This window comes from Streptomyces sp. ST2-7A (genome assembly GCF_021390475.1).
Lineage (GTDB): Bacteria > Actinomycetota > Actinomycetes > Streptomycetales > Streptomycetaceae > Streptomyces.
On the sequence record NZ_JAJUWS010000032.1, the window covers coordinates 1 to 57,671 of the forward strand.

Sequence of the window (57,671 nt, forward strand, 5' to 3'; positions counted from 1 at the left end):
GTGTCCGCCCCCGCCGGGCGTCCGCCGGGCCGGCCGTCGGTCCGATCCGGCTCGGACCGACGGCCGGGCCGGTGGGGGGGCATCGCGTGCGACGCCCCCGCACCGGTGCTCAGGACAGGCCGCGCACGTGCGGGCCGACCACCGAGGACCAGGCGTACCCGGAGTGGGCGTCCCAGTTGGTGGACCAGGTCATCGCCCCACGCAGTTCGGGGTAGAGCCGGGGCGGGGTGAAGGAGCCGCAGTTGGTGCCCCGGGTCAGGCAGTCCAGTGCCCGGTTGACCGTCTCGGGGGAGACGTAGCCGTTGCCGGCGGCGCGCGGCGAGGCCGGGACCCCGAGGCCCACCTGGGAGGCGTCCAGCCCGCTCTCCAACTGGATGCAGGCCAGGGCGGTGAGGAAGTCGACGCTCCCGACCGAGTACACCCGGTTGTCGCAGCCCATCATGCCGCCGCTGTTGTAGTACTGCATGTTGACCACGGTCAGGAAGTCCCGGGTGTTCAGGGCCAGCTTGAAGTACTCGGTACCGGTGTGCTGCATGTCGATGGTCTGCGGAGCCATCGTGTAGACGAGGTCGTCGCCGACCGAGGCGTGGATGTCCCGCATCGCCTGTGTCAGGTACGTGGCGTTGATGCCGTGTTCGAGGTCGATGTCCACCCCGTCGAACCCGTACTCGGCCATCAGGGCGAGGGTGCTGTCGGCGAAGCGGCGGGCCGAGGCGGCGTCGTTGACGATGACGTTGCCCACCTCGCCGCCGACCGAGATGATCACCGAGACGCCCTCCGCCCGCTTGGCGGCGATGTCGTCCTTGAACTCCTGCTCGGAGGAGTAGCCCAGCGAGGGATCGAGGTTGAACTCGATCTCACCGGTGTTGGGGGTGGCGTCGGCGAAGGAGACCGCGATGATGTCGAAGTCCCGGGGCACGTCCCGCAGCTTCTGGATCACCGAGTTGTTGTCGAAGTTGTGCCAGTAACCGGTCACCGCGTGGCGCGGCACACCGGGGCCGTTCCCACCGCCGGGCGCCGGTCGGGTGGTCGCCGAGACCTCGACGGACGGCTCGGACTCCCCGCTCGCGTTCTCCGCCGTCACCCGCATCCGGTAGGTGGTGTCGGGGGAGAGCCCGCCGACGGTGGCGGAGGTGCCGGTCACGCTCTGCCGGCGCTCGCCCTCCACCGCCACGTGGTAGCGCTCCGTTCCCTCGACCGCCTGCCACTCCAGGGTGACGGAGGTGGACGTGGTGGCGGTGACGCTCACCCCGCCGGGTGCGGCGGGTGGCTCGGTCGGCGGGTCCACGGGCGGATCCACCGGCCCGCCCTCGCCCGGGTCGCCGGTCAGCACCAGATCGTCCACCCCGTAGGCGTCGGTGCCGTACCAGCCGTGGGTGAAGACGGTCAGCTCCTCGGTGCCGGGGCCGGTGGTCACCGTCAGGTTCAGTTCCTGCCAGGCGCCCGAGCCGGGCGTCCAGGTGGAGACCTGCTCGGTGCCCGGGCCCACCGCGCCGAGGAAGGCGTAGCCGCCCCGCACCCAACCGCTGAGCCGGTACTCGGAACCGGGCCGCACGCTCACGGTCTGTTCGCACCGGGCGTTGTCCGAACCGGCCGGGGTGGCGGCCAGGGCGCCGCTTCCGCTGCGCACCGGATTCGACACCACGGCACCGGAGCCGGCGCTGCAACTCCACCCGGTGAGGCCGGACTCGAAGCCGGGGTTGACGAGCAGGTTGTCGGACCCGCTCGTCCCGGCGGCCGTCTCGCCGGCCGTCGCGATGCCGGGCAGGCCGGTGAGGATCAGGGCGCCGGCCGCGCCGCCGGTCGCGAGGGCGGCGAGCAGCCGTCCGCGACGGGGGCGTCGTCGGTGGGCGGTTCGGTCGGACTGGTGTGGTGTCACGTCGTGGGTCTCCCTGAACTCTCGTGTGGGGGGCGGGGAAACGGTGCGATGCGGTGCGGTGAGGGTGGTGGGGTGTGCGGACGACCGACCCGGGGCGTGCTGCGGCCCGGGGGAGAAGGACTCGGGGCGCGGGGTGGGGCGTCAGGGGGCCGGGTGGGGCCGCGGGGGTCTCCGACGGAGGGCGTGCCGGTGCCCACGTGTGACGCACCGTGGCCACCGCTCACCGGCACAATGGTCCAGACCAATCACCCTGTCAAGGGCGTGCGCACGACCCCGTTCCGTCGGAACGGATCGCGGATGGGGTGGTAGGAGGACGTTTCGGGCGGGAACGATCCCCCCATAAGGCGGACTTGAGTCACGCTTGAACCCACCTTCGGGCGGCATCCCTCACCCGGATCCCTCCCGGCCGTACCACGGAGAACCCGGGAACGTCGGAGAACACACGCACACACCGTCACCGGTCACCCGGCCGCGCCACTCCCCGGCATGCGCCGCCGACCCACCGAACGGCATCAACCGGTAACCGTCCGACGCTGGTTCACCACCCCGGGAAGTCGTTAAGCTGCCCATCTGGCAGACCCAACCGCAAGCGACGGCCGGCCCGGCCCGGGGGGAGCGGCACATGCCGATGGCGATCGCGGTGACCGGTGCCGATCTGGTGCTCCCGGCCACCGACCAACGAACACCGGGGGCCCATGTCCTCACCCCTCCCGGTGAGCAGGACTTCGAGACCGCGCTGGCCGAGGCCGCCGACCTGGTGGACCGTCACGGCCACTACCTGATCGTCCACTCCCGCACCCTGCCCCGTGCCCACCTGCACCGCCTGCACGCGGTCCGCGCGATGCTGGAGTCCGACCGGATCGCCCTGCTGTCCTGCGACCTGCCGCCGCTGGGAATGGCGGTGTTGGCCCGTCAGCTGCGCCAGCTCTCCGTCTGCGACTTCGGCCCCGGCATCCTGGCCTCCGCCGGTCGCCTCCTCGCCCACTACATCTGGACCGGTGCGCTCCTGGGCACCACCAGGAGTCTCTCCCGGCTGCCCGTCGAACTCCCCGCCGACCGGCCCCGTCCCCGCGGCGGCACCTGCGCGGTACTGGCCGCCCCGCGCCCCGTGGTGGCCCCCGATGGGGAGTTCCCGGAGGGGCCACAGTTCGCCACCTCCCTCACCTACGCCACCGGCAGCCTCGCCAGTGACCGCGTGATCGGTGAACTCGCCCCCACCTGGCGGGTCGGTTCCCTGCACGCCGTCGCCCTACCGGCCGACTCGCCCTCCTGGTGGGGCACCCCCCGGATGGTCGAGTTCGCCGCCGCCATCCCCGACATCGCCCCGCTGTACCAGATGGTCGGCTCCGTCCGCCGGGAGCACTGCCACTGGTGCGGGTTGACCATCATCGGTGACCTGTGTGCCTTCTGTCGGGCACCGGTCCCCGCCCCCGCCGCCGATCGTCACCCCCGGGCCCTGACCGGCCCGACCCGCCGCGCCCTGACCTGACCCGACCGTCCGATCCCGAGCCGTTTCGACCCCGACCGTCCGCCCCCGAGCCCTGCCGGCCCCGACCCGCGACGTCCGGATCCCCCGCCGCTTCCTCCGACCGCCCGGAGGCCGGGATCCCCGCGCCCCGTCCCGATGGAGAACCGACCCCATGAACGCTCGCCGGCGACGCGGTGTCGTCCTGCTGACCTTCTCGGCACTGCTCGCCCTCGCCGCCTTCCTCGCGGTCCTCGCCGTGGTCCGCGACGCCCAGTCCAAGGTCGGCCCCGAGGCCACCGCCTACGAGGTCGCCGAGGAGATCGAGCCCCACCAACCGCTGGATCCCGCCTGGTTCACCGAGGTCAGCCTCCCCGAGCGGTACATACCCGACTCCGCCGTCACCGACCTGTCCGACATCGGGGACATGGTCGCCGTCGGTCCGCTGTCCCCCGGCTCCCTCCTGCAGCGCGACATGATCGCCCCCGTGCCGGAACTCGCCGAGGGCGAGCAGGAGATCGCCGTCCTGATCGACGCCTCCACCGGCGTGGGCGGCAAGATCCGGCCCGGCTCCACCATCAACCTCTACGCCGCCTACACCGTCGAGGACACCGAGGGGGACTCCGACCGCCGGTACGAGATGGTCCGCCTGATGGTCGACAACGCGCGGGTGATCGAGGTCGGCGACCTCACCGACGTGGAGCAGGACCGAGTCCGCACGCAGGCCGTGCCCATCACCTTCGCCCTCGACCACCTCGACGCCCAGCGCGTCACCTTCGCCGAGGCCTTCGCCGAACAGATCCGCCTCGCCCTGGTCGCCCCCGGCGACGAGCGCGAGATCCCCGAGGAGGAGCGCACCTACACGATCATCGGCGACCTGCTGGAAAACCCGCACATTGATCCCCTCCAGTTCTTCCAGGATTGAGCAGGCCCCCGATGACCACGCGCGTTCTCCCCGCCTCCGGTGACCCCGACCTCGCCCGGGCCATGATCACCCTGGTCGGCCAACTGCCCGGGCTGGAGCCCACCCGGGCCGTCCCCGACTCCGTCGCCCTGCTCGACACCCTCGGCGCCCTGGCGGCCGGCAACCCCGTGGACCTGCCCGAGGTCGTCCTGGTCCACGAGTCCATCGGCCCGATGCCGGCCCTGGAACTGGTCCGCGAGGTCGCGATGCGGTTCCCGGCCGTCGGCGTCGTCCTCGCCACCGCCGACCCCACCGCCGGCCTGTACTCCGCCGCCATGGACGCCGGCGCCCGCGGCCTGATCGCCGTGCCGCTCGAGCGCGAGGAACTCGGCGCCCGACTCGCCGCCGCCGCGCAGTGGGCCTCGGGCGTGCGCGGCCACCTCGGCCTGGGCACCGTGCCGGTCGAGACCGGCCCCGCCGGCCGGCTGATCACCGTCTCCGGCGCCAAGGGCGGGGTGGGCGCCACCCTCCTCGCCTGCCAACTCGCCCTCGCCGCACACCAACACGGCCCCACCACCGACTCCACCACGGGAGGCGGCGGACGCGGCGTCGCCCTGGTCGATCTCGACCTGCTCGGCGGCGACATCGGTTCCTACTTCGACGTCCAGTTCCGCCGCTCGGTCGCCGACCTCGCCGGACTCCCGGACATCTCCGCCCAGGTCCTGGCCGAGGCGGTCTTCCCGCACGAGACCGGTCTGTCGCTGCTGATCGCCCCCGCCGAGGGCGAGCGCGGCGAGGAGGTCAGCGAGGACTCCACCCGCCGTCTGCTCAACGCCGTCCGCGCCCGCTACGACACCGTGATCGTGGACTGCGGGTCCCACACCAGCCCCGCCGGCGCCACCGCCGTCGAGGTCGCCGAGACCGCCCTGCTGGTGACCACCCCCGACGTGATCGCGGTGCGGGCGGTCAACCGCACCGTGCGGATGTGGGACCGACTGCACATCCGCAAGCCGCGCGAGCTGCTCACCGTGGTCAACCGCCACGGCCGCACCGGGCCCGTGCAGCCGCAGCTGATCTCCCGCATCACCGGCACCCCGGTGGCGAACTCCGTCATCCCGGCCGGCTTCCGGGAGTTGCAGGACGCCCAGGATTCCGGCCGCATCCAGGACCTCGACCCGCGCGGGGGCGTGCGCCGCGCCATGTGGGCCCTCGCGGCGGAGATCGGCCTGGCCGACGCCGACGCGGTGGCGCCCGCCGGACGCAGGAAGGGGAAACGCCTGTGAGGACCCCCATCGCGCCGGGGCGCGGCACGCTCCCGGACCACCCGCCGTCCCCCTCGCCCGGACACGTCCCCGCGGTCGGGTCCGCCGTGTCCGCCGCCGACGTGGGGGAGGGCGCCGGGGAGGGCGGGGAGCGGGGCGCCACGTCCCGGGACCGGGGAGCGGTCATGGTCGAGTTCGCCGGCCTCTTCCCCCTCGTGCTCCTGATGATCGCCGTCATCTGGCAGGCCGTACTCATCGGCCACGCCTTCTCCCTCGCCGGCAACGCCGCCGATGAGGGCGCCCGGGCCGGCGCCGCCGCCCGCTCCGGGGCCGAGACGGCGTGCAACGAGGCGGCCCGGGCCAACCTGCCCGGCTCCTGGCAGGCCACCATCTCCTGTCCCTCCTCGGGTCTGGTGCGCACCGCCGAGGTCCGGCTCCGGGTGCCGATGATGTTCCCCGGTGCGATCAACCTGCCGATCGAGGTCACCGGCCGGGCCGGTGCCGCCGAGGAGGGCTGAGCCGTGACCCCCGCGCCCGCCCAGCGCCCGGGCACCCCCGGGCCGGCCGAGCCCCCCGGGCCGACCGCCCCCGGGAACCGACCCCGATGCGCCGGCCCACCCGGCGGCCCACACGCCCGGCGCGACCGTCAGCGCGGCGTCACCGCCGTGGAGTTCGCCGGCTGGCTGCCGATCCTGCTGATCGTCGCGTTCGCCGGCATCCAGCTCGGCGTCGCCGGCTTCGCCGTGCAACAGGCGGGGTCCGCCGCCCGCGCCGCCGCCCGGGTCGCCTCCCAGGAGGAGGTCGGCCACCGCTGGGCCGAGGCCGGCCGGGCCGCCACCAGCGACTGGCTGTCGGTCTCCCTGAGCATGGGAGAGGCGTGCGGGGACGTGGCCACGGTGACCGCGAGCGTCGAGGTGCCCTCCGTGATGCCGTTCCTGCCGAGCCCGGGTACCGCCCGACGGACCGTCACCATGCCCTGCGACTAGCCCCGCCCGCCCCATCGGCGAGGGGAAAGCCCCTCGCCGGCACCAGGAACCACCGGGAGACACACCATGGGCCTCAGGTCCCGCCTCGCCGGCCGGGAGGAGACCACCACCGACGGTCACGGGGACGGTCGGCTGGTCGCCGACTACCGCGCCAAACTCCTCCGGGAGATCGACCTCGCCGAGATGTCCTCCCTGGGCACCGTCGAACGCCGGGATCGCCTCGAGCGCGTCCTCGGCCACATCCTCAGCCGGGAGGGCCCCGTTCTCTCCCCGCAGCAGCGCGGTCTGCTCATCCGACGGGTGGTGGACGAGGCCCTGGGCCTGGGCATCCTCGAACCCCTCCTGGAGGACGCCTCCGTCACCGAGATCATGGTCAACGGCCCCGACCAGATCTTCGTCGAACGCGCCGGCCGCGTGGAACGCCTGCCGCTGCGCTTCGCCTCCGACGAACAGCTCATGCAGACCATCGAGCGCATCGTCTCCACCGTCAACCGACGCGTGGACGAGGCCAACCCCATGGTCGACGCCCGCCTGCCCACCGGCGAACGCGTCAACGTCATCATTCCGCCGCTCTCCCTGACCGGCGCCACCCTCACCATCCGCCGCTTTCCCCGCGCCTACACCCTGCGCGAACTCGTCGACTTCGGCACCCTGGACGAGCCGATCCTGCTGCTGCTCGCCGCCCTGGTCCGCGCCAAACTCAACGTCATCGTCTCCGGCGGTACCGGTTCCGGGAAGACCACCCTGCTCAACGCCCTCTCCGGCCTCATCCCCGAGGGCGAACGCATCGTCACCGTCGAGGACGCGGCCGAACTCCAACTCCAGCAGAGCCACGTCATCCGCCTGGAGTCCCGGCCCCCCAACGTCGAGGGACGCGGCGAGATCACCATCCGCGACCTGGTGCGCAACTCGCTGCGGATGCGCCCCGACCGCATCATCGTCGGCGAGGTCCGCGGTGGGGAAACCCTCGACATGCTCCAGGCCATGTCCACCGGCCACGACGGTTCACTCGCCACCGTCCACGCCAACAGCGCCGACGACGCCCTCATGCGCCTGCAGACACTCGCCTCCATGTCGGAGCTGCAGGTGCCCTTCGAGGCCCTGCGCGACCAGATCAACAGCGCCGTGGACGTCATCGTCCAACTCGTCCGCAACCCCGACGGCACCCGCCGCGTCGCCGAGGTCGTCGCCCTCACCAGCCGGGGACGCCAACCGTTCCGCGTCGCGGACCTGGCCCGCTTCGACACCGAGCCGATGACCGCCGACAGCCGCGTCCACGGAGCCTTCCGGCACCACCCGGTCCCCCGCGGCCTCGCCGACCGCCTGCACCGGGCCGGGGAGCGCATCCCGCCCGTCTTCGGGGTCCACCTCGACGACGACCACCTCACCACCAGGGAAGCCCGCTGACATGGCCCACATCCCACCGGCGGCACCCCTCCCGCACCTGGCGGTCGCGCTCCCGGACCGGCTGCCGCAGCTCGCCCTCGGCCTCACCCTGCTGGCCCTCGTCGTCGCCGTCGCGGGCGTCCAGATGTGGGCCGCCGGGCGGGCCCGCCGCAAAGCCCTGGTGCGCCGCCTCGCCGGCCCCTCCCCGGAGCCCGGTGACGCGGTCCCGCTGTCCGCCCTCGTCGGGCGGACCCCGCACGGCCGCCGGCGCCGCTTCCCCACGCTGGAGCGTCGGCTGCACGACACCCGCCTCGGCCGCACCCTCCGCCTGCGACTGGCCGCCGGCGGCCTGGACATCGGCCCCGCCGAGTACCTGGTGTACGCGCTCGCAGCCGTGGTCGCCCTGTGGCTGATCGGCGGCGCGCTCCTGTCACCGTTCTTCGGCCCGATCTTCGCCCTGATCGGCCTCTGGGCCGTCAACTCCTTCCTGGAGTGGCAGCGCACCCGCCGCAACGAGCGCTTCATCGCCCAACTCCCGGAACTCTCCCGCCTCATCGCCAACGGCACCGCCGCCGGACTGGCACTGCGCACCGCCCTGTCCATGGCCGCCGAGGAGATGGAGGACCCGGCCGGTGCCGAACTCGCCGTCGTCGCCAACCAACTCGCCATGGGTCGCCCCCTGGAGGAGGCCCTGGGTGAACTCGGTGAGCGGCTGCCCTCCCGCGAACTGAACGTCCTGCTCACCACTCTGACCCTCGCCAACCGGGCCGGCGGCGCCATCGTCGACTCCCTGCGCAACCTCACCCAAACCCTGGAGGAGCGCAAGGAGACCCGACGCGAGGTCCGCACCATGCTGGCGGAGGTCAACGCCACCGCCGTCACCGTGCCCACCATCGGGCTGGGCGCGCTGCTGCTGATCAACACGATGGCCGATGGCGCCATGGACCGCATCACCGAGAGCGGTGTCGGCCGAATCGTCCTGCTCATCGCGCTGGGGCTCTACCTGCTCGGCTTCGTCGTGATCCGCCGGCTGGGGCGCATCGACATCTGAGCCCCGGGCTCGTTCCTCCCCCGACCCGATCGACCCGCCCACCGATCGACCCGCCCCGACCATCGCCCCCGACCGAACGCCGGAGCCCGCCGTGACCGACCTCGCCCCGCTGCTGCCACTCCTGCTCGGCCTGGTCGCGGCCGCCGCCGTACTCGGCCTCGTCGCCGGCATCCGTGCCCTGCGCGCCGGCACCCCACTGCCCCCCGACCTCGTCCTCGCACTGGAGATCGGCTCGAGCCGGGTGTCCGCCGGCGGCTCCGCCGTCGACCGCCTCGGTATGCGGATGTCCCCCCTGCTGTTGCGCCTGATGGGCCCCGCCGCCGTCGAACGCAAGCGACGCCGCATCGACCAGGCCGGCAACCCCGGCGGGTTGACCCTCGATCGCTACGCCGCCCGTCGTGCCGTGTACGGCCTCTTCGGTCTGCTCCTGGCGCCGATCTTCCTCGCCGCCGGACAGCCCTTGTTCGCCGTCCTCGGCCTGGCCTTCGGTCTCCTCGCCGCCGACGCCCTGATCTGGCAGGGCGCCCGGGCCCGCAAGGAGGCGATCGAACGAACCCTCCCCGACTTCCTGGACGTCCTCGCGGTGGTCGTCTCCGCCGGCCTCGGCTTCCGACAGGCCCTCGAACGCGTCTCCTCCCGTTACACCGGCCCGTGGGCCGACGAGATCCGCATCACCCTGCGCCAGATGGACATGGGGGTCTCCCGCCGCCAGGCCTTCGACGAACTGCGGCGGCGCAACGACTCCGAACCCGTCAACCAGTTCGTCTCCGCGCTCCAGCAGGGAGAGGAACTCGGCTCGCCGATCGCCGACACCCTGGTCCAGATCGCCGCCGACATGCGGCGCACCGACGCCCAGAACGCCCGCCGCCGCGCCGCCCGGGCCATTCCCAAGGCGACCATGGCCACCCTGGTCTTCATGGTCCCGGCGACCATGATCATCATCATCGCCGGGATGATCCTCGGCTCAGGGACCGACTTCTTCGCCATCCTCGGCGAGGACTGAGCCGACCCCGGTCGGGGCGGTGTTCGCGGAAACGGGGTTCTCCGGGAGACGTGCGGGTCGCCCCACCGGGTCGGGCGACCCCCGGGTGGCATCACATCGGCGTCTGCTCCCCACCCGGGGCGGGCGGCCCCTGTGCGTCCCCCTCCAACGACGCCTCGTACTCACGGTCCAGCGCGGAGAACTCCTCGATCACCATGTCGGCGATCTCCTTGAGTCCCGACAACTGGTCGTCGATCCGCTGCCGACCGTCCCGCCAGTTCGAGACGAAATCCTCCAGCGCCTTGCGCACCGAGGAGTCACCGATGTCGTCCTCGTAGTTCTCCATGGTTCGGCCGGTGGCGTTCATGCGGGTGCGCACGGACTCCAACTCCCCGCCGAACTCCTCCAGCATCTCGTAGGGAACCTTCAGGTCGTTGTCGCTCACCTCGAAAACACCCCCTCGGCCCCGCGGGGCCGCGCTCGTCGAACGGAAAGGACCAACGGACGAAAGATCGAATCGGACGGGTGGAGAGGGAGGGCAGAGGAAAGGGGAACGCGTGACCTCCGGCGGGGTGCGCCGCCGGAGGACGACACCGGCGGCGCCGGGGAACCGGCCACTCAGACGAACCGGAAGGTCGAGGCCACCGCGTCGAACACGTCGAGGAAGGAATCGGCCAACTCCAGGGTATGGCTGCTCCCCGCCACCAGGGCCACCCGGTTCGCGCTGCCCGGCACGGGGATGAAGGTCTGCGACAACACCACCCGCATCGGACGAGGATCCTGACGGAACCTGATGTCCTCCACGCCCTCGGTGCGCGCCACGATTCCCACCTCCGGGATCTCCACCGTGGACACCCGGCGCCACGGGTCGCCCTCCCGACGGGCGGTGACCTCCTTCAACTGCCCCGCGATCGCGCGCGGATCCGTGGACAACGCGGCCCCGGTGGAGGTGCGCGCGTCGAGCAGGGAAACCGTCATCGAAGCCGTCACCGGCACCTCGCCGCCGAAGGTGTCCGCCATGCAACCGATCCAGGCCGCCCCCGAGTCCCTGGCCTCCTTCGCCTGCCGACGCAGGAACGAGGCGATGGTCTCGGCATGCTCGGCCAGCCGAGGGTTGGCCCGCACCCGCTCCCGCACCAGACGCCGGATCCCCTCCTCCCGGGTCTCCGGCCGGATGTCGAACTCCCACCAGGTGTCCGGCACCTTGATGTGGAAGCCCTCCCGCTCCACCGCGACGGTGTCCACCCACTTGCCGCCCGAGTCGCCGACCATGACTTCCCTCCCCGCGGGCGTCCCCCGCACCGAACCCTCCACGGGGCTCCGACGGCGTCACCGCCGGAACGGTTGTACGCGCCCCGTTTCCACTCCGTCACCGTACCCGGGGGTGACCAACAGGCCAACGCCCGGTCCCGTTCCGGTACCGACCTTCGGCCATCCACTGCCCAAGTGGGGCAAGGTGTGGCACAGTCAGTTGCGATGAGTTCACTGGGTGGTTCGGGGGGAGGGACGGCATGGAACACGACTCGTCCCCCGCACCCGGGAACACCGTGAACGAGGACCGCGGCCACCTCGGCCGCCACGACCGGGGCACCGCACCCCGGATGGCGCCACCGACCGACGGCTCTCCCGCGCCCGGGAGAAACCCGTCGGCACGGGGTAGGGAATCGACAGCCGCGCAGGGGGCGGCTGGAAGAGAGGTTCACCATGACCAGAGTGCTGTTGGAGTGGAGACACCGCGTCGCCGGTCGGCTGGGGTCCGCCTCCCCGGACCGCGGCGCCGGCTTCGTCGAGTACGCCGGCCTACTCCTCCTCATAGCCGCGGTTGTGGTGACGGTGTTCGGCTTGGGCTTGGATACCCAAATCGCCAATGCGGTGCAGCGAGCGGTCAACTCCGTCCTCAACCTCTGACAGGAAAGCCCGGGCGATATTCGGTCTTCGACCGTGGTGCGGCTTTTCCGCTGTACATCTGGTTGATCAGTACCGGGCTCTTCGCCATGTTGGCTTTCTTCGTTTTCGCCCAGGCGGCGGCTTTGCGTGGCTCGGGTCAGTCGGCTGCGGACGCCGCCGCTCTGGCGGCCGTACGCGAGGCACGGGATAACCTCTACGAGGAATTCCTGGCCGCAGCGGGTGAGGATGGGGTCGACCTGGCAGAGATCATCGCCGGAGATTCCTTTGCCGTGGGTTCGGCCTGCGGGGAGGCGCAAAGACTGGCGGCCCGGAACGGTGCCACCTTGGCCGAATGCTCCCCCCTTTCCGGTCGTCTTGGCTATACGGTGTTCGTTGAAACCGGCAGCGAAGTGAATCAAACGGTTATTCCTGGCGTGGGTGGACAGAGGGCTCGTGCCGAAGCCACGGCGGTTATGGAGTCACTTTGCGATATCCGGGAGGGGGAAGCCGATGATGATTTTCCCGAGCTCTCCTGTGATGGTGAATCCTGGTGGCTCGACCCCGATGAGGAAGTCACGGGGATTGAACCCCGGGATCTCTTCGGGATTCGCTTGGAAGACTAGTCATGCGCACCTGTTTGCAAAGGGACCGGGACGATGAATCTCCGTGAGGGTAAAACGCGCCTCATTCTGGCTGCGGTGCTTTTGGGATTGGCCTTGATCGTCATCATGGTCAGTTGTGGGGGAGATAACGGCGACTCCAATTCCGATGCGGGAGCGGGGCAGTCGGATGATTCCAGCTCTCCTGGTGAGTCCGGCGGTGATTCAGAAGGAGAGGGAGGGGCTCCGGAGGGTTCATCTTTCATCGCCAGCGTCACCGGAGAGGGCGGTATCACGCTCAACTTCACGCGCGCCGAGCGAGAGGAGGGTGGATTCCTGACCGTGGAGGGAACGATCCAGAATTCAACTTCCGATACGTGGGTTGACCTTGCCTGGCGCGGGGCGGAGCGAGAGCTTTCGGCGAATGGCTTCTCCATGGCCGGCGCCACCCTCACGGCCAAGTCGGAGGGCAAGCGTTATCTGATTCTTCGGGACACCACGGGGCGCTGCCTGTGTACTGGTTTCGGCAATGGAGTGAGTCCGGGCGAAACGGTGGAGTGGTTCGCTCAGTTCCCTGCCCCCGATGCCGCAACGAATGAGGTCGACTTCCAGATCGGTCGCATGCCGACCGTTACCATCGAGATTCGCTAGGAGTGACACCATGCGAGACATGCGTGCAAAAACTCCGGGGCGGGTGGTCGCCGTGGTCGCGGTCACGGTGGTCGCCCTGGGGATCGGGGCGCCCGCCTTCGCGGACGAGAACGGGGAGTACGAGCAGCCTCCCGGTTACGAAGCCCCCGCGCCGCCGCAGATCGACGCCAATGCCCCCGGCTTGATGTTGGGGGACGGGGCGACCCTCGCGGACCCCAGGGTGTTGGACATCAAGTTCGTGATCGAGGACACGGGTACGCCGCCCGCCCCCACTCCCGAACCGGAGAGCCCGGCTCCTCCCGCCGATGACGAGGAAGAGGGCGGGGCCGAGGAGGAAGAGCCACCCGCACGGGAGGAAACCCCGGAAACGGATGAGGGGACGGAGGTCGACAGCGTGGGTGAGACCCGGGAGGAACGCACGGGCAACCAACGCAAGTTCACTCTTCAGACCGACGTGATCTTCGACAAGAACAGCGACGTTGTCAGCGACGACGCGAGAGCGGCTCTCGAGGTGGTCGCAGAGGCGATCGCCGAGCATTCGCCCCGCGAGGTGAACGTTTTCGGTTTCACCGACAACCTGGGCTCCTACGATCACGGCGTGACGCTCTCCAACAACCGTGCTCGCAACACCCAACAGGTTCTGGTGGAACTGCTGGACGACCCGTCCGGGATCAACTTCAACGTCCGCGGTTACAGCGAGGATTACCCGCTTTACGACAACAGTACCGATGAGGGACGGCAGAAGAATCGGCGGGTGGAAATCTCCTGGCCCAGTTCCTGAACCGACCGATTCGGCCGAAGTCCTCTCCTCGCTCCCGACATCCCGGTTATCGCCGGGCCCCTCGGCCGGCCCGGTCGCCGGAGCGTTTCCGGCGTTTCGTCGTGGCGGGCCGGCCCGGGAGAAGCGCGACCCGACCGTGGGCGGGAACCGCGCGTACCGGCCGGGGCCCGGTCGAGCCCCGCCGGGCCCTCTCCGGCAGCCGGGGCCATTCCGACGACGCCCGGCGCCCCGATGGCTCGTGACCCGGCCCCGGGACGTGCCGAACCCGGGTGGGGACGAGCGTTGTGGCTCACCGTGACGATCTCCGTTCGTCGCCCGGATACCCGGATCGTCGCACGGGACCGCCGCGTCGACGGGGTCGGTGCGATATCGGTATCGACTTCGTCGATGGACCGCTCCGACGCGGTCCCCGGAGCGGTCCATCGATGGAGGGTGGGGGATGGCCCGTGCGACGGGTCACCCGGGAGGGGGCGGGATGTCCGGAAGTGGTCTCGGGGCGTGCCGATCGCCGAACGGCACCGGAGGGACGTGCGGTCGGTCACACCGGGTCGTCACCCCACATGACCAGCACGTCACGCTCAATTGATGTCGCACGACAACTGTCTGCGAGAGTGGGGACATTCGTGGCGGAACGGACGTTGGCGGGGTGTGTCGCGGCCCTCCCCGCGGCGCCGTCGGTGCGGTATCGTGCAGGTACCACGCACGGCCGGCGTCGTCACTCCCACCCCGACGAACGCCGGCGGGGCGGCCTCGTGAGCCAACCCCCCCGGCTCCGACCCCGCCCCATCCGTCGGGCCGGTCTGCCCTCTCCCCCCACTCGGGCAGGCCGGCCCGCCATCCTTTCCCCGCTCCGTGACATCACGGAAAGTCACCATTTGGTGATGGCCTCCGGTGGTGTCGTCCGTGCGTCCTTTCCCGACCCCGTACCTCGCGGACCCGGTGGAACGGCCCCGCCCGCCCCGTGATCGGCGCCCGTCCCGGCCCGGCCGGCACCGGCGCCGTTACGCTCGGGCCGTGCATCCCGTGCTGTTCGTGACCGCCGCCCTGTTCGGGGCCGTGACCGGTGCCCTGACACCGCGCGCGGTCCACCGACTCTCGGTGCCCCCGGGGGAGTCGTGGCGGTCCACGGCTCCCGATGGCGAGCCGCTTCCCGCCGGCCCGCGCGGATGGATCGGGACCCGCCCCGGGGCCGGCCCGGCGCGTCCCGCTCTGGTGGGTGCGGTGTGCGCGGCTCTGTTGGCCGCGGCCTGCGGTCCGGTACCCGAGACGGTGGTCTGGTTGCTCCTGCTGCCCGGCGCGATGGTCCTGGCGGCGGTGGACATCGCGGTGCTCCGCCTTCCGGACGTCCTCACCCTGCCCCTAGCGGCGCTCGCCGTGGTCGGTACCGGGATCGCGGCGCTGCTGCCGGGCGCGCAGGGATCCTGGCTCCGGGCGGTGGTGGCGGCGGCGGTGCTGGCCGCCGTGTTCTTCGTCATGGCGCTGATCAGTCCCGCCGGTATGGGGCTGGGAGACGTGAAGTTGGCTCCCGCGCTCGGCGCGGCGTTGGGATGGTACGGCTGGGACGTCCTGCTGACCGGTGTGTTCGCCGGCTTCCTGCTCGCGGCCTGCTACGCCCTCTTCCTGGTGGCGGCGAAGGGAGCGGGTCGGCGCACGGAGTTCTGCATGGGGCCGTTCCTGGCGCTGGGTGCGTTGGTCGGGGTGGTGATCGGAGGGCTCGCGGTCTGAGCGGTGTCCCGGCGGACCCACCAGTATCTGTGAGCCCGTCCGTCCCGTCCGTCTCCCGCCCTTCCCGCCCGGGGGCGTCCGGAGCATTCGGAACGTCCACCGCACCGGTCCCCTTCATCTCCATGGATCAGGGCTTCCCGGGCGGGCGGGGCCGGCAAGCGAAGAACGCGCGAAGCGACCGGGAACACGTGGCGAAGGGTCCGTGTCGCTTCCACGGTCGCCCGCCGGGGATGGGTTACCGTGGAACTCCCCCCCTCGGGCCGGTCCGTATCCCCCCCACGGACCGGCCCGTTTTCTTGTGCCCTCCTCCCGGTGGTCCGTCGGCGAGGGGCCCGGCCGGCGGTCTCCGGGGCGGGTTCGGCTCCCTCCGCCGGGTGTACTCTGGCGCCTGGCACGGCACGGAGGGGCTGGACGGACGCGATGAAGAGCACGCTGCGCCGCTGGGCGGTCAGGTTGTATGCCCGGCGAGTCGGCGGGCGGTTGGACACCGATCGGGTGCCCAAGCACATCGGGGTCATCCTGGACGGCAACCGCCGCTGGGCCCGCGAGTCCGGGGGTACCGCGAGCCAGGGCCACCGGGCGGGGGCGGCGAAGATCCGCGAATTGCTCGGCTGGTGCGCCGAGACCGAGGTCGAGGTCGTCACCCTCTGGCTGCTCTCCACGGACAACCTCAGTCGTCCCAAGGAGGAGCTCGTCCCCCTGCTGACCATCGTCGAGGGCGCGGTGCGCGACCTCGCCGAGGACGGACGCTGGCGGGTGCACCACGTCGGGGCCACGGAGGTGCTTCCCGAGCGCACCCGGAAGGTTCTGCGGGAGGCCCAGGAGGCCACCGCCGGTCGCTCCGGCATAGTGGTCAACGTAGCCGTCGGCTACGGTGGTCGGCAGGAGATCACCGACGCCGTGCGATCGCTGCTCGCCAAGCGGGCGGCCGAGGGGGAGAGCCTGGAGCGGGTCGCCGAGACGCTCGGTGTCGAGGACATCTCCGAGCACCTCTACACCCGTGGCCAGCCCGACCCCGACCTGGTGATCCGCACCAGCGGTGAGCAGCGGCTCTCGGGCTTCATGCTCTGGCAGAGCGCCCACTCCGAGTACTACTTCTGCGAGGTCCACTGGCCGGCCTTCCGGAAGGTGGACTTCCTGCGGGCGCTGCGGGACTACTCCGCCCGCCACCGACGCTACGGGCAGTGAGACGGGGCGCGCGGTGTGACCCCGCGGCGCCTTCCACTCCGCGGGGCGCTCCCGGGCCTCGTCCCGCGCCTTCCGTGCCCCGTTCCCGCACCGGAGCCCGCGCCTGACCGGAGCCCGCGCTCCCGGGGCCCGCGCCCCCGACCGGGACCCGCTCCGGTCCGCCCGGTGACGGGCCCGCCGGCACCGGTCCACCGATCGTCCGGGCCGGCCGGTGTCGCTCCCCGGCCCCCTTCCCGTCGACTCCCTGCCGCTCCGAATTCCCGCACCCGTTCGAGGCCGGGAGCGCTGCCCGCGCATGACCGTCGGATCCGGGGGGCATGTTGTGGGCGGACCGATGCACTGCCCTCGGTCCGCCGGGAGGTCCGTTTGCGCACCGCCGAACACGCGAAGGGCCGGTCCGCGGCCCGCGCACAGCGGGTCCCGACCGGCCGATCCCTCGGTGCCGGGCGTGCCCGGCCGCTCCCGCCGGCCTCCCCCGCCCCGGCTCCCTCCGCACACCCCCGCCCGCGTCCGCGCGGACACGTTCGGTTTCGGGGGGCCGCCGGCTCCCCGAAGCCGGCGTGTGCCCCGGGCGCGAGCAGTGGTGGTGCGGACGGGACCCTTGTGCGCGGGACTCACCGATCGGGACGTCCGTGCCTCGTCGCCGAGCTTCACCGACCTCATTCGAGGGGGTTCGTCCACACGTGGTGACCAGCAAGAAGCGCCCCTCCGACCGGCGCATGTACGTCCTCGACACCAGTGTTCTGCTCGCCGACCCGTCGGCCCTGACCCGCTTCGACGAGCACGAGGTGGTGCTCCCCGTCGTGGTGATCTCGGAGCTGGAGGCCAAGCGACATCACCCGGAACTGGGCTACTTCGCCCGCCAGGTGCTGCGGCGGCTCGACGACCACCGCGTACGGCACGGCCGGCTGGACGAGCCGTTGCCCATCGGTGAACTGGGTGGAACCCTGCGGGTCGAGTTGAACCACTCGGATCCCACCATCCTCCCCCCCACCATGCTCAACGACCGGGGTCGGCTGGCCGACAACGACTCCCGGATCCTGGCGGTGGCCCGCAACCTCCAGGCCGAGGGGCACGACGTCACGGTCGTCTCCAAGGACCTGCCGCTGCGCATCAAGGCGTCGTCGGTGGGTCTGCGGGCGGAGGAGTACCGGGCCGAATTGGCGATCACCGAGTCCGGGTGGACCGGGATGACGGAGGTCACCCTGCCCGGCGACGCGGTGGACGAGCTCTTCGCGGCCGAGTACGCCCGCGATCCCTCGGTGGAGGAACTGCCCGTGCACACCGGGCTGATGATCACCTCCGAGCGGGGGCGCGCGCTGGGGCGCGTGACCGCCGACGGGGGCATCCGGCTGGTGCGCGGGGACCGGGAGGCGTTCGGTATCCACGGCCGCAGCGCGGAGCAGCGGGTGGCGCTCGACCTGCTCTCCGACCCCGAGGTGGGCATCGTCTCGTTGGGCGGGCGCGCGGGAACCGGCAAGTCCGCGCTGGCGTTGTGCGCCGGCCTGGAGGCGGTCATGGAGCGCCGGGCGCACTCCAAGGTGATGGTCTTCCGACCGTTGTACGCGGTGGGGGGGCAGGACCTGGGTTACCTGCCGGGCTCCGAGGCCGAGAAGATGAGCCCTTGGGCGCAGGCGGTCTTCGACACCCTCTCGGCGGTGACCTCGCGCGAGGTGATCGAGGAGATCACAGCCCGGGGGATGCTCGAGGTGCTGCCGCTGACCCACATCCGGGGGCGTTCGCTGCACGACGCCTTCGTGATCGTGGACGAGGCGCAGTCATTGGAGCGGAATGTGCTGCTGACCGTGTTGTCCCGGATCGGTCAGGGCTCCCGGGTGGTGCTCACCCACGACGTGGCGCAGCGCGACAACCTACGGGTGGGGCGGTACGACGGGGTGGCGGCGGTGGTCGAGCGGCTGAAGGGGCATCCGCTCTTCGCGCACATCACGCTGAACCGTTCGGAGCGCTCGCCGATCGCGGCACTGGTCACGGAGATGCTGGAGGAGGGGCCCATCTGACCCGTCCCCGAACCCCTCCCGGGGCCGGTCGCCGCCCGCGGTGGCCGGCCCCGGGCCGTCTCCCGTGCCCGGCGGCGGTTCGGGTGCCGCCGGGGAGGGGCGAAAGAGTGACGGGGCGACGGGGGAGGGGAGGGTGGGGGAGGCGCGGGGCGGGAGGGGTCACCCAACCCCGACGAACAACACGGCGCGGTGGAGGGGCTGCGGCGGACATCGAGCGACGACCCCGGCCCGCCGGGTGCCGGAACCTCCGGAGTCGTGACGAGGGAGTCCCGGTGGGCTCCGACGAGTCGCCATCCGATTTCCCGTCAATCACCCTTTTCGGGCGCTTTCATCGGATCCGCGACCCGATGGGCGCGGAGGAGGGGAAAGGGTGAAAAGCAGATGGAAAAGGAGGGTCTGCATTCGTTCGATTTCTCGAGTGGGCGGAAGAGTAGCGCTCAATCGAGGAATTATCGCTCGGTTTCCGCAAGTTCATGTTCACAAACCGCGTGTGAGCTTTCCCACATGGTCACGGATTGCTTTCGGTATGGCGTCTCCGGCAGGGTGTGCCTCTGTCAGGCCCCGCATACGGCACCACCGCGGCGCCGAACCGATCCGCCGGCAGGTGGATCGGCCCCGGCTCGCGGCGCACACCTCACAACTGAACAGGCGTCAGCCGTATGCCGCCCGAGTACCACGCGGGTTCCGATCGCCCTCGGGCGCCGGAACCGCACCGGGCCCGTGCCTCCGTCACCGGACACCCGGAGGAGGCCCGCGTCAGGGGCACGATTGCGCCCGCGAGGTCACCCGCGTGGGCGCTGGTGGAAGGAAACCGTGTGAACCGGATGTCTGTCCGGGGCTTCGCAGTCGCGTCGGCCACCGCGGTGACCACCGTCGGCGCTGCCGTCGGTGTCGCCTCCGGGGACGAGCTCGGTGGCGTGGACACCCTGGAGGTCATCGCGGCCGACTCCTCGGCCCTGACGGCCGACGCGTCGCTGCTGGTCGACATTCCCGCCGCGCCGCCCCATGCGCAGGTCGCCTCCCTGACCCGCCAGGCGGAGTTCCAGGGTGAGGTCGCCCGGTCCGCGACCAAGCAGGCCGCCGAGGAGGCGGCTCGGCTGAAGGCGGCGGAGGACGCCGCCGCGAAGCGCGAGGCCGCCGAGCGGGAGGCCCGCGAGAAGGCCGAGCGCGAGGCGAAGGAGAAGGCGGAGCGCGAGGCGAGGGAGGCCGCCGAAGCCGCGGAGGTGGCCGCCGCGAGTGCCCCGCAGGCCGCGGCCGCCGCGCCCGTGCAGGCCTCGTACACCAAGGCCGAGATCCAGGCGATGGCCATGGAGATCGTCGGCGCCGGTCAGTACCAGTGCTTCTCCAACATCATCGAACGCGAGTCGGGGTGGAACCACACCGCGACCAACCCCAGTTCGGGTGCCTACGGCCTGGTGCAGGCGTTGCCGGCGAGCAAGCTGGCCTCGGCCGGCGCCGACTGGCGCACCAACCCCGCCACCCAGATCAAATGGGGTCTGAACTACATGAACGAGCGCTACGGCAGCCCCTGTGGTGCCTGGGATTTCTGGCAGGCCAACCACTGGTACTGAGCCGATGACGAGTCGGTACCGGGCGGCGGGCACACCGGCTGCCCGGACCGTCACCGCTTCGTGATCAACCCCGAGGGCCCCCGCGTCGTCCCACGACGCGGGGGCCCTCGGGAGTTCCGGCCGTGCCCACCCCCGTTCGGGGGATCGACAGGGTAACGTCGGACCCCCGGTTCCCGACGGTCGACCGCCGTGCGGGCGCGGAGGAGACGGATCAGGGGGAGTCCCGGAGCGGCCCGCGGCCTCCGGGGGGAAGAGGTGAGCGAGCGATGTCCGCATTCGAGCGGCTGAGGTCAGGTCTGTCGCGGGTGGCCGACCGTTTCTTCACTTACCGTGACGCGGCCGAGCGCGAGCGCGAGCGACGTGAGCAGGAGGCGGCCCGTCGGGTGGAGGAGGACCCGCGGTCACCCGAGCGCACCACGGCGGGCGCGGGCGCGGAGGCAGCCGATCCGACGGCCGGCGGGGGCCACGACGCGGCGGTGGCCGCCGAACGCCCGATGGTGGAGGGCGACGAGGACACCCGACCGACCCGGGCCCGCACCTCCGCCGCCAGTATCGCCGCCGCGCACAAGGACGCCCGCGCCGACGTGGAGGCCGGGCACGTCCCGCCCACCGGGTACCACCCCGGCGCGAGTCCGGCCGCCGGCGGCGTGCCGAACCGGCCGACCCCGGCCGAGGCGCTGCCCTGGGGTCTTCGGGTGGCCTCCGAACTCGGCTGGCGGTTGCTGGTCATCGCGGCGACGGTGTGGATCCTCGTCCAGGTGATCGGCGCGATCAGTCTCCTGGTGATCTCCTTCGCGGCCGGTCTGTTGATCACCGCCCTGCTGCAACCCTTCACCGGGCGGCTCAAGCGGATGGGCCTGGGGCGCGGCGCGGCCACGGCGGTGACCTCCTTCACCGGGTTCGGCGTGATCGGCCTGGGCGGCTGGTTCGTGGTCTGGCAGGTGATGGAGAACGTCGAGGACCTGGTCGAGAGCGTCACCGAGGGCATCAACGAGCTGCGCGACTGGGTACTGGACAGTCCTTTCGGGGTCTCCGACGAGGACATGACCCAGGTGGTCGACAACGTCAACCAGTGGATCGGCGAGCACAGCGCCGAACTGACCACCGCCGGCCTCGAGGGTGCCAACTACGCGGTGCGCTTCTTCACCGGTGCCGGTGTGACCCTCTTCGTGGTGCTCTTCCTGCTCTACGACGGGCGCAACATCTGGTACTGGTTCCTGAAGTTCATCCCGGCCTCCGCCCGTCCGGCCGTCGCCGGCGCCGGGCCGCGCGCCTGGATCACCCTCACCGGTTACGTCCGGGGCACGCTGCTGGTGGCGCTCATCGACGCCATCGGTATCGGCCTGGGTCTGTACATCCTGCAGGTGCCGATGGCGGTGCCGCTGGCGGTGATCGTCTTCCTGACGGCCTTCGTGCCGATTCTGGGCGCCATCCTCTCCGGCGCGCTGGCCGTACTGGTGGCGCTGGTGACCGAGGGCTTCATCACCGCCGTGCTGGTGCTCGGAGTGGTGCTGCTGGTCCAGCAGATCGAGAGCCAGATCCTGCAACCCTTCATCCTGGGCCGCCTGGTCCGGGTGCACCCGCTGGCGGTGGTGCTGACGGTGACGGCGGGCACGCTGCTCGCGGGCATCCCCGGCGCCGTGGTGGCGGTCCCGCTGGTGGCGGTGCTCAACACGGTGGTGACCTATCTGAGCGCCTACCACGATCAGGTGGTGGTCCGCTCCGATCCCCGGCGCAGTGGCGCCACCATCGCGGCCCTGGCCCCCGGGTCGGAGTCGGGGGGGTCCGACGCTCCGGCCTCCGACCCCGGTGCGCGCCCCGGCTCCGACGACGACACCCGGGGGGACGGCCGCGGTTCCTGACCCGCGGTCCCGGGAACCTCCCCGACGAGCCGGCGGCCCGCCCCGGCCGACGCCCCTCCGGCGCCGGTCGGAGCGGGCCGTTCGCCGTACGGGTCCCGGCCGGCACCTCTCCGGCGCCGACCGCGTCGGCTCAGTCCGGCGTCCCGGCCCATCCCGCGCGCGGCGGGTGGCGCTCCTCCAGCAGGGTCCGCAGCCGTCGGGTGTCGGACGCGGTCCACCCCTCGGGCTCGACGATCGCCGCCCAGGCGTCCACGGGGTTGGCGCCGTACCGGTGGCCGTGCGGGGCGGGGGCCCCGTAGGAGACGGCCATGTCCACGGTGGTCTGCCAGAAGGTGACGAAGGGGAACCAGTCGATGGCCCCGGTGACATCGGGTCCCAGTGGTTCGTTCATCCATTCCGGGCGGCGGAACAGCAGGTCGGGGGACCACCACACGACCGGGTCCGAGGCGTTCTGCAGGTAGATCACCCGGGGGTGGGCCCAGTCGGCGCCGCCGCGGGCCAGGTCGGTCTCCGGGAACTGGGCGAACCGCACGTGCTCGCCCCCCCTCCAGACGGGCCGCCACACGGGGCTGTCGGGGTCCCGGTCGTCGGTGAGTCCGCCGTGGATGGGGGAGGCGTCGGGCGGGCCGACCAGCAGCCCGCCGTCCATCCGGTCCACCAGGTCGTCGATGTCGGTGAAGGCAGCCTCGATCGCCTGCACCCCCATGCTCTCGCCGCTCACCAGGAGCAGCGGTCGGGTGTCCTCCGGTTGGCGGGACCAGCGCTCGTGCACCGCGTCCACCAGCGCCCGGGTGGAGTCCCCGGCCTCCTGTTGATCCACCACGAACGACATCCAGCTCGGCAGGTGGGAGTACTGCACGGCCACCACCGCGCTGTCACCGCCGGTCATGTACTCCAGTGCCTCCACGGTGGTGGGGTTGATCCAGCCGGTGCCCGTGGTGCCGGCGATCAGCAGCACCGAGCGGTCGAAGGCCCCGGTGCGCTCCAGTTCCCGCACCGCCAGTTCCGCGCCCTCCCGGTGGGTCTCGTGGGCGGCGCGCCCGACGTAGACGCGCACCGGCTGAAGGGCCGGGGCGCCGGTGAGGGCGGAGATCTCCCGGGCCGAGAGGACGGTTCCGGTGAAGGTGCGGCCCTTGTTGCCCAGCCGCTCCCAGGAGACGAGTGAGTCGGGGCTGCCGGAGACCAGAGGCGAGTACGGGCGCAGCACGCCGGGGTCGGTACTCGCGTCCTTGGTCGCGGCGATTCGCTCGGCGACGGTCAGTACGCCGCGTTCGAAGACCAGGTCCCGGCCGGTGAAGACGACCAGCAGGCTGCTGAGGAGCACGGCCAGCGCCACCGCCACGGGGCCGGGCACGAAACGGTGCAGGACCTCGATCAGCAGCCGGGTGCCCAGGCGGATGCCGCGCGCGACCGTCAGCAGGGCCAGTGCCACGGCCAGACTGATCAGCGCGATCATCAGCGAGTGCCAGGTGAGGGCGGGGGGCAGTGCCTGCAGCCGGCGCAGTTCGCGCTGCATGTCGGCGCTGCGCGACAGCAGGAAGATCACCAGCGGCGGGGTCAGCAGGTGGAAGCCGAGCCAGCAGCGGGCCCGGACGGTCTCGTCGGGGCGCCAGGGGGCCAGCCTGCGGTACAGCGTGGCGAGGAGGGCGCCGAGGCCGTACCCGATCGCGGCGGTGATGCCACCGATCACGCCCTGCAGGTACCACGGACGCGGGACCAGCGAGGGGGTCAGCGAGAGCCAGAAGAAGGAGAGGGCGACCAGGCAGGCGAAGAGGTCGGGCCAGCGCCGGACCAGCCATCGGGGGTCACCGCGGTCGACCAGCGGGCGACGCAGGACTCGCAGGGCGGTGCGCCGGGCCCGGGAGGGCCATCGGGAGTCGGGGCCGACGCGGTCGCCGAAGGGGACGTTCGGGCTCGGTGCGGGACCCGATCCCGGGCCCGCTCCGCCTGCGGTGTACAGCATCGCTCCCTCCCCCGTTCCCGTGCCACCGGCGGGTGTGTCCTCGTGGTGCCCGGGTGGTGGCCCGGGGGCGGCGGCAACTCACGCTAGGGGATCGGACGCCGTCCGGGGGCCGGACGTTGCTCCGGGGCCGGATTGTGACCAGCCGTCCACCGGACGGCCCCGCGTGCCGGCGCGCGGTGGAGGCGCGAACGGCGTGCGGGCGGGGCGGGATCGGCGCGGGGGTACCCACCTCGACTACACACCCCATGTATACGTGATGTGTATAGTGGCTCGCATGTCCATCAGTCACACGTTGCTCGGCCTGCTGGAAAGCGGCCCCAGCCACGGATACGACCTGAAGCGGGCCTTCGACGCCCGCTTCGGTCACGACAAGCCCCTCCACTACGGGCAGGTCTACTCGACCATGTCCCGCCTACTGAAGAACGGCCTCGTCGAGGTCGACGGCGTCGAGGCCGGTGAGGGTCCCGATCGCAAGCGGTACGCCATCACCGACGCCGGCGTCACCGATGTCGCCGAGTGGCTCGACCGGCCCGAGAAGCCCGAGCCCTACCTGCGCAGCACCCTGTACACCAAGGTCGTGCTGGCGCTGCTCACCCGGCGCGACGCCGCCGCCCTGTTGGACACCCAGCGCGCGGAGCACCTGCGGCTGATGCGTGAACTGACCCGCCGCAAGTCCGGCGGCGACCTGGCCGACCAGCTCATCTGCGACCACGCGCTGTTCCACCTGGAGGCGGACCTGCGGTGGCTGGAACTCACCGCCGCCCGCCTCGACCGACTCGCCGCGGAGGTGGCCCGACCGTGACCACCGCCCTGCTCACCGCCACCGGTCTGCACAAGACCTACGGCGCCACCCCCGCCCTGGCCGGCGCCGACTTCTCGGTGTCCGCCGGCGAGATCGTCGCCATCATGGGGCCCTCGGGCTCCGGCAAGTCCACCCTGCTGCACTGCCTGGCCGGGATCGTCCCGCCGGACTCCGGCAGCGTCCGTTTCGACGGCCGCGAGTTGTCCGAGCTCTCCGACGCCGGACGCAGCGCCCTGCGCCGCTCCGCCTTCGGTTTCGTCTTCCAGTTCGGCCACCTGGTGCCCGAGCTGACCTGTCGGGAGAACGTCGCCCTCCCACTGCGCCTCAACGGCGTGCGCCGCCGCGAGGCCGAGCGCCGCGCCGACGAGTGGCTGGAGCGCCTGGAGGTGGACAACGTGGCCGACCACCGGCCCGGTACCGTCTCCGGCGGCCAGGGGCAGCGGGTCGCCGTGGCCCGGGCCCTGGTCGGCCGCCCGCGCGTGCTCTTCGCCGACGAACCCACCGGTGCCCTGGACTCCCTCAACGGCGAACGGGTGATGGAGCTGTTCACCGAGGCCGCCCGCACCACCGGCGCGGCCATCGTGCTGGTCACCCACGAATCCCGGGTGGCCGCCTGGTCCGACCGCGAGATCGTCGTGCGCGACGGCATCGCCCGGGACCCGGTGGGTGTCGCGTGACCGGGCCCGAGCGCCCCCCGGGCGCCACCGGCCCCGCCACCGGCCCCACAACCCTGCGCGACCGCCCCACCACCGATCCCGCCCGTCCCCTTCCCGGGGCACCGGCGTTCCCCGATCCGCCCGGACCGGTGGCCCAGTGGGTCCGGGACCTGTGGATGGGGGTGCGCTTCGCCCTGTTCGGTGGCCGGGAGGGACTGCTGCGCACCTCTCTCACCGCGCTCGGCGTCGGCTGCGGTGTCGCGGTGCTGCTGCTGGCCGCGGCGATCCCCAACCTGATGGCAGGCCGGGAGGACCGCAACGCGGCCCGTGCCCACGACTACAGCTCGGCCGCCTCGGGGGAACTCGCCCCCGGCGCCGGGACCGTGCTGCTCATCGCCGAGAGCACGCAGTTCCGCGGCGAGTGGGTCGTCGGCCGGATCCTCCACGCCGAGGGCGACGACCCCGCCCTGCCACCGGGGATCACCGAGGTTCCGGCCCCCGGCACCATGGCCGTCTCCCCGGCCCTGCGCGACCTCCTCGAATCCCCCGACGCCCCCCTGCTGACGCCCCGCATCCCCTATGAGCCGGTCGGCCTCATCGGGGACGAGGGTCTCGCCGGCCCCGACGACTTGGTCTGGTACGCGGGGGACCCGACACTCGTCGAGCGCGTCGCCGACGGCGAGGACGTCGAGCGGGTGGACTCCTTCGGCGTCCGGGCACCGACAACGCCGCTCGACCCCGTTCTGTTGCTCCTGTTGGTCGTCGGTTGCGTGGTGCTGCTGCTGCCGGTGGGCGCGTTCATCGCCACCGCCGTGCGGTTGGGCGGTGAGCGCCGGGACCGCCGTCTGGCGGCGCTCCGTCTGCTGGGCACCGACGTGCGCGCCACCCACCGCATCGCGGCCGGGGAGGCCATGGCCGGTGCCCTGGCAGGCCTGCTGGTGGGGACGGTGGTCTTCCTGTTGGGCCGCAACCTGCTCGCCGAGTTCCGGATCTTCGGCTTCAGCGCCTTCGCCGGGGACGCGATCCCGGCGTGGCCGATCGCCCTGCTGATCCTGATCGGCGTGCCGATGGCCGCCGTGATGGTCACCCTTCAGGCCATGCGCCGGGTGGCCGTGGAGCCGCTGGGCGTGGTGCGCACCTCCACCCCCCGGCGCCGCCGGTTGTGGTGGCGACTGCTGCCGCCGGTCGCCGGTCTCGCCCTGTTGCTGCCCATGATGCTCTCGGACAGCGAGGAACCGCAGGTGGGCACGGGGGAGATCTGGCAGGTGGCGGCGGGCATCGTGCTCCTGCTGGTCGGGGCCACCGCCGTTCTTCCGTGGCTGGTCGAGGCCCTCACCGGGCGCCTGCGCGGCGGCCCGGTATCGTTCCAACTCGCCGTGCGCCGACTGCAACTGGACTCCGGCTCCGCCAGCCGTGCGGTCAGCGGCGTCACCATCGCCGTCGCCGGGGCGGTCGCCCTGCAGATGTTCCTCACCGGCATCGCCGGACAGTTCTCCGAGGAGACCGGGATGGGGGAGAACTCCCCGAGCCTGAGGTTCAGCACCACCCCCGGGGAGGCGGCGGACGCCCTGGCGAACCTCGACGCGTTGTCGGGGGTCACCGGTGTGACGGGGGTCGTCGGATACGTCCAGGAGTACGTGCCCCACCTCGACGACGAGGAGATGTGGACCCAGATCACCATCGCCGACTGCGCCGCTCTCGTCCGTGTCATCGAGACGGACGGTTGCGCCGACGGTGATGTCTTCCTGGTGACGAGCGAGGAGGGGACCGTGAATATCGAGCCGGGCGGCTCCGTCAACCTCGCCACCACCCATGATTCCGCCACCGGTGAGCCGTTGGGCACCGATCCGGAACCGTGGACGGTCCCGGCGGAGACCCCCCGGGTGGCCGTGCGCGAGGACGGTGACCTCGGATACATGCCGTCCGGCATCTACACCACCCCGGCGGCGTTCGCTCCCGAACGGCTTCCCAGCCCTCGGGCCGAGGCCGAACTGTTCACGGACCCGACGGTGGCGGACGTCGCCGAGCACGTGCGCAACGCCGCCATCGACCTGGGGTCGAACACGTACCTCTTCGAGTTGTCGCCGACCATCTACAACGACACCTTCGACGACCTGCGCCGGGCGCTGTACGCGGGTGCCGTGATCGTCATGATCCTGATCGGCGCGTCGCTGGCGATCTCCACCCTGGAGCAGATGCGCGAGCGTCGCCGATTGCTGTCGGTCCTGGTCGCCTTCGGTACCCGCCGCTCGACCCTGGCCGGTTCGGTGCTGTGGCAGACCGCGCTGCCGGTCGCGCTCGGCCTCCTCCTCGCCCTGGTGGGCGGGATGGGTCTGGGGGCGGTCCTGCTGACCATGGTGGACGTACCGGTGGCCATCGACGTCCCGTCCATGGTGGTGATGGTCGCCGCCGGTGCCGCCGTCATCCTCGCGGCGACGCTGGCCGGAATGCCGTCGCTGTACCGGATGATGCGCCCGCAGGGGCTGCGCACCGAATGACGGCGGGGAGTCCGGGGTCCTTGTCCCATCCCGGCCCTCCCCGTGCCGCCCGGGCACGATCGACGCGGACCCCACGGGGGTGGGATCGCGTCGGTCGCGCCCGGCACCCCGCCGGTGGTCCCGCCCCCTCCCTCCCCGAGGGGCGGGACCACCGGCGTCGAGGGTGTCCGCGGACCCCGGGGTGTCCGGGGTCACGGTGACCCCGCGCCCCGGCCACTCGGGGGCGTTCTAGGCTGGTGCCCGCGCCGTCGCCGCCGCGTGTCGGTGACGCGCGTCCGGCGGTGGGTGCCCGACGCGCCGGGCACGCCGGGACGCCGGACACGCGAGACGAGACAACGGAAGGCCGCCATGCCCGAGTTCTCCCACACCGACCTGCTGCCCGTCGGCGAGGACACCACCCCCTACCGCCTGATCACCACCGAGGGGGTAGGGACCGTCGAGGCGGCCGGGCGCACCTTCCTGCGCGTCGAGCCCGGGGCGCTGCGCCTGCTGGCCGCCGAGGCCATGCACGACATCGCGCACTACCTGCGCCCCGACCACCTCACCCAGCTGCGGCGCATCCTGGACGACCCCGAGGCGTCGCCCAACGACCGCTTCGTCGCCCTGGACCTGCTCAAGAACGCCAACATCTCCGCCGCCGGCGTGCTCCCCATGTGCCAGGACACCGGAACCGCCATCGTCATGGGCAAGCGAGGTCAGAACGTCCTCACCGAGGGCGGGGACGCCGAGGCCCTGTCGCGGGGCGTGTACGACGCCTACACGAAGCTGAACCTGCGCTACTCCCAGCTCGCGCCGCTCACCATGTGGGAGGAGCGCAACACCGGCACCAACCTGCCCGCGCAGATCGAGCTGTACGCGGCCGACGGCGCCTCCTACGACTTCCTCTTCATGGCCAAGGGCGGCGGCTCGGCCAACAAGTCCTTCCTCTACCAGGAGACCAAGGCCGTCCTCAACGAGCGCGCCATGATGCGCTTCCTGGAGGAGAAGATCCGCTCCCTGGGTACCGCAGCCTGTCCGCCGTACCACCTGGCGATCGTGGTCGGCGGCACCTCCGCCGAGTACGCGCTCAAGACCGCCAAGTACGCCTCCGCGCACTACCTGGACGCGCTGCCCACCGAGGGCTCGCCCGCCGGCCACGGCTTCCGCGACCTCGGGATGGAGGAGCGGGTCTTCCAACTCACCCGCGAGTTGGGCATCGGCGCGCAGTTCGGCGGCAAGTACTTCTGCCACGACGTGCGGGTGGTCCGGCTGCCCCGGCACGGCGCCTCCTGCCCGGTCGCGCTGGCCGTCTCCTGCTCCGCCGACCGGCAGGCCCGGGCCCGGATCACCGCCGAGGGCGTCTTCCTGGAGCGGTTGGAGACCGACCCGGCCCGCTTCCTGCCCGACACCACCGACGAGCAGCTGGAGACCGCCGGGGACGTGGTGCGGATCGACCTCACCCGGCCGATGGCCGAGATCCGCGCGGAGCTGAGCCGGCACCCGGTCAAGACCCGGCTCTCGCTCACCGGCCCCCTGGTGGTCGCCCGGGACATCGCGCACGCGAAGATCCAGGAGCGGCTGGACGCCGGTGAGGGGATGCCCGACTACCTGCGCGACCACGCCGTCTACTACGCGGGTCCGGCCAAGACCCCGGAGGGCTACGCGTCGGGTTCCTTCGGCCCGACCACCGCCGGCCGGATGGACTCCTACGTGGAGCGGTTCCAGGCCGCCGGCGGCTCGATGGTGATGCTCGCCAAGGGCAACCGGTCCCGGCAGGTCACCGAGGCGTGCGAGCGGCACGGCGGCTTCTACCTCGGGTCCATCGGCGGGCCGGCCGCCCGGCTCGCGCGGGACTGCATCAGGAAGGTCGAGGTCCTGGAGTACCCGGAGCTGGGCATGGAGGCGGTCTGGCGGATCGAGGTGGAGGACTTCCCGGCGTTCATCGTGGTGGACGACAAGGGCAACGACTTCTTCACCGACCCCGCCCTCGAGCAACCCTTCGTGACCTCCATCCCGGTGCGCTCCGGCTCCTGAGCCCGCACCCCGGCGCGCGCCGTCGGGGGCGAACAGGGATGCGCCCCGGCGCGCGGCTTCCACCGCGCGCCGGGGCGCCCGCGTTAGGTTCGGGACCATGAGCGCATCCACACCGGAACAGGGACGGGATCGGGGCCGGGAGCCGGCCGCGGCGACGAACACCGGGGCCGGCGGCGCCCCCGACACCGACCCGGCGACGGACTTCCGCGTCGAACACGACTCCATGGGGGAGGTGCGGGTGCCCGCCCGTGCCCGGTGGGGCGCGCAGACCCAGCGCGCGGTGGAGAACTTCCCTCTCTCCGGGCAGCGGCTGGAGCCCGCCCAGATCGCCGCCCTGGCCCGGATCAAGGCCGCCGCGGCCGTGGTCAACGGCCGGCTCGGCGTACTGCCCGCCGACCTCGCCGACGCGATCGCCGGGGCGGCCCGCGAGGTGGCCGACGGCCGCCGGGACGACCACTTCCCGGTGGACGTCTACCAGACCGGCTCGGGCACCTCCTCCAACATGAACGCCAACGAGGTGATCGCCTCCCTCGCGGCCGAACGCCTCGGCCGGTCGGTCCACCCCAACGACCACGTCAACGCGAGCCAGTCCTCCAACGACGTCTTCCCCTCCTCCATCCACGTCGCCGCCGTCGGGGCCGTGCTGCGGGAGCTGATCCCCGCACTGGAGCACCTCGCCGACACCCTGGCCCGCCGGGCCGAGGAGTTCACCGACGTGGTCAAGGCCGGCCGCACCCATCTCATGGACGCCACCCCGGTCACCCTGGGGCAGGAATTCGCCGGTTACGCCGCCCAGGTCCGGTACGGGGTCGCGCGGCTGCGCGACGCCCTGCCCCGCCTCGCCGAGTTGCCGCTGGGCGGCACGGCGGTGGGCACCGGCATCAACACCCCGGCCGGCTTCGCGGAGGCCGTCGTCGCCGAGCTGACCGCCGACACCGGCCTGCCGCTGACCGGCGCCCGCGACCGGTTCGAGGCCCAGGGCGCCCGCGACGCCGTGGTCGAGACCTCCGGCCAACTGCGGACCGTGGCCGTCTCCCTCACCAAGATCTGCAACGACCTGCGCTGGATGGGGTCGGGCCCGCGCACCGGCCTGGCCGAGATCACCCTGCCGGACCTGCAGCCCGGCTCCTCGATCATGCCCGGCAAGGTCAACCCGGTGGTGCCCGAGGCGGTGCTGATGATCGCCGCCCGGGTGATCGGCAACGACACCACGATCACCGTCGCCGGCGCCTCCGGGAACTTCGAGCTGAACGTCATGCTCCCGGTGCTCGGCACGAGCCTGCTGGAGTCGATCCGGCTGCTGTCCTCCGGGTCCCGGCTGCTCGCCGACCGCACCGTGGAGGGTCTGGTCGCGAACACCGACCGCTGCCGGGAGTACGCCGAGTCCTCCCCGTCCGTGGTCACCCCGCTCAACCGGTACCTGGGGTACGAGGAGGCCGCCCGGATCGTGAAGCGGTCCCTGGCGGAGCGCGTCACCATCCGGCAGGCCGTGATCGACGCCGGCCATGTGGAACGCGGCACGCTCACCGAGGAGCAGTTGGACCGGGCTCTGGACGTCCTCTCGATGACCCGACCCACCGACCCGGAGCCGGGGTAGGGGCATTCGGGGACACCGGCGGCATCGGGGAAACCCGGAGAACGCGACCGACGGGGACGGGGCGCCCCGGCGCCGGAGGCGGCGCGGCCGACCGGCCGCGCGCCCCGCGGCATCCCGGAGCGACACCGCGCGGGAGGTCGGGAAGGGGCCGGGGGAGCCGGCCCCCGGGGCCCCGGGGAGAAGGGCCGGGAGTCTCCCGGGACCCCGGACGGCACGCGCCGACAACCCCCGGGCACACGCCCCTCCGGCCCCGTCCCCGCCGTCCGTGCGCCGCTCCCCGCGCCCGCGCGGAAGCCCGAGGGGAATGTGGCGGGATCCCCGGGAGGCGAGGGGGCGTGCGCCTATCCTTCACATATGACGACACAGCGCGAGCCCGGGACGGGCGCCGACGGCGCGACGTCGCACCCGCGCTGGCAGCCCGGCGACCACATCCTGTGGCGCTACCGGGCCAACGGCGCGTCCGACGTCCACATCTGCCGGCCGGTGACCGTCGTCCGGGACACCCCCGACCTGCTCGCCGTCTGGCTGGCCCCCGGCACCCCCTGCGTGCGTCCCCGCCTCCTGGACGGCACCCCCGTCCACCTCGAGCCGTTGGAGACCCGCTACACCAAGCCCCGGGGCCCGGTGCCGACCACCTGGAGCGGCACCGGTGTGCTGAAGTTGGCGCGCCCCGGTGACCCCTGGTCGGTGTGGCTGTTCTGGGAACCGGGGTGGCGTTTCAAGAACTGGTACGTCAACCTGGAGGAGCCGCTGCGGCGCTGGTCGGGAGGGGTGGACTCGGAGGACCACTTCCTGGACATCGCGGTCTATCCGGACCGGCACTGGGAATGGCGGGACGAGGACGAATTCGACCAGGCACTCTCGGTGGGCCTGATCGACCCCGGGCAGGCCGATCGGGTGCGCCGGGCCGGCCGCGAGGCCACCCGGCTCATCGGCCGCTGGGGCAGCCCGTTCTCCGAGCGGTGGACCGAGTGGCGCCCCGCGCCCGGGTGGGGTACGCCCCGGTTGCCGCCCGATTGGCACCGACCCCCGGGGCCGCCGGTGGCGGACGAAGGGTTGCCGGGGACCATCGCTCCGTCCCGTGCCTCTTGAAACGGACCCGGTGCCGACCCGTAGGATCAGCCCTCACCACCACGAACACATCATCAGGAGAGGCTCCGTCACATGATTCGTCCGGTCCGTTCCCCCGGCCCGGCCGTCCCGTGCACCGCCCTCCCGACGCCCGGAAACCCGCTTCCCGGGGGCGCGGTGGGGGGTCGGACCCGCCCCGCGCGCGCCCCGGCGGCCCGTCGCGACCCGTGCCCGCGCTCCCCGGGGGGGCCGCCCCTCCACCCCCACCCAGCACGCCAGATCCCGCCCGGACGGATGGACACCCCCTCGTGACGGATCCGACTCCCCCGCAGCCCGCCGGTCACCGGACGCCCCCGTCCGCGTCTGCCGACACGGCGTCCCTCCCGCACGCCCGGCTGCTGGCGGAGCCGGGCGAGGACGCGGCGCGGCGTCTCGAGGAAGCCGGTCCGGTCGGCGGGAACGGTGACACGGCCGGACCCGCCACGGGACACGGCGGCACGGTGCGGTACGGCGTCGGCACCGGCTCGCTCTCCCACGCCGAACGGCTGCGCTTCATCGGCTCGGCCACCCGCCGCATCGCGCGCGGCAACGACCTGGACGAGATCGTCCTCGGCCTGTGCCGGGCGACCGTCCAGACCTTCGCCGACGCCATCCTGGTCTACCTACAGGACCCCCTGCCGGTCGGTGACGAGGCGCCCCCCGATCGGGTGGTGCTGCGCCTGCGCCGCATCGATCGCCTTCCGGAGAACCTGGCGCGGATCCGGGAGGAGAGCGGCGGGGGAACGGCCGAGGAGTCCGTGTTGCCCGCCTGGAGCGGTGCCAACCCCCGACTGGAACTCGATCCCACCGGGCCGCTGGGCGAGGTGCTCAGGGCGGTCCGACCGGTCTTCGCCGAGTCGCCCACGGCCCGCGCCGCGCTGCGCGAACTCACCGGCAGCATCGGACTGCCCGAGGACGACCGCGCCATCATCGCCCCGCTGCGCGGTCGGCGCCGGGTCATCGGCGTGACCGTCCTGCTGCGCCGTGCCCACCGGGACGCCTTCGAGCGCGACGACCTCCAGGTCGCCCAGCAGCTGGCCACCCACGCCGCCCTGGGCGTGGACAAGGCGGTGCTGTACGGGCGGGAGGCGTCCATCGCGGACGAACTGCAGCGCACCATGCTGCCGGACACCCTGCCCCCCTCGCCCGGCGTGAAACTGACCCGCCGATACGCCGCCGCCGCGCAGTCCGCCCGGGTGGGCGGCGACTGGTACGACGCGATCCCGCTGCCGCGCAGCCGGGTGGCGCTGGTGGTCGGCGACGTGATGGGGCACTCCACCACCTCCGCCGCCATCATGGGCCAGTTGCGCACCACCGTGCAGACCCTGGCCGGGCTCGATCTGCCCCCGCAGGAGGTCCTGCACCACCTGGAGGAGCAGGCCCAGCGCCTGGGCAGCGACCGCATGGCCACCTGCCTGTACGCGGTCTACGACCCGGTGGAGCGCACCATCACGGCCGCCAACGCCGGTCACCCGCCGCCGGTGATGCTGTTCGCCGACGGCACCACCGAGTTGATCGAGTTGCCGCCCAACGCCCCCATCGGCGTCGGCGGGGTGGACTTCGAGCCGGTGGAGGACATCCCGGCCCCGCCCGGCTCCACCCTCGTGCTCTACACCGACGGGTTGGTGGAGTCCCGCACCCGCGACGTCATGGACGGCGTGGCGTTCCTGCGGGAGAAGCTCACCGATATCGCCCGCATGACCCGACCCGGCGCGGCCGTCCCGCTGGAGCCGATGTGCGACGAGATCCTGGACATCGTCGGGCCCGGTGACCGGGACGACGACATCGCGCTGCTGGTCGCCCGATTGGAGGGCATCGCGCAGGAGAACGTCGCCGCCCTGCGGATGCCGCCCGCGCCGGAGTCGGTGCGCGACGCCCGCCGGTTGGTGCGCGAGAGCCTGCGCCGCTGGGAACTGGAGGACCTCCTGGACTCCGCCGAGCTCCTGGTCAGCGAGGTGGTGACGAACGCCGTCCGGTACGCCGAACGCCCCGTGACGCTGCGGCTGTTGCGTTCCGGTTCACTGCGCTGCGAAGTCGGCGACGACGTGCCGCTGCTGCCGCGTCCCCGTCGCGCCGGACCCGACGAGGAGGGTGGTCGGGGACTCTTCCTGGTCGAGGAGTTGGCCCGCACCTGGGGCGCCACCCGGCTGGGCACCGGCAAGGTGGTCTGGTTCGAGATGGACCTCCCGCCGGGTGCCGCGGTGCCCGTCGTCGAGGACGCCGACGCGGAGGGATGAGCGGCCCCGTCCCCGTGAGGGGGCGACCCCGTCGGGCTGGTCGCGATGTATCGCGTTCGCTATCCTGGCAGGGTGACCGAACAGCGCCCCGGAGAGCCGGGGGACCGCCGCCCCGTTCCCGCCGACACCCCGGCCCCACCCCCCGGGATGCGTGCCTCGGATGCCGACCGCGACCGGGTGGCGGACATCCTCCGTGAAGCCCTGGCCGAGGGTCGATTGGACGCCGAGGAGCACGCCGATCGCATCGACGCGGTCTACCGCGCCCGCACCCGCGCCGAACTCGAGCCCCTGGTACGCGACCTGCCCGCCGGTCAGCCGCTCGCCCCGCCCCCACCCGGGCCCGCGCCCGGGGCACCCGCGCCGGGTGGCGCGAGGCGCAACGTCATCGCGGTGCTCGGCGGCGCGGAGCGGCAGGGGCGTTGGCGGGTGGGCGGCCGGGTCAACGCCGTGGCCTTCCTCGGCGGGGTGGAACTCGACCTGACGCAGGCACTCTTCGAGCGGCAGGTGGTGACCCTCAACGTCACCGCCGTGCTCGGTGGGGTGGAGATCAAGGTCCCCGAGAACGTCACGGTGCGCGGCTCCGGCACCGGTGTCCTCGGCGGGTTCTCGATGCGGGAACACGAGTCCTCCGACCCGAACGCCCCGGTCCTGGTCATCCGGGGTCTCGCCGTGCTCGGCGGCGTGGACGTCAGCCGGGTCTCCGGCGAGCAGGTGCACGACCTGCGCGACCCCGACCGCGACCGCGACTGACGACCCCCGGCGCCGTGCCGGGGCGCCCGGTTCCGGTGCCGCGCGGGCGGACGCGCCGGCGAACGGCCGACGGAGCCCCCGGGGTCCCGCGCCCACCGGGCGTCGGGACCCCTCGCGATCCGGCGTTTTGGCTCTCCGTGCATAAGCGTGCGCGCAGCGGGTAGGGCAGAGAGACCGTCACCCGTATGGCCGCACTCCGGCCGGCGGGGGCCAGGGTCGGCCGCCGTCGCACGGGTGGCGACCCGTCATCGCGAGAGCGACCCCGGTAGCCGTCGTCAGGAGTTGACCGTGCTGCATCCGCCGCCCGAGTCGTGGTCCCCCGCTGCCCCGGCGCAGCGCGCCCGGAAGGAGCCCGCGGGGCCCTGGCACTCGGAGGCCGCCTGCCGGCGGGACGAGGCGGGGCTGTTCTTCGCCCCCTCCAGGGAACCCACCGCCCACCGTCTCTCCCGCGAGCAGGCCGCCAAGGCGGTGTGCGCCCGCTGTCCCGTCCTGCTGGCCTGCCGTGAGCACGCCCTGGACCAGCCGGAGCCCTACGGGGTGTGGGGCGGTCTGACCGCAGCCGAACGCCGTGTGGTGCTCGGCCGGCGGCGTCGCCGGGAGGCGACCGAGGCCACCCCACCGGTGGGGCGCATCGCCTGAAGGCCGGACCGCCGGGGGAGCCGAAGGGGTGCCGGTGTCCGAGTCACCGGGGCATCCGGCCTCCCGCCGGGTACGCGGTCGGCGGTTCCACGGTCGGCGGTTCCCGGGAACGCGCCCCGGCCGGGTCGGTGGCATGGGCCGCGCCCGGCCCGTCCCCGCCCCGCCGATTCCTCCGACGGGGAGAGCGGGCCCCGTGGTCTTCCGGATCGACGGGTACCCGTCGATCCGGCTTCCACACCCCCCGGCCTCCACGAGCCGGGTTCCCGGCCGCCGCCCCCGGATCCGCCGGCCCCCGCACGGGTCCGGCGAATCCGGGGGTCTCGATCCGGGGCACACCCCCATGGACGGCTCGGCTGGACGGCTCAGCGAGCCCGCTCGAAGTCGATCGCGCTGTAGGCGCGCAGCTTCGACAGCCGGTGCGTGGAGTCGATCTGACGGATCGTTCCCGATTTGGAACGCATCACCAGGGACTGCGTGGTCGCGGTCTCCGCGCGGTACCGCACCCCGCGCAGGAGTTCGCCGTCGGTGATGCCGGTGGCGACGAAGAAGACGTTGTCGCCGCGCACCAGGTCATCGGTGAGCAGTACCCGGTCCGGGTCGTGGCCCGCGTCCAGGGCGCGCCGTCGCTCGTCCTCGTCGCGCGGCCACAGCCGGCCCTGGATGGTGCCGCCCAGGCATTTCATGGCGCACGCCGCGATGATGCCCTCGGGGGTGCCGCCGATGCCCAGCATCAGGTCCACGCCGGTGCCCTCGCGGGCGGCCATGATCGCGCCCGCGACGTCGCCGTCGGAGATCAACCTGATCCGGGCGCCGGCCTCCCGCACCTCCTTGACCAGGTTGTCGTGGCGGGGGCGGTCCAGGACCACCACGGTCACGTCATCGGTCGCGCACCCCTTGGCCTTGGCCACCCGCCGGATGTTCACGGCCGCCGGGGCGTTGATGTCCACGAACTCGGCGGCCTCGGGGCCGGCGGCCAACTTTTCCATGTAGAAGACGGCGCTGGGGTCGAACATCGCGCCCCGGTCGGCCACCGCCAGTACCGACACGGCGTTGCCCATGCCCTTGGCGGTGAGGGTGGTGCCCTCCACCGGGTCGACCGCCACGTCGCACTCGGCGCCGGTGCCGTCGCCGACCCGCTCGCCGTTGTAGAGCATCGGGGCCTCGTCCTTCTCGCCCTCGCCGATGACGACCACGCCGTTCATCGAGACGGTGGAGACGAGGGTGCGCATGGCGCGGACGGCGGCGCCGTCCGCGCCGTTCTTGTCGCCCCGGCCGACCCAGCGGCCGGAGGCCATGGCCCCGGCCTCGGTGACCCGCACCAGTTCCAGGGCGAGGTTGCGATCCGGGGCCTCGGGACTGACCTCCAGGGGAGGCGGGAGGTGATGATCTGACATGACGCACCTTTCTGGGCGTCCGCGCGGCCCGGGGCCGCGGAGGGCTGAGGGTTCCCTCGACTCTATCCGCCTCTCGTACACCTGAGCATCAGGTACCTCCGATGAGCGATGCCGCTCGGCCGGAAACGGCGTCGGGAGGGGTCCCGCCCGATCCACGACCGGCATGAGGGACCATGGAGGAGTGAGCGGGAACGGAGACCGGAGCGGAATCGAGACCACGGCGACCGGGGCGGCGGGGGAGACCCCCGACGCGCCGGGGGAGCCGGCCGGTGGCGCGGAGGTGCCCGGGAGCACCGTGGACGCCCCGGTCCCGGCCGACGCGGCCCCCCGGCCCGGCGGTGGGCGCGGCCTGGCCGGCAAGTCGGTCCGCGACATGGTGCTGTCCATGGCCGTGCTGCTGTTGGGCGTCTTCTTCGTCTACCTCTTCGTCCCCAACGATCCCTCGCAGGACCCGGTCCGCCCGGTGGAGTACCGGGTGGAGGCGAACACCGCCTCCCGGGCGGCCCCCTACGAACTGCTGACCCCCCGGGACCTGCCGGAGGAGTGGCGGGCCACCTCGGTGCGCTACCGCGCGGCGGACGAGCACGGCGCCGTGTGGCGCCTGGGCTTCATGGACCCGGAGAACGAGTACGCCGCCCTCGCCCAGACCGACACCGTCGGCGGCGAGGAGGACGCCCCCTTCGTGGTCGATCTCACCCGGGGCGCGCGGGAGACCGGTGAGACGGTGCGCATCGGCGACCGCGAGTGGGCCTGGATGACCGGCGACCGCTACGACGCGCTGGTCTCCACCGGCCCGGACGGGACCGTCGTCGTCACCGGCACGGCGCCGCGCGAGCGGTTGGAGTTCTTCGCCGGGTCCCTGGAGCCCTGGGAGATCGCGGATCCCTCCGCCGGGAACTGAACCGACCGGTGCCCCGCGGGGTGTCCGCGTCCCCCGGCTCACCCCGGCTCACCCCGGCCCGGTCGTGAAGGCTCGGCCGGGGGAGGGTCGGGCCCCGGGACCCCTCGGGCGCCGCGGAAGCCGCCACCCCACCGCCCGGTTCGGGCGGAGGGGTGGCGGCTTCCGTCGCCTGCCGCGGCGGCTCGACCCCGATGCCCCGGGGGCCTTGAACGACATCGCGCCCGGGCCGTCCTACCCGATGGGGTCGGCGGCCCGGGCGCGGAACGCGACCGTCGGCGCGCGGCGGGTGCCCGGCGGGAGCCGGGCACCGGCTCACAGGACGGTGGCGGCCTCCTCGAAGGACAGGCGCGGGTTGCGGGGGAAGAAGGCGCTCTCGCCCGGCTTGCCGAAGTTCACCACGATCAGCACCTTCTGCTTGCCGTCGCCGAAGAACTCCTTGTTGATGCCCTCGGCGTCGAAGCCGGTCATCGGGCCGGCGGCGAGCCCGGCGGCCCGGATGCCGAGGATGAGGTAGCCGGCCTGCAGGGTGGCGTTCAGCGCGGCGGAGCCGACGCGGGCCTCCGGCTCGGAGAAGAGGCCGTCCTTCAGGTCGGGCATCACCGGGAAGAGCCGAGGCAGGTGCTCGTGGAACTCGGTGTCCATGGAGAGGATCGCGGTCGCCGGGGCGGTCTCGGTCTTGCCCTGGTTGCCACCCATGAGGTGCGGGATCAGCCGGGCCCGGGCCTCGGCGGAGCGCAGCACGGTCAGGCGGAGCGGCGACTGGTTGAAGGCCGTGGGGGCCAGCTTGACCAGGTCGTAGATCTCCCGGATCTGCTCCTCGGAGACCGGCTCGTCGGAGAAGGTGTGGGCGGTCTGCGCCTCGCGGAACAGCAGGTCCAGGGCCTTGTCGTCGAGGGCGAAGCTCATCGGTGTGCCTTTCCGGGGTTGTTGAATGTTGTACTACCCATTTTGGGGCGAGGTGCTTGAATCTTCAACTTACCTCGTGGTTCTTGAACCTTCAAGTCAACTCGGAGTGGTTCGGCTCACTCCTCCGCTCGCCCCTCCGCCCCGGCACCCCCGTCGGGGTCCTCCCCGGAGGACTCCTCGCCGTCGTCCCCCTCCCGCCGCCCGTCCCGCTCGACCGCCGCGTCCAGCCGGGCCCGGGCCCCTTCCAGCCACTGCCGGCAGATTCCCGCCAACTCCTCGCCCCGCTCCCACAGGGCCAGCGACTCCTCCAGCGTCGAACCGCCCGCCTCCAATCGGCGCACGACCGTCACCAGCTCGTCCCGCGCCTGCTCGTACCCCATCACGCCGTCCCGCGGCTCCCCGCCGCCGGCCGATGCCGGGACCCCGCTCCCGCTGTCCGTCCCGCTGCCCGTCTCGCTCCGCGTCATGTCGGTCAGCCTAGGACCCACCGCCGACACCTGATTCCGCCGCCGACCACGGCGCGTCGGCGGTCCCGCCGTCCGACGCGCCCCCGGCCGTCGCCCCGTCCCCCACCGGCACCGCGCCCACCGTGATCCCCAGCTCGCCGTCGGCCAGCCGCGCCCGCAACTCCTCACCCACCACGGCCCCCGCCGCCGAGCGCAGCACCGAACCGTCCGGGCGCCGCAGCACCGCGTACCCGCGCCGCAGGGTCGCCGCCGGCGACAGCGCCACCACCCGGGCCGCCGTGTGCGTCAGCTCCGCCTCCGCCCGGTCCAGCAGGTGCCCCAGCGTCCGCCGCCCCCGCTCCACCGCCATCACCAGACGCTCCTCGTGGGCCTCCACCAGCCGGTGCGGCTCGGCCATCACCGGCCGGTCCAGCGTGGTCCGCAGGCCGCGCTCCTCGCGATCCACCAGCGCCCGCGCGCACCACCGGGCGCGCTCGCGCAGCTGTTCCACCCGCGCCAACTCCTCGTTGACCTCCGGGACCACCCGTTTGGCGGCGTCCGTCGGGGTCGAGGCCCGCAGATCCGCCACCAGGTCCAGCAGCGGCGAGTCCGGCTCGTGCCCGATCGCGGAGACCACCGGCGTCGTGCACGCCGCCACGGCCCGCACCAGGGCCTCGTCGGAGAACGGCAGCAGATCCTCCACACTGCCGCCGCCCCGGGCCACCACGATCACCTCCACCGACGGGTCGGCGTCCAACTCCCGCACCGCCTCGACCACCTGCGGCACCGCGTGCACCCCCTGCACCGCGACGTTCCGCACCGCGAACCGCACCGCCGGCCAGCGCGCCCGGGCGTTCTCCAGTACGTCCCGCTCCGCCGCCGACGCCCGACCGGTCACCAGACCGATCCGCCCCGGCAGGAACGGCAACCGCCGCTTGCGCTCCGGCGCGAACAACCCCTCCGCCGCCAACTCCCGCTTCAGCCGCTCCAACCGCGCCAACAGCTCTCCGACCCCCACCGCGCGGATCTCCGTGGCCCGCAACGACAACTGCCCCCGGGGCGCGTACCACTCGGGCTTGCCCAGCACCACCACCCGGGCGCCCTCGGTCACCGCGTCCGCGACCCGGTCGAAGACCGCTCGGAAGCAGGTGACGGTCAACGAGATGTCCTGCGCCGGGTCGCGCAGCGTCAGGAAGACGACCCCCGCTCCCGGGCGACGGCTGAGTTGGGTGATCTGCCCCTCCACCCACACCTCGCCCAACCGGTCGATCCACTCGCCGATGAGCCGGGAGACCCGCCCGACGGGTACCGGGGACTCGGGTGATGTCCGCATAGCCATGGCGCCACGCTAGTGCCCGTCACCGACACCCCCGTCGTCCCGTCGCCGACACGTTCCGTCGGGGCATCCGGCCGACCTTCGGCACCGACCCGCGCCGACGGTCGCGGTCCGTCCGGGTCCCGATCTCCCCGACCGCCCCGGGAACCCCGCCCCGCCGCGCGTGTCGCCGTTCGAGCGCCGGTCGGGGGCCCCGGGACCCCCGATGCCGCCCTCCCCCCTTCCCGGTGGACTCGTACGATGGACGGCATGAGTGATTCCCGCGCCGCCGGCCGCCGTGTCCTGCTCGCCGCCCCCCGTGGTTACTGCGCCGGGGTGGACCGTGCCGTCGTCGCCGTGGAGCAGGCGTTGGAGCAGTACGGTGCCCCGGTCTACGTCCGGCACGAGATCGTGCACAACAAGTACGTCGTCCGCACCCTGGAGAAGAAGGGCGCGATCTTCGTCGAGGAGACCTCCGAGGTCCCCGAGGGTGAGATCGTCATCTTCTCCGCCCACGGTGTCGCGCCCGAGGTCCACCGCGAGGCCGAGCGCGGCAAGCTCGCCACCGTCGACGCGACCTGTCCGCTGGTGACCAAGGTGCACAAGGAAGCCGTCCGCTTCGCCCGTGAGGACTACGACATCCTCCTCATCGGACACGAGGGCCACGAGGAGGTCATCGGCACCACCGGCGAGGCCCCCGACCACATCCAGCTGGTGGACGGTCCGAAGGACGTGGGGAACGTCGAGGTGCGCGACCCGGAGAAGGTCGTCTGGCTCTCCCAGACCACGCTCTCGGTCGACGAGACCATGGAGACCGTGGGCGCGCTCAAGACCCGCTTCCCGCAGCTGATCAGCCCGCCCAGCGACGACATCTGCTACGCCACCCAGAACCGGCAGACCGCGATCAAGGAGATCGCCGACCGCTCGGACCTGGTGCTGGTCGTGGGGTCGAGGAACTCCTCCAACTCCGTCCGGATGGTCGAGGTCGCCCTCGGCGCCGGCGCCCGCACCGCGCACCTGGTCGACAACGCCTCCGAGATCGACGAGGCGTGGCTCGAGGGCGTGGGGACCATCGGCCTGTCCTCCGGCGCCTCGGTGCCCGAGGTCCTGGTCGAGGGGGTCATGGAGTGGCTCGCCGAGCGTGGCTTCGACGACGTGGAGGTCGTCCAGCCGGTCACCGAGCACATCCGTTTCTCGCTGCCCAAGGAGCTGCGCCGCGACCTGCGGGCCGAGGCGAAGGCCAGGCTGGAGGCCTGACCCGGGCCGACTCCGGCGACCCGGAGCCGGATGACGCCGGCCGCTCGCCGTGCTCGCCCGTCCCTCCCGCGGAAGCCCCTCCGCTCCGCTCCGTTCGCCGGCCCGCTCCGTTCCACGGGGTTCCCCGGGCCCGTTTCCGTCCCGTCGCCGCGGCGGTCCCACCGACGGCGGGACGGAAACGGGCCCGCCGACCGTTCGGAGCGGGACGCCCCCGGGGGCGCCGGTCCGTCTCAGCGCCGGGCCGCCGCCCGACGGCGGCGCAGCGTTCGGGCGGCACCCCGGACCAGGACGATCACCACCGCCAACAGCGTTCCCGAGAACAGCCACGGCGCGCCGAACGCCAGGGTGGCCGGCAGATCGTCGAAACCCTCGGCCGCGACGGCGCCCAACGCGAAGGCGATCGGCGCGGCCACCGGGGCGCAGATCAGGTCGGCCGGTCGGACCATGAGGGCCACCGTCAGACAGGCCAGCAGGAAAACGACCCCGTGCAGGGTCGGGACCCCGCCGGCCAGTCGGCTCAGCCAGCCGACCGCGACCATCGCCGCGCCGGTGAGGACGCCGCAGCCCAGGCCGGTCAGGACCGGGCGGGGGAGACGGGCGGCGCGGACCGTCCGGGTCAGGCGGGCCAGGGCGTCGACCACCGGCGGCCGGTGACCACGGCCGGCCCGCGGTTCCGGTCGGGGCCGGGGGGGCGGGCCGGGACGGGACGGGCCGCCGGCGGGCCGGGGCACCCCGGCGGGGCGGGTGGGTCGACGCACCGTTCCGAAGGGTGGCCGAGCGTGTTCGGTCGTGTGCGTACTGTGCTCCACGTCGACCAACGTAAGTCCCCTTCCCCGCCTCGATCGGCGGAGACACGCGCATTCCATCGTTTTGTCGATCTTTTGCACGGGTGGTCACCCCGGACTCCGGGGCGCCCGCGGTGCCGGTGGAACCGGGATCACCCTCGTCCGGCCCATCGGCCCGGGCCCCGCGCCTACAATGAGGGTTCGCCCTCCGTTCCCCTCCTACGCCCGGGAAGTCCCACGTGTCGCTCACGATCGGAATCGTCGGCCTGCCGAACGTCGGCAAGTCGACCCTGTTCAACGCCCTGACCAAGAACGACGTGCTGGCGGCCAACTACCCGTTCGCCACGATCGAGCCGAACGTGGGCGTCGTGGGCGTCCCCGACCCCCGGCTGACGAAGCTCGCCGAGATCTTCGGCTCCGAGCGCGTCCTGCCGGCCACCGTCGACTTCGTGGACATCGCCGGCATCGTGCGCGGCGCCAGCGAGGGCGAGGGACTGGGCAACAAGTTCCTGCACAACATCCGCGAGTCGGACGCCATCTGCCAGGTGGTGCGCGCCTTCCGCGACGACAACGTCGTGCACGTGGACGGCAAGGTCTCCCCGAAGGACGACATCGAGACCATCAACACCGAGCTGATCCTCGCCGACCTGCAGACCGTCGAGAAGGTTCTGCCGCGCCTGGCGAAGGAGGCCCGGGTCAAGAAGGACCGGCAGCCGATCCTCAGGGCGGTCGAGGACGCGAAGGCGATCCTCGAGGAGGGCCGCACCCTCTTCTCCGCCGGCATCCGCCAGGGCACCGAGGCCGTCGAGCCGCTGCGGGAGCTGCACCTGCTCACCGTCAAGCCGTTCCTCTACGTCTTCAACGTGGACGAGGAGGAGCTGACCGACGAGGCATTCCAGGCCGAACAGCGCGCCCTCGTGGCCCCGGCCGAGGCGGTCTTCCTCAACGCCAAGCTCGAATCCGACCTCGGCGAGCTGGACGACGAGGAGGCGCTGGAACTGCTGCGGTCCGTGGGGCAGGAGGAGCCGGGCCTGGCCACCCTCGCCCGCGCCGGCTTCGAGACCCTGGGCCTGCAGACCTACCTCACCGCCGGGCCCAAGGAGGCCCGCGCCTGGACGATCAAGCGTGGCGCGACCGCCCCGGAGGCCGCCGGCGTCATCCACACCGACTTCCAGAAGGGCTTCATCAAGGCCGAGATCGTCTCCTACGACGAACTGGTCGAGGCCGGCTCCCTGGTCGAGGCCCGCGCCAAGGGCCGTGCCCGCATGGAGGGCAAGGAGTACGTCATGCGCGACGGCGACGTGGTGGAGTTCCGCTTCAACGTGTAGCGGTTGATTCCTTGATCTACCGAGATGCGGGTTGGATGGTAAAACCCCAGGTCAGGGGCCAGATATTCCGGTCTGGCCCCTTCCTGTTTTCTCTTGCGGATTCCGGCTGTTTCCGGGCCACGTGCTGACTTGGCGCTGACTCGTCGGCGGGGAGCTGTTCGGTCCTGACCTGGGGCTATGACAGCGCTGAGTACCCTTACTCAACCCTGAGTGGGCTGTCGCGCTGCGCGTGTAGATGAGCAGCCTTCTCCCAGTCGCATGCGGTGCACCGCCTGAGGTAGTAGTCCCCGGGGCCCAGCTCTTCCAGCGCCGCGTGCTCGGTGCACGGGGTGTAGTTGTTGCGGTCCCGGACGCGATCGCATGTGGCATCCGCGGAGTGGTAGACGGTCTGCTTGGGCCCCGGCGTGGCCCGGACAAAGCAGGGCATGCTGAGACTGCTCTCCGCCACCCGGGCCATGGCCTGCTCGATCTCGGCCAGTTCCGCGCCGAGCTTGTCTCGCCTCCTCTTCTCCTCCTCGTGGTACTCGCTGAGGATCTTGAGTTTGCGCATCCGAAGCTTGTTCATTTCCTCGTCGTTCATGACCCCTCCTAAGAAGTCTTACGGATGACTAGCACTTCCTATCAGCTCTGGGCTGGCCTGCGTCAGGGAACAGAGAAAGATCTGTCGGGCCCGCTAGCCGTCAGGGTTTCCCGTTCCGGAAAGCCGGGGAGCTTGCCCCGCATGTCAGCCGGTCGGGAGCATCGGCCACAGGCGAGGGCCGTCGACCTGAAGGGGAAGCCGTGGGCGCACCACTGTGGAAACTGTCGGGAGATCCGGACTGCAAGAACGGCACCTGCCCCACCCTGTGGGGCACGGCCGACGGCAAGGAGTACGTCGTACAGGGTTACGTGACCAACGACCCTGAGCGGCTGGCGCAGCTCGACCTGCCCGAGGGTGAGACGGCGGTCATGGTCCCCGCGGCCGTGCTGGAGGAGTACTTCCGTGCTCACCGGTGAGGAGTTCGGGCGCCTCTTCGACACGTTCGAGCGGACCGCGTTCCGGCTGGAGACGCTGGCTGAGTACGACGTGGAGGAGGAGCGCGGGGAGATCGCGCGCTTCTTGGCCGGCGAGGACATGGGGCCGGAGTGGGACGACAACCCGTGGGTGCGGTCCATGACCGACAAGGGCAAGCAGGTGTCCCGCGTCCACGTCCTGCGCTCCCCGCTGACTGACTACCCGCGCTACGAGCTGGCGGCCTACCCCGGCAACATCAAGGCCGGTGAGTCGATCGGCATTATCGACCTGGCCGAGCAGGACGTGGACGGTCTGCCCGACCACGACTTCTGGCTCTTCGACGACTGCGACGTCTACCGGATGCACTACACCCCCGAGGGCCGGTTCCTCGGCGGCGAACTCCTCCCCGCCGACCGCCTCCCGGCCTACCGGGGATACCGGGACCTGGCGCTCTCCCGAGCCGTGCCGTTCGCGACCTACCGGGAGCGGCACCACTGACCACGGAATCCCTCGGAAGAGCACTGCGGACACTGCGAGAGGCGTCGGGACTGACCGGCAGCGCAGTGGCCCGTAGGGCTTCCATGTCCGCAGCCAAGCTCTCGAAGATCGAGAACGGCCGGACCATGCCCACGGTGCGAGACGTCGACCTCGTCCTGTCCGCCCTCGGGGTGTCCGAGGAGGCCAAGGAACAGTTCCTCGCGGCGGCCCGAGTCGAGGCCACGGAACCACGGCGTGGCGCCTGCTGCGCCGTATGGGGGCGTGGAAGCACCAGAACACGATCAAGGGCATCGAGGCCAACACGAAGGCACTCAGGCTGTTCCAGGGACAGCTCATCCCTGGTCTTCTCCAGACTCCTGAGTACGCCACGGCGGTGTTCTCACTGCCTCCGGCTCTGCCGGACGAGACCAAGGTACGGACAGTGGCGGCACGGCTGGAACGGCAGACCGTGCTGTATGAGGACGCGCGGTCGTTCCACTTCGTCATCTGCGAGCACGTACTGCGGTGGCTGATCTGCGAGCCGGCCGTCATGGCCGTACAACTCGACCGGCTCGCGTCCCTGTCCCAGCTCCCCGCCGTGTCCATCGGTGTCGTTCCTCAAGCGGGCCGGAAGCCGGACTTCCCCATGACCTGTTTCAGCATCCACGACGACAGCCTCGTCATCGTCGAGACCTTCCACTCGGAGGTGACGACACGGGATCCGCGGGACGTCCAGACGTACGTCGACACGTTCGACAGGTTCGCCGCGGTGGCGCTCTATGGCGACGACATGCGCAGCCTCGTCGAGGGCATCCGGGACGAGTTCTTGCGGCAACAGGAAAGAGGCTAGGCCCGGCAAGTGGGCAACCCGACGATGTTGGATCAAGGAGATCGGAGTCGGGAGAGCCATGCGAACAAGCGCCAGCACCCAGTCGGGACCCGTGTACCTGCCCCTGCCCGGCGCCCAGCCTGAGCCGGTTTCGGGCTGTCGGCACTGCCTGGACGCTCACCAGGTCGGGGTCGTGCAGGAAGACCGCCGGTTTGATGAAGGGGATCCCCGCCTCGGGGATGCCCGCCGCACGCGCGGCACGTTCCAGCTGAGCCTTCAGCTCCTTGGCCTTGAGATCGGTGAGGTGCAGCGGGTTGCGCAGCGTCCGCACACGGTCGCCGTGGAACTGCCATGTGTCGCCCCGGTTCACCACCCTGCCCGGGTGCCCCTTCAGCTCCAGCAGATAGACGCCCCCGGGCAAGGCGATCAGCAGATCGCACTCGTTGACCCGCCCGGTGACCCCGGTGAACCGGAACGTCGCCCACGCCCGGTACGGCTCGGCGTTCGGCATCAGCCGTCGCACGTGCTCCAGGCCCTCCTGCTCCCACCGGAAACCGGATCGGCAGGGCTGGAACCAGTGCTCGCGCCGCGATGGGGGGCCGGGCTTCGCAGCGGTCGGAGTCACGGGGAGTCCTCCGGTTAGGGGCGTGGGGGCGTAACGGGACAAGACTAGCGACGTCGTTCGGAGGACCTGCGCCTGTTCACAGGGACGGGCCGGCGGTCGGCTTATCGGCACGGCTTCGACGCCGGTGCCGGACGCCGGGGCGGAGCACGATGGCGGTCTCCATGGCTGCACGGTCGTGGCCGCGGTGCTGTGGGGCGGAGCGGCTGTGGACCCTCGGGGTATCGGATCGCATGTGTCCGGTACCGGCCACTCCCCACACACGGCGGTAACACCGTGGCCTGGTCGCGGTATGGTCAAGGCGAAGAAGGTCACGATCACGCAGCCGGTGGGGCTGCTGGAGAGCGTGAAGGCGCACACGGACAACGTCTCCGGTTACATCACCGAGCGGGCCGAGCGGCGCAGGCTCCTGCGGGGGGAGTTGGACCACTATCAAGAGGGGTTCGGGACGTTCACCCACCGTCGCCGAGGAGGCCTCGTGGGGTGTCGTGCGGACCGTGTTCCTCGACGTTTCCCGACGCGACGGTCCCGCCCGAGACTCCGGGTCCACCGCCCCGGGAGGAAACCGGGCCGGGCCCGAGGGGATCGGTTCCGAGGAGAAAGGCACGGAAGCGTATGGAGCTCACCGTTTTCGGGGCGACCGGCGGTACCGGCACCCACGTGGTCCGTCAGGCGTTGGAAGCCGGTCACCGGGTGACGGCCGTGGTGCGTGATCCGACAGCGTTGACGGTCCGGCACGAAGCGCTGGAGGTGCGGGTTGCCGACGTGACCGATCCGCGACTGCTGGAGCCGCTCCTGAGGGGGCGGAAGGCCGCGATCTCCGCCCTCGGTGCCCGCGGCAACGCCGGGGCGGGGATCGTCTCGGTGGCGACCCGGGCGATCGTGGAGGCGGCACGAAACTGTGGAACTCGGCGGTTCCTCGCGGTGAGCGCCGCTCCGGTCGGTCCGGTCCCCCCGGGGGAGAGTCCGCTGTTGCGCACCGTCGTGCGGCCCCTGGTCTCCCGGGCGTTTCGGCCGCAGTACGACGATCTCGCGGTGATGGAGGAGATCATTCGGAGCAGTGCCCTGGACTGGACGATCCTTCGTCCCCCACGCCTGTTGGATCGGCCCCTGTCGCGGAAGTACCGCAGGGTCATCGGTGGGAACGTGCCGCGGTCCGGTTCCATTTCCCGGGCCGATCTCGCCCATGCCCTCCTGTCGATGGTGGACGATCCGACGACGGTGCGGCAGCCGGTGGGCATCGCACGTTGAGTTCTCGGCCCGCCCGGTCCTTTTCCGGGATCCCGGTTTCCCCGGGGGTCGGGTGAACGGTTCGGGTGGGGACCCGACGCAACCCCTGCCACCGGCACACCCGCGCTGTGCCGGTGGGGCCCGGCGGGGGCGCGGAGGCACATGCCGTGGCGCGGGGGCCGGCCCGGCCCGCTGTCCCCGGTGGGTGGAAGAAGACGGTGCCCCTCGCTCGGCCTTTCGGGTGAACATGGAGCCGACCCTTGCGTGCCATCACCCCGGGTTGTCAATCTGTTGCTCTCAGTGCTGACCGTTCGGGTCGGGAGCAGCTTCGGGAGGACCCGTGTCGGTGGGAGAGCAGCCCGCTTATCTCCGCGTCGCCGAGGATCTGCGCCGGCAGATCCGGGAGGGCGTTCTCGCGCCGCACACCCGGCTGCCCTCGCAGGCGGACATCCGGACGGTCTACGGCGTCTCGGACACCGTGGCGCTGGAGGCGCGGCGGGTGCTGATGGCCGAGGGGCTGGTGGAGGGCCGCTCGGGGTCGGGGACCTACGTTCGGGAGCGGCCCGAGACCCGGCGCGTGCACCGCAGCGCGCACCGTCCGGCGGGGGAGTGCTCGCCGTTCCGGCAGGAGCAGGCGGACGAGCGGGTGCGCGGCGTGTGGGAGGCCGAGAGCGAACGGAGCACGGCCGGGCCGGGGGTGGCGCGCCGGTTGGCGGTGGAGGCGGGGGAGGCGGTGATGTGCACGCGGTACCTGTACCGGGTGGCGGACGGCCCGATGATGCTGTCCACCTCCTGGGAGCCGCTGCGGCTGACCGGTCGGACCCCGGTGGTGCTGCCGGAGGAGGGTCCGCTGGCGGGGCGCGGGGTGGTGGAGCGGATGGCGGAGATCGACCTCGTGGTGGACAACGTGGAGGAGGAGGTGGGGGCGCGGCCCGGTGGGGTGGACGAGGTGGAGGTACTGGGCGGCCGACCGGGCCGGCTGATGATCGTGGTCAGCCGGACCTTCCGCGCCGGCAGTCTGCCGGTGGAGACGGCCGACCTGGTGGTACCGGCCGATCGGTACCGGATCGCGTATCACCTGCCGGTGCGATGACGCGTCGGCCCCGGCGGGCCGTCGGGGAGGTGGACCTCGAACCAGACGGTCTTGCCCGCCGGGTCCCGGCGGGTGCCCCAGCGGTGGGATTCCAGGGAGACCAGGTGCAGGCCCCGGCCGTTCTCCTCCTCGGGGCTCGCGCGGCGCGGCAGCGGAGGGTCGGGGAGGGGGTCGGAGACCTCCACGAGCAGTGACCCACCGCGCACCAGACGCACCCCGATGGGTCCGTGCGCGTACCGCAGGGCGTTGGTGACCAGTTCGCTGACCAGCAGGACCACCGAGTCCTCCACGGAGGACAGACCCCAGTCGCGCAGCGTGTGCCGGACGGCGGAGCGGGCTCGGCGGACGCTGTGGCCGCGGGCCGGGAAGACCCAGGAGGCGCTGTCACCCGGTGAGAGTTCGCCGAGTTGGACGGCGAGCAGCGCGATGTCGTCCTCGGCGCCGTGGCCGGGCCGACCGACCTCCGGGACCAGGGCGTCCAGCACCGTGTCGCACAACTTCTCCAGGGAGATCTCCCCGCCGCCGGGGCCGGTGAGGGTCTCGCAGAGCCGGTCCAGGCCGTCGGTGATGTCCTCCCCGCGTTTCTCGATCAGACCGTCGGTGTACAAAACGAGCACCGAACCGGCGGGGACGTGGGCCCGGATCTCCTCGTGGCCGGTGTCGGGCAGCCCGATCGGTGGGCCGTCCGGCACGTCGACCGGCCGGGCCACCAGCCGGCCGGTGGCCTCCTCGCGGGTGACCAGCACCGGTGGGACGTGGCCGGCCTTGGCGATGGCGCACTCGCCGGTGGCCGGGTCGTGCACGGCGTACAGGCAGGTGGCCATCATCGGGTCGTCGGGACCGGCGGCGAGGTCGTCGGAGAGGCGGTTGACGCGCTCCAGGAGCTCGGCCGGGGGCAGGTCGAGGTCGGCGAGGGTGCGCACGGCGGTGCGCAGCCGTCCCATGGTGGCGGCGGCGCGCAGACCGTGGCCCATCACGTCGCCCACGACGAAGGCGACCCGGCCGCCGGCCAGTGGGATGACGTCGAACCAGTCGCCACCCACCTCGGCGCGGCTGCTGCCGGGCACGTACCGGAAGCCGATCCGCACGCCCGGCGGCTCGGGAACGGTCTGCGGCAGCAGGCTCCGCTGCAGCATCACGGCGGCCTCCCGCTCGCGGGCGTAGAGCCGGGCGTTGTCCAGCGAGACGCTGGCCCGTCCGGCGATCTCCTCGGCGAGGGCGAGGTCGTCCGCGTCGAAGCCCGCGCGGCGACCGGCACGGCTGATGACGAGCAGGCCGAGCACCTTCCCGCGGGCCCGCAGCGGGACGACCATCAGGGAGTGGATGCCCAGGCCGGTGGCGGCGGTGACCTTCGGGTCGTCGGGGCTGGTGGCCTCGGCGATGGCCTCGGCGGAGTCCAGGAGGCGGGCGCGTCCACCGGCGAGCACCTTCCCGAAGACGGACTCGGGGGTGAAGCGCACCGTCTCGCGCAGGCCGAGCATCCGGTCGACCTCGGGGCTGTGTCGTTTGGCGGCGACGGCGGCCTGCACCAGGGGGGTGTGACGGGGACGGTCCCCGTTGCCCCCGTCGCCGTCGAGGAAGGCGGAGGGCAGCATGACCCCGGCGTAGTCGCAGAACCGGGGGACGAGCAGATGGGCGAGGGAGTCGGCGACGGGGGCGACCTCGAGCAGGTCGCCCAGGGCGGCGCCGATGTCGTCGAGGAGGGCGAGGCGTTGACGGGCCCGCTCGATCTTCTCGGTGGCCTCCCGGCGTTCGGTGATGTCCATGACGGTGCAGCTGACGCCGTGGACCCGGCCGGTGCGGTCGGTGAGCCGGCCGAAGGAGACGGACCGGGCGCCGCGCCGGTCGGGGGAGAGGGTGACCAGGTCGATGACGGAGTGACCGGAGGCGAGGACCTCGCGCTGTACGGCGTCGATCTGCGGCCCCATGTGGTCGGGCAGGACCTCGAGGACGGTCCGGTCGATCAGGTCCTGGGGGCCGACTCCGCACAGGCGGGAGAGGGATTCGTTGACCCGTACGAAGCGCTGTTCGGTGTCGAAGAGGGCGATGCCCAGGGGAGAGGCGGTGAAGAGGGCGTCGAGGGCGGCGAGTTCCTGTTCGATTCCGGCCAGCAGACTGGTCTCGACGAGGTTGGCGAGAACGAAGGGGGACCCGTCGGGACGGCGCATCAGGGAGCCGCGTCCCTCGACCTCCACGGTTCGGCCGTCCAGGTGACGCAGAGGGATCACGCCCCGCCAGGAGCCGGTGCGCAGGAGTTCCCGGTATACGTTCCCGGCCCCCCCGGTCAGCGCGCACGGGGAGGCCACGAAGTCGGTGACGGGGCGACCGAGGACGAGGGAGTCGGGCCATCCGAGGACGCGTTCCGCGACCGGACTCCACAGCAGGATCCGGCCACCGGGGTCCAGGATGACGACGCCGATGCGCAGGACGTCCAGGAGAGGCCGCGGGGCACCGGGTGCCGTGGAACCGGCGGGCGGGACCTCGTCCCGCGGACTCTCCGCACTCGTGCTCACGTCGTACCACGTCCCCGCTCGGGCCCCACCGCGTGGTCCGCGGTCGGGTCGGACTCGCACCCGTACCCCCGATTGTGCCGGGGATCAGCGAGGTGCGCTGTCCGCCCGCTCGACGCGTTCCACCAGATAGCGGCCGGAGTCCGCCGGGCGTACGCCCGCGCCCTCCTCCAGCCTGCGGATCAGACGCTGGGCCTCCGCACGCGTGGCGCAGCGTCCGATGCGGTAGCGGTGCCCGTTCTCGTCCTGGCGCACCACCTGCCACGGACTCGGATTGCCGTCGTTCATCACTCACCCCCTGGGCGCATATGCCGGACCCTACGCCGGCACCTGTGTTCACGCCTACGAAAACCTGTTCCACGGGGCGGGAACCGGACAGGCCCGGGCCCCTCCGGCACGGGGCGACACGGGGAGCCGACGGACCGTCACCGGACAGCGTAGGTGGTCGGCCGGCACGGGGTGTCAACCCCGGGTGACGGGGGTGTTTCCGCCGGTGAAACGGGGCGCGGCGGGGTGGCCCCATCCACCGGGCATCACATTTCGCGCACCTCTCTCCCATCCGTCGATCACCCTTCGCCCACCTCCCCGCTCCGGTGCACGCCCGGGCGTGCGCCCGGCGCGTTTTCTTCCACGCGCGCCGGATGGCCGGTGGACGGCCGGATGCGCCCCGGCGTATCCGGCCCTCCACCGGTCGGGTGAGATCCGACGCCCGTGACGCCGTGTCCGCTACGCGCCGGGCCCCGGGTGGCCTTCGCTGGCGGTGGGTGTGATCAGAGGTCGATCGGAGCACCCGGGTCACGTCGGAGGGAAGAACATGCTGGGACGGTCGAGCGACGCCGGTGCCCGGACACCGGCGCGAGCCGGGAGCGCGGGTTCCCGGAGGCGCGCCGTCCGCCTCCTCGCGGGCGCTCTCCTGCTACCGCTGCTGCTGGTCGGCTGTTCCTCCGACCCCGGGGAGCGGGACGGGGCCGAGGCGCTCCTCTCCGCGGTCCCCGCCGCCGACCGGGACCGGCTGCGCGAGGGCGGCTCCCTGGTCTGGGCGGTGGACGACCTGCCCGCCACCCTCAACGTCTTCCGCTACGACGCGGACATCGTGACCGACCGGGTCACGGTCGGCCTGCTGCCCCGCCTCTTCGTCACCGACGAGCGGGGGCGCCAGCGCCCCGATCCCGATTACCTGCGCTCGGCGGACGCCACGCCGGAGGACGGCGGGTGGCGGATCGTCTACTCGCTCAACCCCCGGGCGGTCTGGAGCGACGGCGAACCGGTGGGCGCCGAGGACTTCATCGCCCAGTGGAAGGCGCTCAACGGCTCCGACAACTCCTACTGGAGCGCTCGCAACGCCGGCTACGAGAGGATCTCGAAGGTGACGGCCGGTCCCGGCGAGCACGAGGTCACCGTCCTGACCGGGGACACCGTGGCCGACTGGCGCGCCCTCTTCACCCCGCTGTACCCCCGCTCCCTCACCGGCGACCCCGCCGAGTTCAACGCGGGCGCCCGGGACGGTCTCCCGGCCACCGCCGGCCCCTTCGCGCTGGACGGGCTGGACCGGGCGGGCGGCCGGATGACGCTGACCCGGGACGAGGGCTGGTGGGGCGACCGGGCGCTGCTGGACGAACTGGTCTACCTGCGGGTGCCCCCGCACCGCCGACTGGAGGAGCTGGGCCGGGGCACGGTGCACGTGGCCGAGGTGAACGCGGTCGAGGCCGAACGGGTGCTCGCGGCGGCGGGTACCCCCTCCCGGGGCGGGGGCGTGGACAGCCCGCACGCTCCCCCCGGACCGGCGGACACGGGGTCCGGCGAGGACACGGAGGCCGACGAGGACACCGGCGCCGCCCCCGACGCCGCCCCGGATACCGACGACGGCCGCGGGGCCTCCGCCGCCGGCCCGCCGGGGAACGGCCCCGGCGCGGGCGGGTCCGGCGCGGGCGGGTCCGGCATCGAGGCCGCCGAGGCACCCGGCACCGCCGCGCTCTCCGTCGGCCGGGACCTCACCGCCCACCTCGCCCGCTGGGGGGACGCCCGGCTCGCGGCCGCCGTGCCCGACGCCCCGTCGGCCGCCGCGACCGGCGTCGACCGGGCCGCCGAACGGTACGCCCGCGCCCTCGTCACCGCCCAGCGCTCCCGGGACCGGGCCTTCGCCCTGAACGAGGAGAGCGCCCGCGAACACCTCGCCCGCCACACCGTCCACCGTGCCTACGGGCCGTCCTGGACGCAGTTGGCGATCAACGGTTCCTCCCCGACCCTGCGCGACGAGCGGGTGCGCCGGGCCCTGGCCCTGGCGCTGGACCGGGAGGCCCCGGCGACGAGGGTGCACGGCGCGGCCGGCCTCCCGCCGCGTCCGCTGGGGCACCACCTGTGGGTGCCGGCCCAGGAGGAGTACCGGGACCACGGCGGCGCGCTGGGGGAGACCGGCCCCCGGGCCGCCGCCGAGGTGCTGGAGGCCGTGGGCTGGCACCGGGTCCCCGGCGGTGGGCGCGGCGTCGGCGCGGACCGGGGGCCGACCGCCGGGCCCGGGACGGAGGCAGGGGCCTCCCCGGCGGCCGGGCCCCCCGCCCCGGCCGGCGCGGCCGGCCCCCGCGCGCTGTTCCGCGTCGCCGACCCGCTGACCACCGCGGAACAGGGTGTCGCGATGCTGCGCCGCGCCGCCGTGGACGCCCGGGCCGCCGCCGCGGGGGCCGGCCGCGGTGAGCGCGCCCGCCTGGAGCGGGCGGCGGACGACGCCGAGCGGGCCGCCGACGCGGCGAACCGGGAGGCCGAGCGGCTCGCCGCGGAGGCCGCCGCGGCGGTCCGGGTGAAGGAGGGAACGCCGCTGCGGTTGGACTTCGTCCTTCCGGAGGCCGGCACGGGTACCGAACGGGACCACGGCATCGAGGAGCTGCACACCGTGGCGGACCTGATCACGGAGGCACTCACCGAGGTGGGCGTATTGGTGGACCGGGTCGAGGTGCCGGCCGACACCTACCTCTCCGAGCGCGTCCCGTCCGGGAACTTCGACCTGGCGTTGTACTCCTGGCCGGCCACGCCGTTCCCGGCGACCGACGCCCACCCGGTCCACGCCAAGCCGCAGGCCGTCCCGGGTGGTGAGGTGTTCGTCCGGCAGAACTACACCCGGGTGGGCACCGACCACATCGACCAGCTGTTGGAGGAGGCCGCCACGGAGCCGGACGACGGGCGCCGCGCCGAGCTGTTGCACCGCGCCGACCTGCGGATCTGGGCGGTGGCGGGGTCGATCCCGCTGTACCAACGGCCGGAGCTGGTGGCGGCGGAGCGGGACCTGGCCAACGTGGGCGCCTTCGGGCTGGCCACCCCGCGGCCACAGGACTTCGGCCGCCTGCGCTGAGCGGGGAACCGGCCCGGGCACGGGGCGGACGGCGGGGGCGGCGTGGAACGCGCGGGCCGTCCCCGGGAGGGCACCGTACGATGTGGAAGGGCCGGGGCAGGAATTCGCCGGGCCACGTCACCGACTCGCCGGGGATCCACCCGCCGGGGGACAACCGCTATTCGGGAGAAGTTCCGCCAGCCATGCCCACGCGCCACGACATCCGCAATGTCGCCATCGTCGCCCATGTCGACCACGGCAAGACGACCCTGGTCGACGCCATGCTCAAGCAGGCGGGGGCCTTCGCCGCCCACCAGCACGTGGACGACCGGGTCATGGACTCCGGCGACCTCGAGCGCGAGAAGGGCATCACCATTCTCGCGAAGAACACCGCCGTCCGGTACCACCCCAAGGGGGGTGGGGACCCGGTGGTCATCAACATCATCGACACCCCCGGCCACGCCGACTTCGGCGGCGAGGTGGAGCGCGGCCTGTCCATGGTGGACGCCGTGGTCCTGCTGGTGGACGCCTCGGAGGGACCGCTGCCGCAGACCCGGTTCGTGCTGCGCAAGGCGCTGCAGGCCCGCCTGCCGGTGATCCTGTGCGTCAACAAGACGGACCGGCCCGACGCCCGCATCTCCGAGGTGCTCAACGAGTCCTACGACCTGTTCCTGGACCTGGACGCGGACGAGGAGCAGATCGAGTTCCCCATCGTCTACGCCTGCGCCCGGGACGGTGTCGCCTCCCGCACCCAGCCGGCCGACGGCACGGTGCCGGAGGACAGCGACAGCCTCGAGCCGCTGTTCTCCACGCTGCTGGAGTCGGTGCCGGCGCCGGTGTACGACGAGGAGGCCCCGCTCCAGGCGCACGTGACCAACCTGGACGCGGACAACTTCCTCGGCCGGATCGCGCTGTGCCGCATCCAGCAGGGCGAGCTGCGCAAGGGGCAGACCGTGGCGTGGATGCGCCGCGACGGCTCGGTGCAGAGCGTGCGGCTCACCGAGCTGCTGATGACCGACGCGCTCACCCGCAAGCCGGCCGAGAAGGCCGGCCCCGGTGACATCTGCGCGGTGGCGGGCATCCCCGACATCATGATCGGCGAGACGCTGGCCGACCCGGAGAACCCGGTGGCGCTGCCCCTGATTCAGGTGGACGAGCCGGCCATCTCGATGACCATCGGCACCAACAACTCCCCTCTGGTGGGCAAGGGCGGCAAGGGCCACAAGGTGACCGCGCGCCTGGTGAAGGACCGCCTGGACCGGGAGTTGATCGGCAACGTCTCGCTGCGGGTACTGCCGACCGAGCGGCCGGACGCCTGGGAGGTGCAGGGCCGCGGCGAGCTGGCGCTGGCCATCCTGGTGGAGACGATGCGCCGGGAGGGCTTCGAGCTGACGGTCGGTCGTCCCGAGGTGGTGACCCGGGAGGTCGACGGCCGGGTGCACGAGCCGATCGAGCGGATGACGATCGACGTGCCCGAGGAGCACCTGGGGGCGATCACCCAGCTGATGGCGTCCCGCAAGGGGCGCATGGAGACCATGACCAACCACGGCTCGGGTTGGGTGCGGATGGAGTTCCTGGTGCCCTCCCGGGGACTGATCGGGTTCCGCACCGAGTTCCTGACCGAGACCCGGGGCACCGGGATCGCGCACGGCATCTTCGAGCGCTACGAGCCGTGGGTGGGGGAGCTGCGCACCCGTAACAGCGGTTCCCTGGTGGCGGACCGGCCGGGGCCGGCCACGCCGTACGCGATGCTCAACCTCCAGGAGCGGGGCGTCATCTTCGTGGAGCCCGGTACCGAGG

The 57,671-nt window shown here is 72.4% G+C and carries 48 protein-coding genes and 2 pseudogenes (1 of these 50 running past the window's edge); 37 read left to right on the forward strand and 13 right to left on the reverse strand.

Features of this window, described 5'->3' with window-relative positions; translation table 11 throughout:
• Positions 1–109: 109 nt before the first annotated feature.
• Positions 110–1,879 (reverse strand): chitinase, encoded by a 1,770-nt coding sequence (locus LZF96_RS18615; RefSeq protein ID WP_233873779.1) that lies wholly within the window; start codon positions 1,877–1,879, stop codon positions 110–112.
• A 622-nt stretch (positions 1,880–2,501) separates the two neighbouring features.
• Between LZF96_RS18615 and LZF96_RS18620 the strand changes: the two genes are divergently transcribed.
• The 8 genes from LZF96_RS18620 to LZF96_RS18655 all read left to right on the forward strand — a co-directional run bounded on the left by LZF96_RS18620 (position 2,502) and on the right by LZF96_RS18655 (position 9,936).
• Positions 2,502–3,368 (forward strand): hypothetical protein, encoded by an 867-nt coding sequence (locus LZF96_RS18620; protein WP_233873782.1) that lies wholly within the window; start codon positions 2,502–2,504, stop codon positions 3,366–3,368.
• 151 nt (positions 3,369–3,519) lie between these two features.
• Positions 3,520–4,269, forward strand: a complete 750-nt coding sequence (gene cpaB, locus LZF96_RS18625; RefSeq protein WP_233873785.1) for a Flp pilus assembly protein CpaB — start codon at positions 3,520–3,522, stop codon at positions 4,267–4,269.
• 11 nt (positions 4,270–4,280) lie between these two features.
• Complete coding sequence (locus tag LZF96_RS18630; RefSeq protein WP_233873788.1) at positions 4,281–5,531, forward strand: P-loop NTPase; 1,251 nt, start codon at positions 4,281–4,283, stop codon at positions 5,529–5,531.
• Positions 5,528–6,028 (forward strand): TadE/TadG family type IV pilus assembly protein, encoded by a 501-nt coding sequence (locus LZF96_RS27100; RefSeq protein ID WP_233873791.1) that lies wholly within the window; start codon positions 5,528–5,530, stop codon positions 6,026–6,028. Before LZF96_RS18630 ends, LZF96_RS27100 begins: the two co-directional genes overlap by 4 nt.
• 3 nt (positions 6,029–6,031) lie before the next feature.
• The gene (locus LZF96_RS18640) at positions 6,032–6,496 is read left to right on the forward strand and encodes a TadE family protein (RefSeq protein WP_233873794.1); all 465 of its coding nucleotides are present in this window, start codon (positions 6,032–6,034) and stop codon (positions 6,494–6,496) included.
• A gap of 66 nt (positions 6,497–6,562) precedes the next feature.
• On the forward strand, positions 6,563–7,903 hold the full coding sequence (locus LZF96_RS18645; protein WP_233873797.1) for a CpaF family protein: 1,341 nt from the start codon (positions 6,563–6,565) through the stop codon (positions 7,901–7,903).
• Between the two features lies 1 nt (position 7,904).
• The gene (locus LZF96_RS18650; protein ID WP_233873800.1) at positions 7,905–8,933 is read left to right on the forward strand and encodes a type II secretion system F family protein; all 1,029 of its coding nucleotides are present in this window, start codon (positions 7,905–7,907) and stop codon (positions 8,931–8,933) included.
• Positions 8,934–9,042: 109 nt separating this feature from the next.
• On the forward strand, positions 9,043–9,936 hold the full coding sequence (locus LZF96_RS18655; protein WP_233873937.1) for a DUF5936 domain-containing protein: 894 nt from the start codon (positions 9,043–9,045) through the stop codon (positions 9,934–9,936).
• A 91-nt stretch (positions 9,937–10,027) separates the two neighbouring features.
• Here LZF96_RS18655 and LZF96_RS18660 read toward each other — a convergent pair whose 3' ends face one another.
• A complete protein-coding gene (locus LZF96_RS18660) occupies positions 10,028–10,360 on the reverse strand; it encodes a hypothetical protein (RefSeq protein ID WP_233873803.1) in 333 nt (110 codons plus the stop codon).
• Between the two features lie 173 nt (positions 10,361–10,533).
• Positions 10,534–11,187 carry a hypothetical protein gene (locus tag LZF96_RS18665; protein ID WP_233873806.1) on the reverse strand — a complete coding sequence of 218 codons (654 nt, stop codon included), beginning with the start codon at positions 11,185–11,187 and terminating at the stop codon, positions 10,534–10,536.
• A gap of 432 nt (positions 11,188–11,619) precedes the next feature.
• On the opposite strand from LZF96_RS18665, the gene LZF96_RS18670 reads away from it, so the two are divergent.
• From LZF96_RS18670 to LZF96_RS18710, 9 genes are all read left to right on the forward strand, one after another.
• Positions 11,620–11,823, forward strand: coding sequence for a hypothetical protein (locus LZF96_RS18670; RefSeq protein WP_233873809.1), 204 nt, complete (start codon positions 11,620–11,622; stop codon positions 11,821–11,823).
• A gap of 62 nt (positions 11,824–11,885) precedes the next feature.
• On the forward strand, positions 11,886–12,425 hold the full coding sequence (locus tag LZF96_RS18675) for a hypothetical protein (RefSeq protein ID WP_233873812.1): 540 nt from the start codon (positions 11,886–11,888) through the stop codon (positions 12,423–12,425).
• Between the two features lie 33 nt (positions 12,426–12,458).
• Complete coding sequence (locus LZF96_RS18680; protein WP_233873815.1) at positions 12,459–13,052, forward strand: hypothetical protein; 594 nt, start codon at positions 12,459–12,461, stop codon at positions 13,050–13,052.
• Positions 13,053–13,071: 19 nt separating this feature from the next.
• A complete protein-coding gene (locus LZF96_RS18685) occupies positions 13,072–13,833 on the forward strand; it encodes an OmpA family protein (protein ID WP_233873818.1) in 762 nt (253 codons plus the stop codon).
• A 1,014-nt stretch (positions 13,834–14,847) separates the two neighbouring features.
• Positions 14,848–15,558, forward strand: coding sequence for an A24 family peptidase (locus LZF96_RS18690; protein WP_233873821.1), 711 nt, complete (start codon positions 14,848–14,850; stop codon positions 15,556–15,558).
• A 420-nt stretch (positions 15,559–15,978) separates the two neighbouring features.
• A complete protein-coding gene (locus LZF96_RS18695; protein ID WP_233873824.1) occupies positions 15,979–16,746 on the forward strand; it encodes an isoprenyl transferase in 768 nt (255 codons plus the stop codon).
• A gap of 683 nt (positions 16,747–17,429) precedes the next feature.
• A complete protein-coding gene (locus LZF96_RS18700; protein ID WP_233873827.1) occupies positions 17,430–18,764 on the forward strand; it encodes a PhoH family protein in 1,335 nt (444 codons plus the stop codon).
• 824 nt (positions 18,765–19,588) lie between these two features.
• Positions 19,589–20,335, forward strand: a complete 747-nt coding sequence (locus tag LZF96_RS18705) for a transglycosylase SLT domain-containing protein (RefSeq protein ID WP_233873939.1) — start codon at positions 19,589–19,591, stop codon at positions 20,333–20,335.
• A 266-nt stretch (positions 20,336–20,601) separates the two neighbouring features.
• Positions 20,602–22,197 (forward strand): AI-2E family transporter, encoded by a 1,596-nt coding sequence (locus tag LZF96_RS18710; protein WP_233873830.1) that lies wholly within the window; start codon positions 20,602–20,604, stop codon positions 22,195–22,197.
• 130 nt (positions 22,198–22,327) lie between these two features.
• Here the strand turns inward: LZF96_RS18710 and LZF96_RS18715 are convergent, their stop codons facing one another.
• The gene (locus tag LZF96_RS18715) at positions 22,328–24,160 is read right to left on the reverse strand and encodes an alpha/beta-hydrolase family protein (protein ID WP_233873833.1); all 1,833 of its coding nucleotides are present in this window, start codon (positions 24,158–24,160) and stop codon (positions 22,328–22,330) included.
• Positions 24,161–24,434: 274 nt separating this feature from the next.
• On the opposite strand from LZF96_RS18715, the gene LZF96_RS18720 reads away from it, so the two are divergent.
• From LZF96_RS18720 to LZF96_RS18760, 9 genes are all read left to right on the forward strand, one after another.
• Positions 24,435–24,962 carry a PadR family transcriptional regulator gene (locus LZF96_RS18720; RefSeq protein ID WP_233873836.1) on the forward strand — a complete coding sequence of 176 codons (528 nt, stop codon included), beginning with the start codon at positions 24,435–24,437 and terminating at the stop codon, positions 24,960–24,962.
• Complete coding sequence (locus tag LZF96_RS18725) at positions 24,959–25,639, forward strand: ABC transporter ATP-binding protein (RefSeq protein WP_233873839.1); 681 nt, start codon at positions 24,959–24,961, stop codon at positions 25,637–25,639. Before LZF96_RS18720 ends, LZF96_RS18725 begins: the two co-directional genes overlap by 4 nt.
• Positions 25,636–28,116 carry an FtsX-like permease family protein gene (locus LZF96_RS18730; protein WP_233873842.1) on the forward strand — a complete coding sequence of 827 codons (2,481 nt, stop codon included), beginning with the start codon at positions 25,636–25,638 and terminating at the stop codon, positions 28,114–28,116. The genes LZF96_RS18725 and LZF96_RS18730 overlap by 4 nt, the downstream gene beginning before the upstream one ends.
• A 348-nt stretch (positions 28,117–28,464) precedes the next feature.
• Positions 28,465–30,129, forward strand: coding sequence for a fumarate hydratase (locus LZF96_RS18735; RefSeq protein ID WP_233873845.1), 1,665 nt, complete (start codon positions 28,465–28,467; stop codon positions 30,127–30,129).
• Between the two features lie 223 nt (positions 30,130–30,352).
• Positions 30,353–31,726 (forward strand): class II fumarate hydratase, encoded by a 1,374-nt coding sequence (locus LZF96_RS18740; protein ID WP_233873941.1) that lies wholly within the window; start codon positions 30,353–30,355, stop codon positions 31,724–31,726.
• A gap of 354 nt (positions 31,727–32,080) precedes the next feature.
• Positions 32,081–32,818 (forward strand): DUF402 domain-containing protein, encoded by a 738-nt coding sequence (locus tag LZF96_RS18745; RefSeq protein ID WP_233873848.1) that lies wholly within the window; start codon positions 32,081–32,083, stop codon positions 32,816–32,818.
• 287 nt (positions 32,819–33,105) lie between these two features.
• A complete protein-coding gene (locus tag LZF96_RS18750) occupies positions 33,106–35,073 on the forward strand; it encodes a SpoIIE family protein phosphatase (RefSeq protein WP_308294237.1) in 1,968 nt (655 codons plus the stop codon).
• A gap of 72 nt (positions 35,074–35,145) precedes the next feature.
• A complete protein-coding gene (locus LZF96_RS18755; RefSeq protein WP_308294238.1) occupies positions 35,146–35,823 on the forward strand; it encodes a DUF1707 domain-containing protein in 678 nt (225 codons plus the stop codon).
• Positions 35,824–36,111: 288 nt separating this feature from the next.
• Complete coding sequence (locus LZF96_RS18760; RefSeq protein WP_233873854.1) at positions 36,112–36,462, forward strand: WhiB family transcriptional regulator; 351 nt, start codon at positions 36,112–36,114, stop codon at positions 36,460–36,462.
• A 362-nt stretch (positions 36,463–36,824) separates the two neighbouring features.
• Here the strand turns inward: LZF96_RS18760 and glpX are convergent, their stop codons facing one another.
• Positions 36,825–37,856, reverse strand: coding sequence for a class II fructose-bisphosphatase (glpX, locus tag LZF96_RS18765; protein WP_233873857.1), 1,032 nt, complete (start codon positions 37,854–37,856; stop codon positions 36,825–36,827).
• A 181-nt stretch (positions 37,857–38,037) separates the two neighbouring features.
• Between glpX and LZF96_RS18770 the strand changes: the two genes are divergently transcribed.
• The gene (locus tag LZF96_RS18770; RefSeq protein WP_233873860.1) at positions 38,038–38,757 is read left to right on the forward strand and encodes a DUF4245 domain-containing protein; all 720 of its coding nucleotides are present in this window, start codon (positions 38,038–38,040) and stop codon (positions 38,755–38,757) included.
• 312 nt (positions 38,758–39,069) lie between these two features.
• Here the strand turns inward: LZF96_RS18770 and LZF96_RS18775 are convergent, their stop codons facing one another.
• From LZF96_RS18775 to xseA, 3 genes are all read right to left on the reverse strand, one after another.
• Positions 39,070–39,663: a malonic semialdehyde reductase gene (locus LZF96_RS18775; protein ID WP_233873863.1), complete on the reverse strand. Its 594-nt coding sequence runs from the start codon at positions 39,661–39,663 to the stop codon at positions 39,070–39,072.
• 116 nt (positions 39,664–39,779) lie between these two features.
• Positions 39,780–40,043, reverse strand: coding sequence for an exodeoxyribonuclease VII small subunit (locus LZF96_RS18780; RefSeq protein ID WP_233873946.1), 264 nt, complete (start codon positions 40,041–40,043; stop codon positions 39,780–39,782).
• 97 nt (positions 40,044–40,140) lie between these two features.
• Positions 40,141–41,448, reverse strand: coding sequence for an exodeoxyribonuclease VII large subunit (gene xseA, locus LZF96_RS18785; RefSeq protein WP_233873866.1), 1,308 nt, complete (start codon positions 41,446–41,448; stop codon positions 40,141–40,143).
• Positions 41,449–41,694: 246 nt separating this feature from the next.
• Here xseA and LZF96_RS18790 point away from each other — a divergent pair, with 246 nt between their 5' ends.
• On the forward strand, positions 41,695–42,681 hold the full coding sequence (locus LZF96_RS18790; RefSeq protein ID WP_233873869.1) for a 4-hydroxy-3-methylbut-2-enyl diphosphate reductase: 987 nt from the start codon (positions 41,695–41,697) through the stop codon (positions 42,679–42,681).
• Positions 42,682–42,911: 230 nt separating this feature from the next.
• On the opposite strand, the gene LZF96_RS18795 is transcribed toward LZF96_RS18790, so the two are convergent.
• On the reverse strand, positions 42,912–43,322 hold the full coding sequence (locus LZF96_RS18795; protein WP_233873872.1) for a DUF6542 domain-containing protein: 411 nt from the start codon (positions 43,320–43,322) through the stop codon (positions 42,912–42,914).
• Between the two features lie 383 nt (positions 43,323–43,705).
• Here LZF96_RS18795 and ychF point away from each other — a divergent pair, with 383 nt between their 5' ends.
• Positions 43,706–44,794, forward strand: coding sequence for a redox-regulated ATPase YchF (gene ychF, locus LZF96_RS18800; protein ID WP_233873875.1), 1,089 nt, complete (start codon positions 43,706–43,708; stop codon positions 44,792–44,794).
• A 196-nt stretch (positions 44,795–44,990) separates the two neighbouring features.
• On the opposite strand, the gene LZF96_RS18805 is transcribed toward ychF, so the two are convergent.
• Positions 44,991–45,374 carry a hypothetical protein gene (locus tag LZF96_RS18805; RefSeq protein WP_233873878.1) on the reverse strand — a complete coding sequence of 128 codons (384 nt, stop codon included), beginning with the start codon at positions 45,372–45,374 and terminating at the stop codon, positions 44,991–44,993.
• Between the two features lie 200 nt (positions 45,375–45,574).
• On the opposite strand from LZF96_RS18805, the gene LZF96_RS18810 reads away from it, so the two are divergent.
• The 4 genes and pseudogenes from LZF96_RS18810 (at position 45,575) to LZF96_RS18820 (ending at position 47,115) form a co-directional block, all read left to right on the forward strand.
• Entirely contained in the window at positions 45,575–45,790 is a 216-nt protein-coding gene (locus LZF96_RS18810) for a hypothetical protein (protein WP_233873881.1), read from the forward strand.
• Positions 45,777–46,286: a DUF6879 family protein gene (locus LZF96_RS18815; protein WP_233873884.1), complete on the forward strand. Its 510-nt coding sequence runs from the start codon at positions 45,777–45,779 to the stop codon at positions 46,284–46,286. The genes LZF96_RS18810 and LZF96_RS18815 overlap by 14 nt, the downstream gene beginning before the upstream one ends.
• 65 nt (positions 46,287–46,351) lie before the next feature.
• Positions 46,352–46,414, forward strand: a pseudogene (locus LZF96_RS27105) (hypothetical protein); the annotation flags it as partial.
• 125 nt (positions 46,415–46,539) lie between these two features.
• Positions 46,540–47,115 carry a DUF5753 domain-containing protein gene (locus tag LZF96_RS18820; RefSeq protein WP_308294239.1) on the forward strand — a complete coding sequence of 192 codons (576 nt, stop codon included), beginning with the start codon at positions 46,540–46,542 and terminating at the stop codon, positions 47,113–47,115.
• Positions 47,116–47,302: 187 nt separating this feature from the next.
• On the opposite strand, the pseudogene LZF96_RS27110 reads toward LZF96_RS18820, so the two are convergent.
• Positions 47,303–48,076, reverse strand: a pseudogene (locus LZF96_RS27110) (NERD domain-containing protein); the annotation flags it as partial.
• Positions 48,077–48,331: 255 nt separating this feature from the next.
• Here LZF96_RS27110 and LZF96_RS18830 point away from each other — a divergent pair.
• Together LZF96_RS18830 and LZF96_RS18835 are read left to right on the forward strand one after the other, a co-directional pair.
• Entirely contained in the window at positions 48,332–48,967 is a 636-nt protein-coding gene (locus LZF96_RS18830; protein ID WP_233873887.1) for an NAD(P)-dependent oxidoreductase, read from the forward strand.
• A gap of 319 nt (positions 48,968–49,286) precedes the next feature.
• A complete protein-coding gene (locus tag LZF96_RS18835) occupies positions 49,287–50,039 on the forward strand; it encodes a GntR family transcriptional regulator (protein ID WP_233873890.1) in 753 nt (250 codons plus the stop codon).
• Here the strand turns inward: LZF96_RS18835 and LZF96_RS18840 are convergent.
• Positions 50,021–52,552: a SpoIIE family protein phosphatase gene (locus LZF96_RS18840; protein WP_233873893.1), complete on the reverse strand. Its 2,532-nt coding sequence runs from the start codon at positions 52,550–52,552 to the stop codon at positions 50,021–50,023. The two genes, LZF96_RS18835 and LZF96_RS18840, sit on opposite strands and share 19 nt — an antisense overlap.
• A gap of 84 nt (positions 52,553–52,636) precedes the next feature.
• Positions 52,637–52,837, reverse strand: a complete 201-nt coding sequence (locus LZF96_RS18845; protein ID WP_233873896.1) for an SPOR domain-containing protein — start codon at positions 52,835–52,837, stop codon at positions 52,637–52,639.
• Between the two features lie 526 nt (positions 52,838–53,363).
• Between LZF96_RS18845 and LZF96_RS18850 the strand changes: the two genes are divergently transcribed.
• Both LZF96_RS18850 and typA read left to right on the forward strand, forming a co-directional pair.
• Complete coding sequence (locus tag LZF96_RS18850) at positions 53,364–55,892, forward strand: ABC transporter substrate-binding protein (RefSeq protein WP_233873899.1); 2,529 nt, start codon at positions 53,364–53,366, stop codon at positions 55,890–55,892.
• Between the two features lie 182 nt (positions 55,893–56,074).
• On the forward strand, positions 56,075–57,671 hold the 5' portion of the coding sequence (gene typA / locus LZF96_RS18855; RefSeq protein ID WP_233873902.1) for a translational GTPase TypA. The gene runs 272 nt beyond the window's last position; 1,597 of the gene's 1,869 nt are visible here — the first part of the coding sequence; its start codon is at positions 56,075–56,077; the stop codon falls past the right edge of the window.

Bases quoted from the DNA above. Each gene is read 5' to 3' on its own strand.
- LZF96_RS18735 (WP_233873845.1), top strand. From the start codon at position 28,465: ATGCCCGAGTTCTCCCACACCGACCTGCTGCCCGTCGGCGAGGACACC.
- LZF96_RS18710 (WP_233873830.1), top strand. From the start codon at position 20,602: ATGTCCGCATTCGAGCGGCTGAGGTCAGGTCTGTCGCGGGTGGCCGAC.
- LZF96_RS18645 (WP_233873797.1), top strand. From the start codon at position 6,563: ATGGGCCTCAGGTCCCGCCTCGCCGGCCGGGAGGAGACCACCACCGAC.
- LZF96_RS18830 (WP_233873887.1), top strand. From the start codon at position 48,332: ATGGAGCTCACCGTTTTCGGGGCGACCGGCGGTACCGGCACCCACGTG.
- LZF96_RS18670 (WP_233873809.1), top strand. From the start codon at position 11,620: ATGACCAGAGTGCTGTTGGAGTGGAGACACCGCGTCGCCGGTCGGCTG.
- LZF96_RS18845 (WP_233873896.1), bottom strand. From the start codon at position 52,837: ATGAACGACGGCAATCCGAGTCCGTGGCAGGTGGTGCGCCAGGACGAG.
- LZF96_RS18780 (WP_233873946.1), bottom strand. From the start codon at position 40,043: ATGGGGTACGAGCAGGCGCGGGACGAGCTGGTGACGGTCGTGCGCCGA.
- LZF96_RS18630 (WP_233873788.1), top strand. From the start codon at position 4,281: ATGACCACGCGCGTTCTCCCCGCCTCCGGTGACCCCGACCTCGCCCGG.
- LZF96_RS18720 (WP_233873836.1), top strand. From the start codon at position 24,435: ATGTCCATCAGTCACACGTTGCTCGGCCTGCTGGAAAGCGGCCCCAGC.
- LZF96_RS18650 (WP_233873800.1), top strand. From the start codon at position 7,905: ATGGCCCACATCCCACCGGCGGCACCCCTCCCGCACCTGGCGGTCGCG.
- LZF96_RS18745 (WP_233873848.1), top strand. From the start codon at position 32,081: ATGACGACACAGCGCGAGCCCGGGACGGGCGCCGACGGCGCGACGTCG.
- glpX (WP_233873857.1), bottom strand. From the start codon at position 37,856: ATGTCAGATCATCACCTCCCGCCTCCCCTGGAGGTCAGTCCCGAGGCC.
- LZF96_RS18665 (WP_233873806.1), bottom strand. From the start codon at position 11,187: ATGGTCGGCGACTCGGGCGGCAAGTGGGTGGACACCGTCGCGGTGGAG.
- LZF96_RS18820 (WP_308294239.1), top strand. From the start codon at position 46,540: ATGGGGGCGTGGAAGCACCAGAACACGATCAAGGGCATCGAGGCCAAC.
- LZF96_RS18790 (WP_233873869.1), top strand. From the start codon at position 41,695: ATGAGTGATTCCCGCGCCGCCGGCCGCCGTGTCCTGCTCGCCGCCCCC.
- LZF96_RS18775 (WP_233873863.1), bottom strand. From the start codon at position 39,663: ATGAGCTTCGCCCTCGACGACAAGGCCCTGGACCTGCTGTTCCGCGAG.
- LZF96_RS18620 (WP_233873782.1), top strand. From the start codon at position 2,502: ATGCCGATGGCGATCGCGGTGACCGGTGCCGATCTGGTGCTCCCGGCC.
- xseA (WP_233873866.1), bottom strand. From the start codon at position 41,448: ATGGCTATGCGGACATCACCCGAGTCCCCGGTACCCGTCGGGCGGGTC.
- LZF96_RS18740 (WP_233873941.1), top strand. From the start codon at position 30,353: ATGGGGGAGGTGCGGGTGCCCGCCCGTGCCCGGTGGGGCGCGCAGACC.
- LZF96_RS18850 (WP_233873899.1), top strand. From the start codon at position 53,364: ATGCTGGGACGGTCGAGCGACGCCGGTGCCCGGACACCGGCGCGAGCC.
- LZF96_RS18680 (WP_233873815.1), top strand. From the start codon at position 12,459: ATGAATCTCCGTGAGGGTAAAACGCGCCTCATTCTGGCTGCGGTGCTT.
- LZF96_RS18705 (WP_233873939.1), top strand. From the start codon at position 19,589: ATGTCTGTCCGGGGCTTCGCAGTCGCGTCGGCCACCGCGGTGACCACC.
- LZF96_RS18695 (WP_233873824.1), top strand. From the start codon at position 15,979: ATGAAGAGCACGCTGCGCCGCTGGGCGGTCAGGTTGTATGCCCGGCGA.
- cpaB (WP_233873785.1), top strand. From the start codon at position 3,520: ATGAACGCTCGCCGGCGACGCGGTGTCGTCCTGCTGACCTTCTCGGCA.
- LZF96_RS18685 (WP_233873818.1), top strand. From the start codon at position 13,072: ATGCGTGCAAAAACTCCGGGGCGGGTGGTCGCCGTGGTCGCGGTCACG.
- LZF96_RS18715 (WP_233873833.1), bottom strand. From the start codon at position 24,160: ATGCTGTACACCGCAGGCGGAGCGGGCCCGGGATCGGGTCCCGCACCG.
- LZF96_RS18805 (WP_233873878.1), bottom strand. From the start codon at position 45,374: ATGAACGACGAGGAAATGAACAAGCTTCGGATGCGCAAACTCAAGATC.